Annotated in this window: 51 protein-coding genes and 1 tRNA gene (2 of these 52 cut by a window edge); 24 read left to right on the top strand and 28 right to left on the bottom strand. The window is 60.4% G+C overall.

Annotation, left to right across the window (positions count from 1 at the left end; all coding sequences use genetic code 11):
• The 5 genes from JJN09_RS25400 to JJN09_RS25380 all read right to left on the bottom strand — a co-directional run.
• Positions 1-1,225 carry the 5' portion of a methyltransferase gene (locus tag JJN09_RS25400; RefSeq protein ID WP_249484261.1) on the bottom strand. It extends 11 nt beyond the left edge of the window, so the window shows 1,225 of its 1,236 coding nt (coding positions 1-1,225); the start codon lies at positions 1,223-1,225; its stop codon lies beyond the left edge, outside the window.
• On the bottom strand, positions 1,206-1,895 hold the full coding sequence (locus JJN09_RS25395) for an ABC transporter permease (RefSeq protein WP_249484260.1): 690 nt from the start codon (positions 1,893-1,895) through the stop codon (positions 1,206-1,208). The genes JJN09_RS25400 and JJN09_RS25395 overlap by 20 nt, the downstream gene beginning before the upstream one ends.
• Complete coding sequence (locus JJN09_RS25390; protein ID WP_249484259.1) at positions 1,892-2,587, bottom strand: ABC transporter permease; 696 nt, start codon at positions 2,585-2,587, stop codon at positions 1,892-1,894. Before JJN09_RS25390 ends, JJN09_RS25395 begins: the two co-directional genes overlap by 4 nt.
• A gap of 78 nt (positions 2,588-2,665) precedes the next feature.
• Positions 2,666-3,415 carry an ABC transporter substrate-binding protein gene (locus JJN09_RS25385; protein WP_053116574.1) on the bottom strand — a complete coding sequence of 250 codons (750 nt, stop codon included), beginning with the start codon at positions 3,413-3,415 and terminating at the stop codon, positions 2,666-2,668.
• A 13-nt stretch (positions 3,416-3,428) separates the two neighbouring features.
• Positions 3,429-4,202, bottom strand: coding sequence for an ABC transporter ATP-binding protein (locus tag JJN09_RS25380; protein WP_007897462.1), 774 nt, complete (start codon positions 4,200-4,202; stop codon positions 3,429-3,431).
• A 552-nt stretch (positions 4,203-4,754) separates the two neighbouring features.
• On the opposite strand from JJN09_RS25380, the gene gabP reads away from it, so the two are divergent.
• A complete protein-coding gene (gene gabP, locus JJN09_RS25375; protein ID WP_249484258.1) occupies positions 4,755-6,146 on the top strand; it encodes a GABA permease in 1,392 nt (463 codons plus the stop codon).
• A 70-nt stretch (positions 6,147-6,216) separates the two neighbouring features.
• On the opposite strand, the gene JJN09_RS25370 is transcribed toward gabP, so the two are convergent.
• From JJN09_RS25370 to JJN09_RS25355, 4 genes are all read right to left on the bottom strand, one after another.
• Positions 6,217-6,669, bottom strand: a complete 453-nt coding sequence (locus tag JJN09_RS25370) for a hypothetical protein (RefSeq protein WP_249484257.1) — start codon at positions 6,667-6,669, stop codon at positions 6,217-6,219.
• 6 nt (positions 6,670-6,675) lie between these two features.
• Positions 6,676-7,089 (bottom strand): hypothetical protein, encoded by a 414-nt coding sequence (locus JJN09_RS25365; protein ID WP_249484256.1) that lies wholly within the window; start codon positions 7,087-7,089, stop codon positions 6,676-6,678.
• Between the two features lie 20 nt (positions 7,090-7,109).
• A complete protein-coding gene (locus tag JJN09_RS25360) occupies positions 7,110-8,081 on the bottom strand; it encodes an alpha/beta fold hydrolase (RefSeq protein WP_249484255.1) in 972 nt (323 codons plus the stop codon).
• A gap of 72 nt (positions 8,082-8,153) precedes the next feature.
• Complete coding sequence (locus JJN09_RS25355) at positions 8,154-9,212, bottom strand: YhcG family protein (RefSeq protein ID WP_249484253.1); 1,059 nt, start codon at positions 9,210-9,212, stop codon at positions 8,154-8,156.
• Between the two features lie 261 nt (positions 9,213-9,473).
• On the opposite strand from JJN09_RS25355, the gene JJN09_RS25350 reads away from it, so the two are divergent.
• Complete coding sequence (locus tag JJN09_RS25350; RefSeq protein ID WP_249484252.1) at positions 9,474-9,923, top strand: carboxypeptidase regulatory-like domain-containing protein; 450 nt, start codon at positions 9,474-9,476, stop codon at positions 9,921-9,923.
• Between the two features lie 491 nt (positions 9,924-10,414).
• Here the strand turns inward: JJN09_RS25350 and JJN09_RS25345 are convergent.
• From JJN09_RS25345 to JJN09_RS25330, 4 genes are all read right to left on the bottom strand, one after another.
• A tRNA-Phe gene (locus JJN09_RS25345) sits at positions 10,415-10,490 on the bottom strand.
• 103 nt (positions 10,491-10,593) lie between these two features.
• Positions 10,594-10,866 carry an oxidative damage protection protein gene (locus JJN09_RS25340; protein WP_007952551.1) on the bottom strand — a complete coding sequence of 91 codons (273 nt, stop codon included), beginning with the start codon at positions 10,864-10,866 and terminating at the stop codon, positions 10,594-10,596.
• Entirely contained in the window at positions 10,863-11,930 is a 1,068-nt protein-coding gene (mutY, locus tag JJN09_RS25335; RefSeq protein WP_249484250.1) for an A/G-specific adenine glycosylase, read from the bottom strand. Before mutY ends, JJN09_RS25340 begins: the two co-directional genes overlap by 4 nt.
• The gene (locus tag JJN09_RS25330; protein WP_249484249.1) at positions 11,927-14,158 is read right to left on the bottom strand and encodes an AsmA family protein; all 2,232 of its coding nucleotides are present in this window, start codon (positions 14,156-14,158) and stop codon (positions 11,927-11,929) included. Before JJN09_RS25330 ends, mutY begins: the two co-directional genes overlap by 4 nt.
• Before the next feature lie 353 nt (positions 14,159-14,511).
• Between JJN09_RS25330 and JJN09_RS25325 the strand changes: the two genes are divergently transcribed.
• The 7 genes from JJN09_RS25325 to JJN09_RS25295 all read left to right on the top strand — a co-directional run bounded on the left by JJN09_RS25325 (position 14,512) and on the right by JJN09_RS25295 (position 20,273).
• Positions 14,512-16,176 carry an OFA family MFS transporter gene (locus JJN09_RS25325; protein ID WP_249484248.1) on the top strand — a complete coding sequence of 555 codons (1,665 nt, stop codon included), beginning with the start codon at positions 14,512-14,514 and terminating at the stop codon, positions 16,174-16,176.
• Positions 16,177-16,391: 215 nt separating this feature from the next.
• A complete protein-coding gene (gene hisB / locus JJN09_RS25320; RefSeq protein WP_100940330.1) occupies positions 16,392-16,985 on the top strand; it encodes an imidazoleglycerol-phosphate dehydratase HisB in 594 nt (197 codons plus the stop codon).
• Positions 16,985-17,623 (top strand): imidazole glycerol phosphate synthase subunit HisH, encoded by a 639-nt coding sequence (hisH, locus tag JJN09_RS25315; RefSeq protein WP_085712765.1) that lies wholly within the window; start codon positions 16,985-16,987, stop codon positions 17,621-17,623. The genes hisB and hisH overlap by 1 nt, the downstream gene beginning before the upstream one ends.
• Entirely contained in the window at positions 17,624-17,881 is a 258-nt protein-coding gene (locus JJN09_RS25310) for a DUF2164 domain-containing protein (RefSeq protein WP_085712766.1), read from the top strand.
• 42 nt (positions 17,882-17,923) lie between these two features.
• A complete protein-coding gene (gene hisA, locus JJN09_RS25305) occupies positions 17,924-18,661 on the top strand; it encodes a 1-(5-phosphoribosyl)-5-[(5-phosphoribosylamino)methylideneamino]imidazole-4-carboxamide isomerase (RefSeq protein ID WP_003220753.1) in 738 nt (245 codons plus the stop codon).
• 9 nt (positions 18,662-18,670) lie between these two features.
• Positions 18,671-19,441, top strand: coding sequence for an imidazole glycerol phosphate synthase subunit HisF (hisF, locus tag JJN09_RS25300; RefSeq protein WP_007897430.1), 771 nt, complete (start codon positions 18,671-18,673; stop codon positions 19,439-19,441).
• A gap of 76 nt (positions 19,442-19,517) precedes the next feature.
• On the top strand, positions 19,518-20,273 hold the full coding sequence (locus tag JJN09_RS25295; RefSeq protein ID WP_249484247.1) for an ABC transporter substrate-binding protein: 756 nt from the start codon (positions 19,518-19,520) through the stop codon (positions 20,271-20,273).
• Here the strand turns inward: JJN09_RS25295 and JJN09_RS25290 are convergent.
• The 5 genes from JJN09_RS25290 to gpmI form a co-directional block, all read right to left on the bottom strand.
• Positions 20,254-21,621 (bottom strand): Vps62-related protein, encoded by a 1,368-nt coding sequence (locus JJN09_RS25290; RefSeq protein ID WP_249484246.1) that lies wholly within the window; start codon positions 21,619-21,621, stop codon positions 20,254-20,256. The two genes, JJN09_RS25295 and JJN09_RS25290, sit on opposite strands and share 20 nt — an antisense overlap.
• 117 nt (positions 21,622-21,738) lie before the next feature.
• Positions 21,739-22,515, bottom strand: a complete 777-nt coding sequence (locus JJN09_RS25285) for a divergent polysaccharide deacetylase family protein (protein ID WP_249484244.1) — start codon at positions 22,513-22,515, stop codon at positions 21,739-21,741.
• Positions 22,516-22,517: 2 nt separating this feature from the next.
• Entirely contained in the window at positions 22,518-23,837 is a 1,320-nt protein-coding gene (locus JJN09_RS25280) for a S41 family peptidase (RefSeq protein WP_096821959.1), read from the bottom strand.
• A 34-nt stretch (positions 23,838-23,871) separates the two neighbouring features.
• Positions 23,872-25,176, bottom strand: coding sequence for a murein hydrolase activator EnvC (locus JJN09_RS25275; RefSeq protein ID WP_102622641.1), 1,305 nt, complete (start codon positions 25,174-25,176; stop codon positions 23,872-23,874).
• 136 nt (positions 25,177-25,312) lie between these two features.
• The gene (gene gpmI / locus JJN09_RS25270) at positions 25,313-26,839 is read right to left on the bottom strand and encodes a 2,3-bisphosphoglycerate-independent phosphoglycerate mutase (RefSeq protein WP_249484240.1); all 1,527 of its coding nucleotides are present in this window, start codon (positions 26,837-26,839) and stop codon (positions 25,313-25,315) included.
• Between the two features lie 153 nt (positions 26,840-26,992).
• Between gpmI and JJN09_RS25265 the strand changes: the two genes are divergently transcribed.
• Genes JJN09_RS25265 through secB form a run of 3 tightly spaced genes read left to right on the top strand, consistent with a single transcriptional unit; the run spans position 26,993 to position 28,205 of the window.
• Positions 26,993-27,406: a rhodanese-like domain-containing protein gene (locus JJN09_RS25265; protein ID WP_096821962.1), complete on the top strand. Its 414-nt coding sequence runs from the start codon at positions 26,993-26,995 to the stop codon at positions 27,404-27,406.
• Between the two features lies 1 nt (position 27,407).
• Positions 27,408-27,662: a glutaredoxin 3 gene (gene grxC / locus JJN09_RS25260; protein WP_249484238.1), complete on the top strand. Its 255-nt coding sequence runs from the start codon at positions 27,408-27,410 to the stop codon at positions 27,660-27,662.
• 57 nt (positions 27,663-27,719) lie between these two features.
• On the top strand, positions 27,720-28,205 hold the full coding sequence (secB, locus tag JJN09_RS25255) for a protein-export chaperone SecB (protein ID WP_085733279.1): 486 nt from the start codon (positions 27,720-27,722) through the stop codon (positions 28,203-28,205).
• Positions 28,206-28,270: 65 nt separating this feature from the next.
• Here secB and JJN09_RS25250 read toward each other — a convergent pair whose 3' ends face one another.
• Entirely contained in the window at positions 28,271-28,726 is a 456-nt protein-coding gene (locus JJN09_RS25250) for a tRNA (cytidine(34)-2'-O)-methyltransferase (RefSeq protein ID WP_041071426.1), read from the bottom strand.
• Between JJN09_RS25250 and JJN09_RS25245 the strand changes: the two genes are divergently transcribed.
• Complete coding sequence (locus JJN09_RS25245) at positions 28,725-29,165, top strand: hypothetical protein (protein WP_249484237.1); 441 nt, start codon at positions 28,725-28,727, stop codon at positions 29,163-29,165. The genes JJN09_RS25250 and JJN09_RS25245 overlap by 2 nt on opposite strands.
• Positions 29,166-29,827: 662 nt before the next feature.
• On the opposite strand, the gene ntrC is transcribed toward JJN09_RS25245, so the two are convergent.
• From ntrC to glnA, 6 genes are all read right to left on the bottom strand, one after another.
• Positions 29,828-31,264 carry a nitrogen regulation protein NR(I) gene (ntrC, locus tag JJN09_RS25240; protein WP_007952518.1) on the bottom strand — a complete coding sequence of 479 codons (1,437 nt, stop codon included), beginning with the start codon at positions 31,262-31,264 and terminating at the stop codon, positions 29,828-29,830.
• The gene (glnL, locus tag JJN09_RS25235; RefSeq protein ID WP_249484236.1) at positions 31,261-32,346 is read right to left on the bottom strand and encodes a nitrogen regulation protein NR(II); all 1,086 of its coding nucleotides are present in this window, start codon (positions 32,344-32,346) and stop codon (positions 31,261-31,263) included. The genes ntrC and glnL overlap by 4 nt, the downstream gene beginning before the upstream one ends.
• Before the next feature lie 231 nt (positions 32,347-32,577).
• On the bottom strand, positions 32,578-33,201 hold the full coding sequence (locus tag JJN09_RS25230) for a DUF4124 domain-containing protein (RefSeq protein ID WP_249484235.1): 624 nt from the start codon (positions 33,199-33,201) through the stop codon (positions 32,578-32,580).
• Positions 33,198-33,707: a DUF4124 domain-containing protein gene (locus JJN09_RS25225; protein WP_249484234.1), complete on the bottom strand. Its 510-nt coding sequence runs from the start codon at positions 33,705-33,707 to the stop codon at positions 33,198-33,200. Before JJN09_RS25225 ends, JJN09_RS25230 begins: the two co-directional genes overlap by 4 nt.
• 97 nt (positions 33,708-33,804) lie before the next feature.
• The gene (locus JJN09_RS25220; protein WP_249484233.1) at positions 33,805-35,094 is read right to left on the bottom strand and encodes a toxin-antitoxin system YwqK family antitoxin; all 1,290 of its coding nucleotides are present in this window, start codon (positions 35,092-35,094) and stop codon (positions 33,805-33,807) included.
• A gap of 129 nt (positions 35,095-35,223) precedes the next feature.
• On the bottom strand, positions 35,224-36,630 hold the full coding sequence (gene glnA / locus JJN09_RS25215) for a glutamate--ammonia ligase (protein ID WP_085712782.1): 1,407 nt from the start codon (positions 36,628-36,630) through the stop codon (positions 35,224-35,226).
• Between the two features lie 328 nt (positions 36,631-36,958).
• Here glnA and thiI point away from each other — a divergent pair, with 328 nt between their 5' ends.
• Both thiI and typA read left to right on the top strand, forming a co-directional pair.
• Complete coding sequence (thiI, locus tag JJN09_RS25210) at positions 36,959-38,413, top strand: tRNA uracil 4-sulfurtransferase ThiI (protein ID WP_249484232.1); 1,455 nt, start codon at positions 36,959-36,961, stop codon at positions 38,411-38,413.
• Between the two features lie 139 nt (positions 38,414-38,552).
• The gene (gene typA / locus JJN09_RS25205) at positions 38,553-40,373 is read left to right on the top strand and encodes a translational GTPase TypA (protein ID WP_096821971.1); all 1,821 of its coding nucleotides are present in this window, start codon (positions 38,553-38,555) and stop codon (positions 40,371-40,373) included.
• A 322-nt stretch (positions 40,374-40,695) separates the two neighbouring features.
• On the opposite strand, the gene JJN09_RS25200 is transcribed toward typA, so the two are convergent.
• Complete coding sequence (locus JJN09_RS25200) at positions 40,696-41,133, bottom strand: YkgJ family cysteine cluster protein (RefSeq protein ID WP_025110918.1); 438 nt, start codon at positions 41,131-41,133, stop codon at positions 40,696-40,698.
• Positions 41,134-41,391: 258 nt separating this feature from the next.
• Between JJN09_RS25200 and JJN09_RS25195 the strand changes: the two genes are divergently transcribed.
• From JJN09_RS25195 to JJN09_RS25175, 5 genes are all read left to right on the top strand, one after another.
• Positions 41,392-43,842, top strand: coding sequence for a glycogen/starch/alpha-glucan phosphorylase (locus tag JJN09_RS25195; protein ID WP_249484231.1), 2,451 nt, complete (start codon positions 41,392-41,394; stop codon positions 43,840-43,842).
• A gap of 103 nt (positions 43,843-43,945) precedes the next feature.
• A complete protein-coding gene (locus tag JJN09_RS25190) occupies positions 43,946-47,539 on the top strand; it encodes a DUF2339 domain-containing protein (RefSeq protein ID WP_249484230.1) in 3,594 nt (1,197 codons plus the stop codon).
• Entirely contained in the window at positions 47,536-48,900 is a 1,365-nt protein-coding gene (locus JJN09_RS25185; protein ID WP_249484229.1) for a DUF3999 domain-containing protein, read from the top strand. Before JJN09_RS25190 ends, JJN09_RS25185 begins: the two co-directional genes overlap by 4 nt.
• 195 nt (positions 48,901-49,095) lie before the next feature.
• Entirely contained in the window at positions 49,096-50,106 is a 1,011-nt protein-coding gene (locus JJN09_RS25180; RefSeq protein ID WP_249484228.1) for a class 1 fructose-bisphosphatase, read from the top strand.
• Positions 50,107-50,109: 3 nt separating this feature from the next.
• Entirely contained in the window at positions 50,110-50,712 is a 603-nt protein-coding gene (locus JJN09_RS25175; RefSeq protein WP_249484227.1) for a DUF924 family protein, read from the top strand.
• Between the two features lie 216 nt (positions 50,713-50,928).
• On the opposite strand, the gene JJN09_RS25170 is transcribed toward JJN09_RS25175, so the two are convergent.
• Entirely contained in the window at positions 50,929-52,821 is a 1,893-nt protein-coding gene (locus JJN09_RS25170; RefSeq protein ID WP_249484226.1) for a methyl-accepting chemotaxis protein, read from the bottom strand.
• A 283-nt stretch (positions 52,822-53,104) separates the two neighbouring features.
• On the opposite strand from JJN09_RS25170, the gene JJN09_RS25165 reads away from it, so the two are divergent.
• Together JJN09_RS25165 and JJN09_RS25160 are read left to right on the top strand one after the other, a co-directional pair.
• The gene (locus JJN09_RS25165; protein ID WP_007952486.1) at positions 53,105-53,359 is read left to right on the top strand and encodes a hypothetical protein; all 255 of its coding nucleotides are present in this window, start codon (positions 53,105-53,107) and stop codon (positions 53,357-53,359) included.
• Positions 53,360-53,390: 31 nt separating this feature from the next.
• Positions 53,391-53,960 carry a lipocalin family protein gene (locus tag JJN09_RS25160; RefSeq protein WP_249484225.1) on the top strand — a complete coding sequence of 190 codons (570 nt, stop codon included), beginning with the start codon at positions 53,391-53,393 and terminating at the stop codon, positions 53,958-53,960.
• A gap of 48 nt (positions 53,961-54,008) precedes the next feature.
• Here JJN09_RS25160 and JJN09_RS25155 read toward each other — a convergent pair whose 3' ends face one another.
• Entirely contained in the window at positions 54,009-55,373 is a 1,365-nt protein-coding gene (locus JJN09_RS25155; protein WP_249484224.1) for a formimidoylglutamate deiminase, read from the bottom strand.
• Positions 55,374-55,518: 145 nt separating this feature from the next.
• On the opposite strand from JJN09_RS25155, the gene hutC reads away from it, so the two are divergent.
• Both hutC and JJN09_RS25145 read left to right on the top strand, forming a co-directional pair.
• The gene (hutC, locus tag JJN09_RS25150; RefSeq protein ID WP_162803449.1) at positions 55,519-56,229 is read left to right on the top strand and encodes a histidine utilization repressor; all 711 of its coding nucleotides are present in this window, start codon (positions 55,519-55,521) and stop codon (positions 56,227-56,229) included.
• Positions 56,230-56,251: 22 nt separating this feature from the next.
• Positions 56,252-56,439: the beginning of a HutD family protein gene (locus JJN09_RS25145; RefSeq protein ID WP_249484223.1), read on the top strand. It continues 382 nt past the right edge of the window; the window shows 188 of its 570 coding nt (coding positions 1-188); its start codon is at positions 56,252-56,254; its stop codon lies beyond the right edge, outside the window.

Genomic DNA, 56,439 nt, shown 5'->3' with positions numbered 1-56,439 from the left:
CGGCCAACAACAGGAAATTACGCGGTGTGAGCGGCGCTTCGCAGAAGGTGCCGAGACGTACGACGTATCCCTGCTCGGTGAGGAAAAGTGCCCGATCAAGGTTCAGCCAAAGCTCCAGCGGGCGTCGGAACAGTCCTCGCAGCAATTCCAGGTTGCGAACTTCGGCCAACCGCTGCCAACCGGCGGCTTTCAGTGACGGCCAATCCTGCTCGCCGATTGTGGATAACTCTTTCAGCGCTGCCAGGTCGCGGCAGAAGTCGGCGAACGGTTTTTCCAGCCATGCGCTCGGCAGGGAAGGTGTCGGCAGGTATTCGTCGACGCCGCGCACTTGCCGTTGCAACAGATCGAAAGCCAGCCGGCGGGACATGGAAGTGTCGCGTTGACGTCGGACGCGGGCGCCGGCGGTGACGGTTTCGCTCATCGGCAGCGACAGATCTTCCAGTGAGAGCTGTAGGGCTGATCGCGAACCGGCGCAGGACAACGCCTGATATTCCGTGCGACTGATCCGGTTATAGCAACACGGCGCGATGGCCAATTGTCGGCATCCAGTCGCCGAAGCCAGTTGCATCAGGCGCACATGCAAGTCGCCGCAAGCGTGCAGGGCGACAGGCGTGTGTTCGCTGTTCAGCAATAAAGCCGTGTCCGCCGCGAGCACATCCTGCTCGACATGCAGCGCATGCAAATGATGACGCTGACTCAGTGCCTGACCGCTGGCGACCAGCGCCGGGTCATATTCCAGACAGGTGAGTTGCTGGTCGGCACCGAGCAGGCGCCGCCCCAAATGGCCTTTGCCCGAACACCAATCCAGCCAGTGCTTCGGTTGCGAGGCAAACGACAGGCGGCTGGCGAACGCCTCGATCTGCTCCCATTTGCGCCCCGGCACATCGACATTCAGGCGATGGCCCGCAGCTTTCAGTGAATGTGTGGGCAATTCACCCACCGCACTCAGTTCAAGCGACGACGCTGCCAATGACGCAAACGGCTCCGGCGCATCCAAAAGCTCGGCAGGGTGGTTATGGACGTTCTCCGCATCTTCCAGCGACCGCCCACGTAGCCACGCGGAGAGTTCCGGGTAGGACGCTTCCCATGGAAGTTGCAGATGAGTAAACGGGCGGGGTTTCCACAGCGCCTGATGCGCCGTGAGAAATGTATCCAGTGCCGTAAAACGGGCGAGTAGCTCCTCGCCCGTCAGCACGTAAGAAGAATCAGCGCCCTTGGCAGGCATCGACGCGCAGCCAGCGTTCCAGCAGTTTGAAACCGCGAACCAGCACGTAGGACATCAGCAGATAGAAGACGCCGGCCGCGAAGAAGATCTCCACCGGCAAGTAGGTGCGTGCGATGATCGTGCGCGCCATGCCGGTCAGTTCAAGGAGAGTCACGGTGCTGGCCAGCGCGCTGGCCTTGAGCATCAGGATAACTTCGTTGCTGTACGCCGGCAGGCCGATACGCGCGGCACGCGGCAGGATGATGTAGAACAGCGCTTTCGGCCTGGACATGCCCAGCGCCCGCGCCGCTTCGATCTCACCCGGCGGAATTGCCTGGATCGCGCCACGCAGGATCTCGGCGATGTACGCTGCGGTGTGCAAGGTCATGGTCGCAGTGGCGCACCAGAACGGATCGCGCAGGTACGGCCACATCGAGCTGTTACGCACAGCGTCGAACTGCGCCAGGCCGTAATAGACCAAGAACAACTGGACCAGCAACGGCGTGCCTCGGAAAAAGAAGATGTAGGCGTAGGGCAAAGCGCGCACGTACCACAGCTTCGAAGAACGGGCGATGCCCAGCGGGATTGCCAGCAGCAATCCGGCGATCACGGCAATCGCTACCAATTCCAGGGTCAGGGTCGCGCCCTGAGCCAGTTTCGGCAGCCACTTGATGATGATTTCCCAATTCATTGTGCGCTCCTCGCGAAGCCGCGTGCGGCGCGTTTCTCCAGGAAATGCATGCCGGTCATGGCCAGCACGGTCAGGCCCAGGTACATGAGGGCAGCGACCATATAGAAGGTGAACGGCTGCTTGGACACCGTCACGCCGATCTGCGCGTGACGCATGATTTCTTCCAGACCAATCACCGATACCAGAGCGGTGTCTTTCATCAGAATCATGAACAGGTTGCCCAGACCGGGCAGGGCGATCCGCCACATCTGCGGCATGATCAGACGAGTAAAAATCCGTACTTTCGACATGCCCAATGCCACGCCAGCCTCGCGGTGCCCCTTGGGAATGGCGAGGATCGCGCCGCGGAACACTTCCGTGGCGTAGGCGCCGAAGCACAGGCCCAGTGCAATGACGCCGGCGGCGAAGGCACTGAGCTGCAGATCGGGATTGCCGAAGAACTCACCGAGCGCGCGCATGGCGTTGACCGTTCCGAAGTAGATCAACAGCACCCAGAGCAATTCCGGAACGCCCCGCACCAGGGTCGAATAAGTGCCGCCAAGCCACTGCAGCGGCTTGTACGGGGAAGTCTTGGCCAAGGCGCCGAGCAGACCGAGCACCAGCCCAAGGCACAGGGCGGTGAGAGCCAGTTTGACGGTCATCAGCGCGCCGGCGGCGAGCGCCGGGCCGAATCCGTAAAGGTCGATAATCATGGATTTCTGTTCAAATCGCGGCGGGCAATATCGGGAGCCGGCGCCGTCGAATCACGGTGCCGGTTCCGCAGGTCAGTATCAGTAGATGCTGAACGGGAAGTACTTGTCGTTGATCTTCTTGTAGGTGCCATCAGCGACGATTTCCTTCAGCGCCGCGTTCAGCTTCTCGCGCAGCGGGTCACCTTTGCGCACAGCGATGCCGATCTTGTCGCTTTCCACGACCGGGTCGCCTTTGAACTCGTAGTTCTTGCCAGCGTCGCTTTTCAGCCAGTCATAGTTGGCGTACTTGTCGGCGAGGATGGCGTCGACACGACCGGAAGTCAGGTCGAGATAGGCGTTTTCCTGGGTGTCATAGAGGCTGACCTTGATGTCATCGGCGTAGGTGTCTTCCAGCCAGGTACCGGCCAGAGTGGCGCGCTGCGTACCGATAGTCTTGCCTTTGAGCGAATCCTTGTCGGTTTTGAAGTCGACGTTTTTCGGTGCGATGAACTGCAGCTTGTTCGAGTAGTACGGGTCGGTGAAGTCGACTGCGCCTTTGCGTTCTTCGGTAATCGACAGCGATGAGATCAGAAAATCGAATTTCTTGGCGTTCAGGGCCGGGATGATACCGTCCCAATCGGAGGTGACCACGGAGCATTCGACTTTCATCTTGGCGCACAGGGCGTCGCCGATATCTTTGTCGAAGCCGACGACGTTGCCACTGGCATCTTTATTGTTGAACGGCGGGTAAGCCGCTTCGATGCCCATCTTCAGGGTCTCGGCCATGGCGCCGGCGCTGAACGCCAGAGTGACGGCGGCGGCCAGGAAGACCTTTTTGTAGTTCTGCATGTGGGTAGCTCCGTTAGCGGTTGCTGGACATGAATTGTTTGCAGCGCGCCGAAAGCGGGTTTTCGAACACCTGCTGTGGCGATCCTTGCTCTTCGACCAGGCCCTGGTGGAGGAACACCACTTCACTGGAAACCTGACGGGCGAACCCCATTTCGTGGGTCACGAGCAGCATGGTACGGCCTTCTTCGGCCAATGCGCGGATGACATTAAGTACTTCCTGGACCATTTCCGGGTCAAGGGCGGAGGTGGGCTCGTCGAACAGGATCACCTTGGGCTGCATCGCCAGCGTGCGTGCAATTGCCGCGCGTTGTTGCTGGCCGCCGGACAGTTGCGCCGGGTAGGCGTGGCGCTTGTCGGCTATGCCGACCTTGGCCAGCAGGGCTTCGGCGACTTCGATGGCTTCGGCCTTGCTCTGTCCGAGCACGCGGCGCGGGGCTTCGATGATGTTGTCGAGCACGCTCATGTGCGGCCACAGATTAAAGTTTTGAAACACAAAACCAATCTCAGAGCGCAGGCGGTTGATCTGTTTGCCGTCGGCGGCAACCAGTTCGCCGTTCTTGGCGGCCTTGAGCTTGAGTTCTTCTCCGGCCACCAGGATCTGGCCCTGATGCGGGTTTTCCAACAGGTTGATGCAACGCAGGAACGTGGACTTGCCGGAACCGGAGGAACCCAGGATCGAGATCACATCGCCGTCGCGGGCGGTCAGCGAGATGCCTTTGAGCACCTCAAGCTGTCCGTAGCGTTTGTGCAAGTTGCGGATTTCAAGCGCGGGCGTGGCCTCAGCCATGTGCGTTCCTCATATATGTTGCGTTCCTGCTGTTGGTTGGCCTTCCTGGCGAGGCGGCCAAGCTAGCATAGCGTTTCAATGGCAGCCAACAGCGCTACTGGCGGTAAACGGATGGCGTGTGGCAGGTTGTCGCATCGGCGCAGCAGACTGTCGCCCCATCAACAACCGAACGGGTGTTTGAACGTTGATTCCCGTGGGTGTCGCGTAAAAAAAGGCGCGATGTTGCCACCTTTGGCGGGGTGTTGGAAGCGCTATCCGGCCGAACGTTCCTCATTCGCCCTTTTATTGTGCATCCCACACTTTTTCAGTGTGTTTCTGGTGCGCTCGTTCGTTTAAAAAGTGAGTCGCAGGGTAACGCTTTGGCGAAAGGCCAGCATTCTCAATGACTTGCGATGACTGTCCGGTCGCGCTGAAAACCGCAGGCCAGAAGAGTTTGAAACATTTTGGCGCAATTATTGCGTGCAGAATCTGGAACGCCCCGTTGGATTCTTTTTACGAGAAGGAACGCCAGACGGGACGGACTGAATCGCTTTCCTCGCAAAGGTAGTTTCAATGAGCAGTACCCAAAGCTCCAATGGCCTCGAACAGGGGCTCAAACCGCGTCATGTGACCATGCTGTCGATCGCCGGGGTGATCGGTGCAGGTCTGTTCGTAGGCTCCGGCCACGCCATCGCGGCCGCCGGTCCCGCTGTTCTGCTGGCTTACGCCGCTGCCGGTGCGCTGGTCGTGCTGGTGATGCGCATGCTCGGCGAAATGGCCGTCGCGTCGCCTGATACCGGCTCCTTCTCGACTTACGCCGACCGCGCCATCGGTCATTGGGCCGGTTTCACCATCGGCTGGCTGTACTGGTGGTTCTGGGTGTTGGTGATTCCGCTGGAGGCCAACGCCGCCGCGACGATCCTGCATGCCTGGTTCCCGGGTGTCGGTATCTGGGCCTTCGCTCTGATCATCACGATGCTGCTGACCGTGACCAACCTGTTCAGCGTGAAAAACTACGGTGAGTTCGAATTCTGGTTTGCCCTGATCAAGGTCGTGGCAATCATCGGTTTCATCATTCTTGGTATCGCGGCTATTTTCGGCTTCCTGCCGAACAGCCAGGTCAGCGGCGTTTCGCACATCTTCGACACCCAGGGCTTCCTGCCAAACGGCATGGGCGCAGTGTTGGGCGCGATCCTGACCACCATGTTCTCCTTCATGGGTACCGAGATCGTGACCATCGCGGCCGCGGAATCGAAGAACCCTGGCAAGCAGATTTCCAAGGCCACCAACTCGGTGATCTGGCGGATCGGTTTGTTCTACCTCGTATCGATCTTCATCGTTGTGGCTCTGGTGCCATGGAACGATCCGGTTCTGGCCAGCCTCGGCTCCTACCAGACCGTACTTGAGCGCATGGGCATCCCGAACGCCAAGATGATCGTCGACATCGTGGTACTGGTCGCGGTGACCAGCTGCCTGAACTCGGCGCTGTACACTTCTTCGCGCATGCTGTTCTCCCTCGGCAAGCGTGGTGATGCTCCGGCCATGTCAACCCGCACCAACAAGAGCGGCACCCCTTACTGGGCGGTGATGCTGTCCACTGGCGCGGCGTTCCTGTGCACCTTCGCCAACTACGTGGCCCCGGCTGCGGTGTTCGAGTTCCTGCTGGCCAGCTCCGGCGCCATCGCGCTGCTCGTGTACCTGGTGATCGCGATTTCGCAACTGCGCATGCGCAAACAACGCATGGCTCGCGGCGAAAAAATCGCCTTCAGCATGTGGCTGTTCCCGGGCCTGACCTACGCTGTGATCGCCTTCATCGTGGCAGCTCTGACCATCATGCTGTTCCAGGATGCCCATCGCGTGGAAATCCTCGCGACTGGTCTGCTGAGTCTGGTGGTTGTCGCCACCGGTCTGTTGGTAGCTCGCCGTCGCAAGGCGGAAAACCGTGGTGCGGCGGTTCTGAACTGATCCGTATCGCGTAATGCAAAACGGCCGCTGTCAGTGATGACAAGCGGCCGTTTTTGTTACTGAGCGGGGTTTACTCGCTTTTCTCTTCCGGTGCATCAACCGACTGGCCGTAGGTGTCCAGCGCAATCCCGAAGTCGGTGATGAACTGCGGTTCGCTCAGCCAGGCCTGGGCGGTCTCGCGATCCATGCCGTCGGCCCACATGCGGTAGTCGATCAGCATGTCGGCGGCCAAATGGGTAGCGGCCATGCCTTCGTTGTCGGCGTTTTCCATGTCCAGCAGTTCAGGATGGTCAACGATGATGAACGCCAGCTCGCGCAGCAGGGTCAGCAGCATCTCGTTGCGGCTGACGGCTTCGGCGTCGCGCATTTTGCTGAACATCGCCAGGGTGTATTCCGGGATCGGTTCGCCGATTTCACTCAGTTCATCATCCAGCGCGGCGGGTTTTCTGCCGTGGATATTGATCTGCTTGGCTTTGGCCTTGGCGCGTTTGGCGCGTTTTTGCTGCTTGTTCAGGGATGCCATGGGAACTCAGTTTTTCTGTTGGGTTTGTGCGGCGATTGCGTCGGACGCGGCCACATAGTCTTTCTGGAAGGCAGGCGATTCAATCCACGCCAGGGCACCGGCCTCGTCGGTCTCGGTGGACCACTGGCGGTACTCGATCAGCGCGGCGAGGATGAAGTCCATCGCGCCTTCTTCACCTTCCTGTTCGTACACCAGCTCCAGCAGCGGGTCTTCGAGGAACGCGGTGCACATGGCCTGCTGGCTGATCTTCTCGGCGTCGATCATTTTCTTGAACAGCTCGGTCAGGTCCACCGATTCGAAATCGATGCGGTCGTCGTTCGGGTCCAGCTCGACCGGAGCCTCTGCACGCTTGGTGCGGTTCTGCTTGGCCTTGGTCTTGGCCCGGGCGGCGCGTTTTTGCTGCTTGTTGGCAGAAGCCATGGTGTGTGTTCCGTGGTGCGTTAAAGGGCTTGGCTGCGCGGTACTTGCCGCCCCGGTGTATCGGGGGCCAGTTCGCCGGTTTGCAGCCAGGTCAGAGCGATGGGCCATAGTGTGGCTTGGTATGCGCTGCGAAAAAAGGCGAAATGTCCGACGTGTTGTTCACCGATGTCCTGCGGCTCGATGCGCAGGTGGGTTTTTTGGGCGTTCTGGAAGTAATCGAGCAGTCGTTCGATGGCGGGAATCGTACCGTAGGGATCGTCGCTGATACTGATTGCCAAGGTCTTTGCACGGATGTTGGAGAAGGGCAGGTCCGCCATCGTTCTGCCGCTCGGACGCCGCTCATAACGTGCAGCAGGCGTGCTCCAGTCGCGCACTACACCGGCGGGCGTATCCTCCAGCCAACCGAGTCGCTTGCCGGGGAAATATCCACAGAGCAGCGTGACCAGCGGCATCAGCAGATGCCATTTGCCGAACATCCGCCAGCGATGCTCGGGCGCGTAATCGCGCCAGTAAGCGAATTGCGCGCCGACCGTCACCAGTCGTCGGATTATCTTTCCGGACGCCCCCAGGCCTGCTGCGCAGCCGCCAAAGCTGTGCCCGACCACATCGATCGGCTGACCGGGAAACTCCCGCTGTGCGCGCTTGAGCATCGCCTCGAAATCCAGCGCACCCCAATCCGTCCACGAAGCCTGTAAATGCCTCATCGACTTCGGCCGCGACTCGCCAATGCCCCGGTAGTCGTAAATGATCACATCCAAGCCGTTGGCGAACAGGTACGCCGCGAAGCGCGAGTAGTGGCGGCAGCGCACGGATGTGGCGGCGTTGATGATCACCACCGGGCGCTGTGGGTCCGGCGAAGCGTGACGCCAGGTGAAACCGCCAAGGGCATAGCCATCGGCGACAGGTTCCTGAAAGGGCACGTCCTGAACATCGCTTGCGAGCGCGGTTCTGTTTCGAGCCTCTTGCAGTGCGTGCGTCTCTTGAAAACCCATGGCTCTCGACCTTCGCGGAGGAGTAGCTGCCAACGATAGTCTCAGGCGGCTCGCTGAACAATCCGTCGCCGGTTAATCGTCCGGCTGATCACTCAAGCGTTCTTCCAGCAGCGTGTGTTCCCGGTTCAACTCCGCTCGTAGCTCCTCTTCGCTCGGCAGCACCAGTTTGTAGCTGCTGGCGAACAGTTGTTCATTGCCCTTGAGGATTGTGTAGCGCGCAACCGATTCGTTTTGTTGTGCGCAGAGAATGATCCCCACCGTCGGCCCGTCGCCCTCGCTGCGTTTGAGGTCGTCGTACATGCGGATGTACATGTCCATCTGGCCTACGTCCCGAGCGCTGAGTTTGCCGCGCTTCAGATCCAGGATGACGAAGCATTTGAGCAGGTAGTTGTAGAACACCAGATCGATGTAAAAATCATCGTCTCCAGCGCTGATGCGTTGCTGGCGGCCCACAAAAGCGAAGCCCTTGCCCAGTTCGAGGAGAAATCCCTGGAGCTGATCGATCAAGGCCTGTTCCAGTTCGGATTCCTGAAGTTTGCCCGGTGATGGCAGGCCGAGAAACTCCAGAAGGACGGGGTCACGGATGAATTCCCGGGGATTGCTTTTCATCGCCGCAATGTTGGTGGCTGCCTCTGCATAGAGGTCGGTTCTGTCTCGGCTCATCAGCAGGCGTTCGTAGTAGAGCGTGTTGATCTGGCGATCCAGGGCGCGGCTTGACCAGTTTTGCGTGGCGGCTTCGTTCATGTACCACTGCCGGGCTGATTCGCTTTCTATCCCCAATAGCTTGCGATAGTGGGTCCAGCTCAATTCGTGACGCAGTGCGTCACGAATTGGAAATGCCTGATAAAACAAGCGCATGTAGCGAAGGTTAGAAGAGTCAAAGCCTTTACCAAAGTCCGCAGTCAGCTCCTTGGCCAACGTAGCCAGAAGCTGTTTTCCATACCCGGCTCGTCGGGCACCCTGCTGTTCAAACTCGACAATATGCCGCCCGATCTGCCAGCAGGTCTGGACTTGTATCGTGTCAACCGTTCGCAGCACTTTCTGCCGCGCCTGGCGTATCAGGTCACCCAGATCGCCGAGCAGCGAATCGAGTTTTGGATCTTGCGAATCAGCAGGTTCAAGTTGGCTCATCAGGTCTTCCAGTTCAGGAGAAACAGTAGCAAGAGCATGCCAATAACTCACGGGCTGGCGATGCCGGCCGTGTCTGGCTCAACCGAAGGAAGGGGGGACGGGTTTTGAAAGATACGACCGACGAAGATAGCGATTGGGGAATACAGCGCGTAGTCCTTTTCGTACCCGCGCCAAGTTCCAATCAGTCTAAAACCCGTCCCGCGCTGCAAAATCTAAACAAGAGTAACGATTGGGTTCTGCGAGAACCCGGGAGTACTCATCATGAAACGCGTCATTTCATTCATGCTGCCGGTTGCTGCAGTGGCTGTTCTGATGTTCCCGCTCATGGCTCAGGCCAATAGTGTCGAGCCGATCGACAGTGACGGTGTGCAAGTCCAGCAACAACAGCAAAACGGTATCAATTACCTGTCCGGAGGGATTGGCCTGGACGAGTCACGGACTATTCAGCACGCCGCTGGCTACAACCTGCACATGACCTTCTCTGTCGGCGCACAAAACCTGTACACCTCGGATGTCGATCTGGTGATCCAGAAAGCCGCAGGACAACCGGTGCTGAACTTGAGTCAGATCGGGCCGCTGGTCTATGCGCAACTGCCGCCGGGCAAATACACCGTGGTTGCCACGCGCAATGGTGAGGTGCGACGGGACGTTGCCAATGTTGGCAGCGGCGGGGCAAGTAATCTGGTGTTCCATTGGGATTGGCATCAATAACGACGACCGGGACGGGGTTCGGGCTGAATCCCGTTCGTTTCGATTACTTGCGTAACTTCCGGTGGATTCGTAGTCCGAACAGCGCAACGCTCACCAGTAATAGAGGAGGGAGGCTTTGCCACACGACTTCGAACCAGTACCTGCGTGGTTGGAGATCCCGAAGGTAGGTTGTGCGCGGGCCGCGATTGGTTGTGGTGATCGAGCCACTGATCAGGCTGTCGATGATCATGTAAATCGACGCGCCAATGGCGAACGTTATCAACAGCCCGACCAGAAGCGTCAGCCAGAACGAAGTGCGGCTCTGGCGACAGGGAGTCGGGTGGGGCAGGGGGACGCGTGTTCTTTTCTGGTTCATCGCGGGGATGACCCTCTTCCGTAAGGGTTGGGAAAAGTACCGCGAATTCCGGCCTGCAAGAAGGGCGCAATCCGGTCGCCATCAAATCGCAGGCATAAAAAAACCCTGAATCTTGCGATTCAGGGTTTTCGGTATTTGGTGCCCAGAGACGGAATCGAACCGCCGACACGGGGATTTTCAATCCCCTGCTCTACCGACTGAGCTATCTGGGCAACGGGGCGCATTAAAAGGGTTTTTCGGATTTACGTCAAACACTTTTTTAAAATTTCTTAAATTAATTCCGTCGCTTACGATCCGACCCCCGTTTTTCGGGGGTTATTCCGCTGGCGGCACGTAGCCTTCCGCCTGGGCGTATTCCTCGCCGGAGAAGTACTTGTCCATTTCACCCTGAAGAAATTTGCGGTCTTCGGCGTTCATCATGTTCAGGCGTTTTTCGTTGATCAGCAGGGTCTGGTGTTTCTGCCAGTCGGCCCAGGCCTTCGCCGAGACGTGTTCGAAGATGTCCTGGCCCTTGGCGCCCGGGTACGGTGGGCGCTCCAGACCTTCGAGTTGTTCTTTGTACTTGCGGCACATTACGGTGCGGGTCATGTCGACTCTCCTGCATTCAAGACGGCGGCCGCGCGTTCGAGCAAGGTCTTGACCGGGGCGGCGAGGCCCAGGCGCGGCGGGGTGGCGAGGTTATACCAGAGCCAGTCGGCCTCGGCCACGTGACCGCCAGCCTCCTGTACCTGAACCAGCCAGGGTTCGATGGACAGCTGGAAGTGGCTGAAGGTGTGGACGAGGGTCGGCAACACCTGCTGCTCGCCCATTTTCAGCGAGTGCTGCGCGGCGAGGTGTTGCAGGTCGTCGAGGTCGTCGAGTTCCGGCAGGCTCCACAAACCGCCCCACAATCCGCTGGACGGGCGGCGATAAAGCAGAATCGCGCCCTCCTCGTTGGCCAGCAGCGGCATCAGCGTGCGTTTCTGCGGGATGGCTTTACGCGGCTTGGGAATCGGGTAGCGCGTCTCCAGGCCAAGCATGTGCGCTTCGCAGCCCTTTTCCAGCGGACACAGCAGGCAGCTCGGCTTGCTGCGGGTGCAGAGCGTTGCGCCCAGATCCATCATCGCCTGGGTGTAGGCGTTGACTCGATCCTGCGGTGTGAAGCGTTCTGCGTTAGCCCACAGCTGTTTGGCCACCTTCGGCTCGCCGGGGTAGCCCTCCTGTGCGGTAAAACGCGCCAGCACCCGTTTAACGTTGCCGTCGAGGATCGGCGCGCGCAGGCCCATGCTGATGCTGGCAATCGCGCCAGCGGTGGACAGGCCGATGCCCGGCAAATCCGTGAGCTTCTCGACGTCACGGGGAAACTCGCCGCCGTACTGGCTGACGACGATCTTCGCGGTCTTCTGCAAGTTGCGCGCGCGAGTGTAGTAACCCAGGCCCGTCCACAGGTGCAGCACTTCGTCCTCCGGCGCTTCGGCCAGGGCTTCGACCGTCGGCAGCGCGGCCATGAAGCGGTCGAAGTAATTGAGCACGGTGCTGACCTGAGTCTGCTGCAACATGATCTCGGACACCCAAACCCGATACGGATTGATGTTTTGTTGCCAAGGCAAATCATGGCGGCCGTGGCGGTCGAACCATTCCAGCACCGCCGTGGAAAACTGCTCCGCTCTCATCGCTTGAACAGCCCCTTCAATGCGTTTTTCAGTTCAGGGCTGACTTTGTCGCCCAGTTTTTCGTCGATTTTTTCGCTGAGTTTGTCGCCGGCCATTTTGGTCGCGACCTGGCCGAGGCGTTCGTTGTCCACGCGGCACGCCTTGGCGCCCAGTTCAAGCGGGCCACGGCAGCGCAGCGGCCACTCAATGCCAACGAACTTGTCGCCGACCTGGCAGGCCGGGTCCGGCATGGCGCTGGTGTCGCCTTCGACGATGATGCCGACGCGATAGTCCATGCCGAGCACCTTGAGGTCGATGTCGCCGTCACCGTTGACGGTCATGCCCGGGATGCGAACTTTCAGGTCCGGGTTGCTGGCGACGCCGTTGCGGAAGGTCAGATTGCCCTTGAGCTCCTGGAACGGTGTGTCCTTGCCCCGCGGTTCGCCGCTCAGGGATTTGCGGTTGAGGGTGGCGATGCCTTTGCACAGTTGCTGCTCAAGGTTGGCGTTGAGCAGCACACCGTTATTGATCACGAAACTGGCGTTGCCGTTGAGGGTATCGATCAGCGCCTGTTGGCTGTTGCCGCTACCGGTGACAGTGCTGGTGAGGTTCACGAGGCCTTTGACCGGCGGGTTCTTGCCCTGGCTTTCGAGGATTTTTTCCACCGGCACGCGGTTGATCCGGGTTTGCAGGTTCAGCACCGGCGCCGTCTGGCGTACGTCGAGAGTGCCCTTGGCTTCGAAGTCGCCGTTGTACAGCTCGCCGCGCAGGTTCTCCAGGGTCAACAGGCCGCCTTGGCCGGTGGCTTTCAGTGCGGCGTTCTGGATCGGCAACTTGTCGAGGGTCAACTGGCCGAAGGTCAGGTCGGCGTTCACGTCCAGTTTGCTCAGGCGCTCCACCGGGAGCAGTCGCTCGGTGCTCCAGGCGCTTTTGCTCGGCTTGTCCGGCAGCGGGGTGCTGCCGGCGCCGGCCATGGCATCGGCTTCGGTGCTGGCGACTTCGGTCTGACGCGCCTGGGTGGCGCTGGCGGCTTTTTCCGATTTCGGCGGCAGGTAGCGGTCGACATTGAACGTGTCGGCCTTGAGGATCGCCCGCAGTGACTGTTTGGCGAAGTCTTCGACGGCGATGCGGCCGCTGAAGCTGCTGTCGTCGAGTTTCAGATTGATGTTGTCCAGCGCCACGCTGGTCGGTGTGGCAGAGACACGGCTGACCAGCTCGACCTTGCTCAGGCTGCCTTCGGCCATGGCTGGCAGGGTCTGGCCGATGCTGTCGACGAATTTCGCCAGATCGAACTGAGCGATAGAAATTCCGCCGGTGATCTGCGGGGTCTTGTCCAGATCGTTGGCCTTCAGTTCACCCAGCGCGCGCAACTGGTTGGCGGAGATCTTGATCCCGGTCCATTCGGCGACGTTCGCAGCCTTGTCCAGCAGGATCTGGCCTTGGGCGGAAAACGTCATGGCTTTGCCTTGCAGTGGATCACCGGTCAGTTCGCCGGACAACTTCATGTCCTCGAACTTGTAGCGTTGCAGGGCACGCTCGATACGCAGTTCGCCATTGAGCTCGGTGCGTACCCGCAGCACGGGCTGATTGGTACTGAGGAACGCCGTGGCTTTCAGTGGAATGTTGGTCGAGTCGTGTACCGCGCCGGTGCTCAGCTGGATGCTTTCGGCGCTGAACTGCTTGCCGGTCTGCTCGTCGTTGTATTCAACGCGGGCGTTGTTGACGGTCAGGCTGTCGATGTCGAGGCGGATCGGCTGCGGCGGTTTTTCCGGCTGCGCAGGCGTTTCGGCGACCGGCTCGCCAGTGGCCACCGGCGGGGTGCTGCCCGGCGCAGGCGCTGGGGCAGGCAGTTTGCCGATGTCTTCCCAATTGCCGTGACCGTTCTTGTCACGGTTCAGGCGCAGGTTCAGGCCTTCGACACGCACATCGCTCATCTGCACTTCGCGGCGCAGAAGCGGCAGCACGCGTACGGACAGACCGAGCATCTGCAGATCGGCATACGGTTCGTCAGGCTTGATCAGGGTGGCGACGCTGGCCTCGTGCAGTTCCAGGCCGAGCCACGGGAACAGGCTCCAGCCGATATCGCCATTGAGCGTCAGCTCGATGTGGGCCTTGTCGCGGGCTATCTGGCGGATCTCGTCTTTGTAGTCGTTGGGATCGAAGAGGTGGGTCAGGGCGAAGCCCGCCGCCACAATGATCAGCAACAGCCCGAGAAGTACCAGACCCAGGATTTTGCCGAACGCTTTCATGGGCGAGTCCTTGTAGTTAGTCGAATTCGTAATTTAGCCGGGGAGTATAGCGCTGCATAACCCCGCGCTGGTGCGGCGTCCTGAGGAACCTGTCGATCCGCCACGTGTAGCGCTTCGACAACGGTCGGTACGAGGGTTCCCCAGTCGCAGGAGATCAGATGACTCAAAAAAGGTGATATCAGTTTGGTTTTTCTGTCACGTGCAGATGGTAACCTTCGCCCGTTCGTCCGCCCTTCTGCGACTTTTGGTCGCGCCTCAAGGAGCTTCACCCACCAACACGGTCATGCCTGCGTGCATAAAGGCCGGGGGTGAGCAGTGGCTGGCGAACCATACTAATAATTGGGGGATACACAATGAGCACGAGCATTACGGCGGACGGCCTCAGCGCCGCCCAGCCTGCGTTCCTGTCCAAGGAACGCATCATCGCCAAGCCCGGTTTCAACCGCTGGCTGGTACCACCGGCCGCTCTGGCCATCCACTTGTGCATCGGCATGGCCTACGGTTTTTCCGTGTTCTGGTTGCCGCTGTCCAAGGCGCTGGGCATCACCGCTCCGGTGGCTTGCGCGCCGGACATGAGCTTCATCGCACAAGTCTTCTCGTCGCAATGCGACTGGCCGATCTCCATGCTCGGCTGGATTTACACCCTGTTCTTCATCTTCCTGGGCTGCTCGGCAGCGATCTGGGGTGGCTGGCTCGAACACGCCGGGCCACGCAAGGCCGGCGTTGTATCGGCACTGTGCTGGTGCGGTGGTCTGCTGATTTCTGCGTTGGGTATCTATACCCATCAGATCTGGCTGATGTGGATCGGCTCCGGCGTGATTGGCGGTATCGGTCTGGGCCTGGGTTATATCTCGCCGGTCTCGACCCTGATCAAGTGGTTCCCGGACAAGCGCGGCATGGCGACCGGCATGGCGATCATGGGCTTCGGTGGTGGCGCGATGGTCGGTGCACCACTGGCCGCAGCGCTGATGGGCCATTTCGCTTCGCCAACCAGCGTCGGCGTATGGCAGAGCTTCCTGGTGATGGCCGCGATCTACTTCGTGTTCATGATCGGTGGCGCATTGTCCTACCGCGTGCCGCCAACCGGCTGGAAGCCTGAGGGCTGGACCGCCCCGGCGAAGAAAGCCGCGAACGCGATGATCACCCACCGCCACGTTCACGTGAACGTGGCCTGGAAAACCCCGCAATTCCGTCTGGTGTGGCTGGTGCTGTGCCTGAACGTGTCCGCCGGTATCGGCATCCTCGGCATGGCTTCGCCACTGTTGCAGGAAGTGTTCGGCGGCAAATTGATCGGTGTCGATCTGCCGTTCGGTCAACTGGACGCCGGGCAACTGGCCTCGATCGCAGCAATTGCGGCGGGCTTCACCGGTCTGCTGAGCTTGTTCAACATCGGCGGCCGGTTCTTCTGGGCGTCCTTCTCGGACTATCTGGGCCGCAAGAACACCTACTTCGTGTTCTTCGCGCTGGGCTTTGCGCTGTACGCGTTGATCCCGAACCTTGGTCACCTGGGCAACGTTGCGCTGTTCGTGGCGGCGTTCTGCATCATCCTGTCGATGTACGGCGGTGGTTTTGCGACCGTTCCGGCCTATCTGGCCGACCTGTTCGGTACGCAAATGGTCGGCGCGATCCATGGTCGTCTGCTGACTGCCTGGGCTGCCGCCGGCGTGCTGGGTCCGGTGCTGGTGAACTACCTGCGTGAATATCAGTTGAGCATCGGCGTTGAGCGCGCGGCGGCTTACGACATCACCCTGTACATCCTCGCGGGCCTGCTGGTGCTGGGTTTCCTGTGCAATCTGCTGGTACGTCCGGTGGCAGACAAGTACTTCATGACCGACGCCGAACTGGCTGCCGAACAGGCGCTGGGCCACGACAAGGGTGCTGACAGCAGCACCGTGCTTGAGTGGAAAGCCGCGCCGGGCAGCAAGCCGTTGGCCGTTGCTGCTTGGCTGGTGGTCGGTATTCCGCTGGCGTGGGGTGTGTGGGTGACCCTGCAGAAGACGGCGGTGCTGTTCCACTAAGTAATCGTTAAAACGCAGAACCCCTGTGGGAGCGGGCTTGGTCCGGGCGGCTCCCACATTTGTTTTCAGGGTGCCTGTAATGGCTTGTATGGACATGTCTACCCGCGACAGCCGGGGCTTCTATCCGTCTGCCATATCACGTCTCGTGTTTCTGTTTCGGCCCCGCGTGCCTATAATGGCTGCCTTTTTCGCCCAATGATTTTGCGGAGCTGGTGATGGCCGAACGTAAGGCGTCTGTCGAGCGCGACACTCTGGAAACCCAGATCAAAGCCTCGATCAACCTTGATGGCACCGGAAAGGCCCGATTCGATATCGGTGTTCCTTTTCTTGAGCACATGCTGGATCAGATTGCCCGTCACGGGTTGATCGACCTGGATATCGAATGCAAGGGCGATCTGCATATCGACGACCACCATACCGTGGAAGACGTCGGTATCACCCTCGGCCAGGCCTTCGCTAAAGCCATTGGCGACAAGAAAGGCATCCGTCGCTACGGTCACGCCTACGTGCCGCTCGATGAAGCACTGTCGCGCGTAGTGATCGACTTCTCCGGTCGTCCGGGCCTGCAGATGCACGTGCCATACACCCGCGCCACCGTTGGCGGCTTCGACGTCGACCTGTTCCAGGAATTCTTCCAGGGCTTCGTCAACCACGCGCTGGTCAGCCTGCACATCGACAACCTGCGTGGCACCAACACCCACCACCAGATCGAAACCGTGTTCAAGGCTTTCGGCCGCGCACTGCGCATGGCCGTGGAGCTGGACGACCGCATGGCCGGCCAGATGCCTTCGACCAAGGGCGTGCTGTAATGCAGACGGTTGCGGTAATCGATTACGGCATGGGCAACCTGCACTCGGTGGCCAAGGCCCTCGAGCACGTTGGCGCCGGCAAGGTGCTGATCACCAGCGATGCGGACGTGATCCGCGAAGCCGACCGCGTGGTTTTCCCAGGCGTTGGCGCGATTCGTGACTGCATGGCGGAAATCCGTCGTCTCGGTTTCGATTCGCTGGTGCGTGAAGTCAGCCAGGATCGCCCGTTCCTCGGCATCTGCGTCGGCATGCAAGCCTTGCTCGACACCAGCGAAGAGAACGACGGCGTCGACTGCATCGGCCTGTTCCCGGGCGCGGTGAAGTTCTTCGGCAAAGACCTGCATGAAGACGGCGAGCACCTGAAAGTCCCGCACATGGGCTGGAACGAAGTGAAACAGTCGGTGGATCACCCGCTGTGGCACAACATTCCGGACCTGGCGCGTTTCTACTTCGTGCACAGCTACTACATCGCCGCCGGTAACCCGCGACAAGTAGTCGGCAGCGGTCATTACGGTGTCGATTTCGCCGCTGCGCTGGCCGAAGGTTCGCGTTTCGCCGTGCAGTTCCACCCGGAGAAGAGCCATACCCATGGCCTGCAATTGCTGCAGAACTTCGCTGCATGGGACGGTCGCTGGTAAATGGCCGCCAAGAAAAAACCGCCGATCCTGACCCTCACGCCCGAGCAGGAAAGCGACGCCAATCGCAAGATCCAGCGGTTCATGGAGGATCGTTTCGAACTCGACCTGGGTTCGTTCGAGGCGGCGGAAATTCTTGAGCTGTTTACCCGCGAAATTGCTCCGCACTATTACAACAGGGCGATTTTCGATGTGCAGACCCACCTCAAGGAGCGGTTTGAAAGCATCGAAAGCGACCTGTGGGCGCTCGAGAAAAACTGATTTCCGAGCCAAGCTGAACATTCAAATTTGAAGGTTTGCCAGATGCTGATTATTCCCGCTATCGATCTCAAAGACGGTGCCTGCGTACGTCTGCGCCAGGGCCGCATGGAAGATTCCACAGTGTTCTCCGATGACCCGGTGAGCATGGCTGCCAAGTGGGTGGAGGGCGGTTGCCGTCGTCTGCATCTGGTCGACCTGAACGGCGCTTTCGAAGGCCAGCCGGTCAACGGCGAAGTCGTGACCGCGATCGCCAAGCGCTACCCGACCCTGCCGATCCAGATCGGCGGCGGCATTCGTTCGCTGGAAACCATCGAGCACTACGTCAAGGCTGGCGTCAGCTACGTGATCATCGGCACCAAAGCGGTGAAGGATCCGGCGTTCGTCGCTGAAGCCTGTCGCGCGTTCCCGGGCAAGATCATCGTCGGTCTGGATGCCAAAGACGGTTTCGTCGCCACCGATGGCTGGGCTGAAATCAGCACCGTGCAGGTCATCGACCTGGCCAAACAGTTTGAAGCCGACGGCGTGTCCTCGATCGTTTATACCGACATCGCCAAAGACGGCATGATGCAGGGCTGCAACGTACCGTTCACCGCTGCGCTCGCTGCTGCGACGAAAATCCCGGTGATCGCTTCCGGCGGCATTCACAACCTGGGTGACATCAAGTCGCTGCTTGACGCCAAGGCGCCGGGCATCATCGGCGCAATCACCGGCCGGGCGATCTACGAAGGCACCCTCGACGTCGCCGAAGCGCAAGCTTTCTGCGACTCCTACCAAGGCTGAGGACTGACCATGGCGCTGGCCAAACGCATCATCCCTTGCCTGGACGTGGACAACGGCCGGGTCGTCAAAGGTGTGAAGTTCGAGAACATCCGTGACGCCGGCGACCCGGTAGAAATCGCTCGTCGCTACGACGAGCAGGGTGCCGACGAGATTACCTTTCTCGACATCACCGCCAGCGTCGATGGTCGTGACACCACGCTGCACACCGTCGAGCGCATGGCCAGCCAGGTGTTCATCCCGCTGACCGTCGGCGGTGGCGTGCGGACGGTGCAGGACATCCGCAACTTGCTCAATGCCGGTGCGGACAAAGTGTCGATCAACACCGCTGCCGTGTTTAACCCGGAGTTCGTCGGCGAAGCGGCGCAGCATTTCGGCTCGCAATGCATCGTCGTCGCCATCGACGCGAAGAAGGTCTCGGGCCCTGGCGAAACCCCGCGTTGGGAAATCTTCACCCACGGCGGCCGCAAGCCGACCGGCCTCGACGCCGTTGAGTGGGCGAAGAAAATGGAAGGCCTCGGTGCCGGTGAAATCCTCCTGACCAGCATGGATCAGGACGGCATGAAAAACGGCTTCGACCTCGGCGTAACCCGCGCCATCAGTGATGCGCTGGGGATTCCGGTGATCGCGTCCGGTGGCGTTGGCAACCTGCAGCATTTGGCCGACGGCATTCTTGAAGGCCACGCCAGTGCAGTACTGGCGGCGAGTATTTTCCACTTCGGCGAATACACTGTTCAGGAAGCCAAGGCCTACATGGCTCACCGCGGCATCGTAATGCGTTAAACATCCATACAGGCCAGTGGACAGCATGGCGTACCCAAGGCACTCTTGGGCACGCCATGGATTTCGGTAGCCCGACATGATCAAACGCCTGCTTCTCGCCCTCGCCAGTGCCTCCTTGTTGTTGATCAACACTGGTCACGCCGAAGAAAGTCCCGACACCGATCTGGTGCTCCTCACCGAAAACTTCCCGCCGTACAACATGGCGAAGAACGGCAAGAATTTCGCTCAAGACGAAAACATCAACGGCATCGCCACGGACATCGTGCGCGAGATGTTCAAGCGAGCCGGCATCACTTACAGCCTGACCCTGCGCTTCCCTTGGGAACGGGTCTACAAGCTGGCGCTGGAGAACCCCGGTTACGGGGCTTTCGTGATGGCGCGCCTGCCGGATCGCGAAAAGCTCTTCAAATGGGTTGGCCCGATTGGCCCGGATGACTGGGTCATGCTGGCCAAGGCCGACAGCAAGATCACCCTCGAAACCCTGAATGACGCGCGCAAATACAAGATCGGCGCCTACAAGGGTGATGCGATTGCCGAGACGTTGACCAAGCAGGGTCTGAAGCCGGTGGTGGTGTTGCGCGATCAGGACAACGCCAAAAAGCTTGTCAGCGGTCAGATCGACCTGTGGGCCACCGGCGATCCTGCCGGCCGTTATCTGGCGCGGCAGGATGGCGTGACCGGGTTGAAAACCGTGCTTCGCTTCAACAGCGCTGAGCTGTATCTGGCGCTGAACAAGGACGTGCCGGACGAAGCCGTTGCCAAGTTGCAGGCTGCCCTGGATCAGATGCGCAAGGACGGTGTAGTCGACGAGATCATGGGGCGCTATCTATAGAGGGCGGCAGGTCTGACACGGGCGGCGATTCAACGAGGATGCCGACTGCGTCGTGATCGAGGCCCTTTACCAGGGCCGTGCTGGACGCCGGGGCGAGCATGGCCGGAGTGTCGACCTCTTGCGGGTATTCGCTAAGGTGAAGGCTTTCGTCATCCGAGTAGCCGATGCTGACCGCCACTTTCGTGCCGTCAGCGCGCTTGAGCATATAGTCGCTTTGGATTTGATAGACCGCTACCGCCTTGCACTTCGCCGCCATGGCGATAACGCCCAGAGGGCGCAATTCATTCCAGCCGCCGGTTGAATGCTCAGTGTGGGTGAAGTCCTCCTGCAGACAGGCCGAAAATTCGATTGCCCTGGCATTGTTCACAGCATTGGCCGGCCATGCCGTATCGATCCTGATCGATGTCAATGAGCTGAATATCTGCTGCATGATGGGGTTCTGCACTGGAAAAGCTTTCCACTTGGCAGGTCGGCACTGGTCGCCCGTGTTATAGGTGTGTCCGACCAGGACGTACTGGTCTGTGCGTTCCAGGCAGTAGAACGGCGACGTGCGCAATTGCTCTGTGGGCTGCAGATTTTCTCTGACGGCGAACCACGGCAGTCGTGCAACCTGAGTGACTCTGGCCGGTTCGACCGCTGAGGGTGCTTCGTAACCTGAAAGCTCCGGCGGTTCTGGGGCGGGGTTTACCTGGCGAGGGATCTGCATTCGAAGAACGTAGGACACTGGGGTAGCAGGCTTTCCGTGGCTCTGGACAGCGAAAAAACTTCCAGGCGAGAAATATATTTCGCCGGGTTGTGCGGGTGGAGGATCAATATGCCAGGCACTGAAATTTTGTCTGGCACCACTGCCCTTGTCACTCCAGATCAGATCGCCGAGGTTGGCGGCCACCACGAGATCCGACCGGACGCATCGGACAGTATTGAGCAGCGGCTTGTCTCGGCCATTGGAGCAGACCACTCCCAGGGCGACATACCCGGACGGAGGGATCGGGCGCCAGACGGTGCAGTCTGCTGCGGCGCCTGAGCTGGAGTCTCTCCAGACTTTTTCATAGTCGATCGGTCGGCTGAGAGCCTTGCCTGCTGGTGTTTCATCACCCTCGCGGACAACGGCGACAATTTTGCTGCCGTTTACATTGTCGTACCCGCGAACCACGATGTCGCCCAGCGGGAAATAACCTGGTAATGCGTCGGGGTCAGGGGCGAGGCGCCAGAAACTACCAGGCGCAGAGTCGGACCCCCGGCTATCCCAGATGCGGTGGAATTCTGTCGTGAAGTTGATCAGCAGGTTGCCGGATTTTATCGATTCCGTTTGCCCGACAGGCAAGGTGTGGCTGTTGTCAGTAGTCATAGTCAGTCCTGAAGTTTGAAAGGCGACTCGAGGAGTCGCTGGCACTTGCGAGGCTGACTATCCCGATTGGGGCAAGTCTTCTGGCGGTAACTATGTGTGGCGGTTGTTTCAGAGCATTTACCGGTAGACGCCGTCTTTGCCATGAGCGGCCGTGGCGCGATTGCTGCGCACACTGATCATTTGTTTGATATCGATCCACTCGATGCCTTGAGCTTTCAACTTCGGCAGTTCCCGTTCCAGCACGGCCAGAGTCTGTGGATAAGGATGGCCGATCATCACCGCAGAACCCTGTTTGCGGGCCAGACTTATCGCCGTCTGCAATTGGGTCAGGATTGCCGCTTCGGTGCGCTCGTCATCGAGAAACACATCCCGGGAAACGCTCGCCAGATCGATCTTCTGCGCCTGCTGCGCGGCGACGGTCTGGGCACTGGTGCGGCTGTCGACGAAAAACTTGTGGCGGCGCTGCAGCTCACCCATCAACCAGGCCATCGCCACCGGTTGCGCCGTCATGCGACTGCCCATGTGGTTGTTGATGCCGGCGGTGTAGGGGACCATTTTGAACGCGGCGTTCAGCCGTTTCTCAAGCTCCTCGATGGGCAGTTCAGGATGCCAGGCGAACGGCCCGGTGGCCGGGTCCATCGGCATATGCAGGATCACGATCTTGCCGGCGCGATGGGCTTCGCGGGCAAATTCGGTGGCGTGCGGGGTGTCGGGCATGATCGCGGTGGTGACCGGCCCGGGCAGGGCCAGTACGCGGCGATCCCGGGGCAGGTTCTGCCCCAGGTCGTCGATGATCAGTGTCAGGTAGGCTTTTTGAGGTGTTGGTCTGGCAGGTTCTGCGTGAGCAGCACCCGCCAGACAGCACAGCAGGACAAAGACGAAACGCAAAGACATCCTCAACGGCCGGACGTGATGCTCAGGCCTTTGAGCAGGCTCAGAGCCTGGGCCAACTGGTAATCGTCATCCTGCGGCATGGCTTTCGGTTTCGCGCCGGAGCCGGTCGGTTTGTCCGCGCCGCCGTTGCCGTTGCCCAGGTGACCCTGCAGGTCGGCTTCCTTGAAGTATTCGCCGTCTGCCTCGTTGGTGATCTTGGCCTTGCGCACTTCGATGTCCGGGACGATGCCCTGGGCCTGGATCGAGCGGCCGTTCGGAGTGAAGTACAGTGCGGTGGTGATCTTCAGCGCACGGTCGTTGTTCAGCGGCAGCACGGTTTGCACCGAGCCTTTGCCAAAACTGGTGGTGCCCATGACCACGGCGCGTTTCTGGTCTTGCAGGGCGCCGGCGACGATTTCCGAGGCCGAGGCACTGCCACCGTTGATCAGCACAACCATTGGCACCGCTTCGCTTTCGTCCTTGCCGGTGGCGGAGAAACGCAGCTCGGAGTTGGCGATCCGGCCCTTGGTGTAGACGATCAGGCCTTTGGTGATGAAGTGGTCGACCACTTCCACCGCTGCCTGCAGCACGCCGCCCGGGTTGTTGCGCAGGTCGAGGATGATGCCGTTGAGCTTCTTGCCGTTGTCCTTGCGCAGCTTGGCCAAGGCCTTGGAGACTTCTTCGCCGGTCTTGACCTGGAACTGGGTGATGCGGATCAGGCCGTAACCCGATTCCAGCAGTTGCGCCTTGACGCTCTTCACCTGGATCACTGCGCGTGCCAGGGTCACGTCGAACGGTGTGCCACCGTCGCGGACCAGGGTCAGGGTGATTTTCTGGCCGATCTTGCCGCGCATCTTGTCTACGGCTTCGGTCATGGTCTGGCCACGGGTCGGTGCGCCGTTGATCTTGACGATGAAGTCACCGGCCTGGATGCCGGCCTTCGATGCAGGGGTGTCGTCGATTGGCGACACGACCTTGATGAATCCGTCTTCCGAGCCAACTTCGATGCCCAGGCCGCCGAACTCACCGCTGGTGCTTTCCTGCAGCTCGGTGAAGTCTTCCGGGCCGAGGTAGGCCGAGTGTGGGTCGAGGTTGCTGAGCATGCCCTTGATGGCGTTTTCCAGCAGGGTTTTGTCGTCCACCGGCTCGACATAGGCGGCCTTGATCCGGTCCATGACCTCGGCAAAGGTGCGCAGTTCTTCCAGCGGCAGCGGGGCCTTGGAAGTCGCAGCAGTGCCTGCCGGAGCGACAGCCGGGGCCGGTTGAGCGGCGAACGCCAGAGGCGCGCCGATCACCAGGGCGATCGTCAGGGCCAGCGAGGTAAGACGGGACAAATGCAGCATGTCGAACGAACTCCTAAAGTTGGTGACTCAACGCCTATCCTTGCGCGCGGCACCATTGCGCCGGATCACTCGGGTGACCCTGCTGACGAATTGCGAAATACAGCGCTGGTGTGTCCTGCCCGCCACTGCTACCGACAGTGGAGATGGACTCACCGGCTTTTACCACGTCACCAGCCGACTTCAGCAGCGTCTGGTTATGACCGTAAAGGCTCAGAAAACCGTTGCCGTGGTCGAGGATCACCAGCAGCCCGGCACCGCGCAACCAGTCGGCAAACACCACGCGCCCGCCGTGTACGGCGTGAACCTGGCTGCCGGCGGAGGCGCTGATCATCACGCCGTCCCACTTGGTGCGAGCATCATCGCCACGGGTTTCACCGAAGCGTGCCAGCAGTCGACCATCAACCGGCCATGGAAGTTTTCCCCGGGTGGCAGCAAAAGGGCCGCCGAACGTCTCGCCGCTGCTGGAAACCAGCGCGCCAGGGGTAGGTCTGGCTTGTTTTCGCGGGGCGTCACTGGTGTCCGAGTCCGCATCGGCGCGGGCCTGGGCCTCACGCAAACGCTTTTTTTCTGCTTCCTGCTGGGCGATGAGCGCTTTCTGTCGCGCTTCTTCTGCCTCACGGGCCTGGCGGGCCAGGGTTTCTTCAATGGTTTTAAGGACTTTAGACAGGTCTGCCTGATCCTGCTCGCGGGAGGCCAGTTTCTGATCGCGCGCTTTCACGTCGTCGTTGAGCTTGGCCAGCACCTGCTGGCGCTCCTTGCGAACCTTGTCGAGTGCGTCGCGCTGTGTATCCAGGTCGCTTTTCTGCACCAGCAACTGGGCTTGCTGGGCGGAGATGTCTTTTTCGACATTCGCCAGTTGGCGCAGGGTTTCGTTGAAATTCTTCAGTTGCTCCAGGCGGGCCTGGCTCAGGTAGTCGTAGTAGGTGAGGGTGCGAGCGAACTTCTCGGGGTTCTGTTGGTTGAGCAACAGCTTGAGGTATTCCTGCCGACCGTTCTGGTAGGCCGCGCGGGCCTGGATGGCGATCAGTCGTTGCTGTTCAGTGCGCGCGCTCTGGAGTTTTTTTTTCTCCGCATCGAGCCGCTGCAGCTCGGATTCACTCTTCTTCAGCTCTTTTTGCAGGGCGTCGACCTGTTTCTCGAGATTGCCCATCTCGGTTTCAGTGCCCTTGAGCTCTTTCTGTACGCCGGACTTTTCTTCCTGGAGCTTGCCCAGCAGTTTTTTCAGCTCGGCGATATCCTGACGCGTGGCGTCCAACTGTTGTTGGGTTTGCGCGCGCTCGTCAGCGAAGGCCGGTTGGAGCAGGCATGTCAGAGCGAGGGCGATCAGGACGCGAAGCATAGAGGCGGGCGGCACCAGGGTAAGGGACGGCCTAGTATGCCCGCCCCACGCTGCAAAAAAAACGCCTCAAAGCCAACTGCTTTGAGGCGTTCGTCATAAAAAGCCGTTTCAGGCTGATTACAGGGCGCTTTTGATATCAGACCAGAATCGAAGTGCCCGTCATTTCCGCCGGTTTTTCCAGGCCCAGCAGCTTGAGCATGGTCGGTGCCACGTCCGCCAGCACGCCGCCTGCACGGACCTTGAGGTCACGCTTGCCCACATAAATGAACGGCACCGGCTCGGTGGTGTGCGCGGTGTGCGCCTGGCCGGTGGCTTCGTCGGCCATTTGCTCGACGTTGCCGTGGTCGGCGGTGATCAGCGCTTCGCCGCCCACCTTTTCCAGTGCCTCGACGATGCGGCCGACGCAGGTGTCCAGGCACTCAACGGCTTTCACCGCCGCGTCGAACACACCGCTGTGGCCGACCATGTCGCCGTTGGCGTAGTTGACCACGATCACGTCGTAACGCTGGTGTTCGATGGCATCGACGATGCGGTCGGTGACTTCTGGTGCACTCATCTCTGGCTGAAGGTCATACGTGGCGACTTTCGGCGACGGGATCAGAATGCGCTCTTCGCCCGGGAACGGTTCTTCGCGACCGCCGGAGAAGAAAAAGGTTACGTGTGCGTATTTCTCGGTTTCGGCAATGCGCAGCTGGGTCTTGCCGTTTTTCGCCAGGTAGTCACCGAGCACGTTTTCCAGGCTGCCCGGCGCAAAGGCTGCGGGGGCCGGGATGCTGGCGGCGTATTGAGTCAGGCCCACGTACTGCACTTTTGGCTGGCGTGCGCGTTCGAATTCCTGGAAACCGTCTTCGACAAACACGCGGCTGAGTTCGCGGGCACGGTCGGCGCGGAAGTTCATGAACACCACGGCGTCGCCGTCTTCGACTTTTACCGGCTCACCGATGCTGGTGGCCTTGACGAATTCGTCGCTCTCGCCACGGGCGTAAGCGGCTTCCAGGCCTTCCTGAGCAGTGGCGGCGTTGAATTCGCCCTTGCCGTCGACGATCAGGTTGTAGGCCTGGGAAACACGGTCCCAGCGGTTATCGCGGTCCATGGCGAAGTAGCGGCCGATGATGCTGGCGATACGACCCTTGCCGAGCGCCTGGAAGCTCGCGTCGAGCAGTTCGATCGACGAAGCGGCGCTTTTCGGCGGCGTGTCGCGCCCGTCGAGGAAGGCGTGCAGGTAGATTTTTTCGGCGCCACGCTTGAAGGCCAGTTCGGCCATGGCAATCAGGTGATCCTGGTGGCTGTGAACGCCGCCATCCGACAGCAGGCCCATGAAATGCACAGCCTTGCCGGCGGCCACGGCTTTGTCCACGGCGGCGCAGATGGTCGGGTTCTCGAAGAACTCGCCGTCGCGGATCGACTTGGTCACGCGTGTGAAGTCCTGATACACCACGCGGCCGGCGCCGAGGTTCATGTGGCCGACTTCGGAGTTGCCCATCTGGCCGTCCGGCAGGCCGACATCCATGCCGCTGCCCGAGATCAAGCCGTTCGGCACAGTGGCCCACAGGCGATCCAGCACAGGCTTTTTGGCCGCAAAGACGGCGTTGGATTCGGGGCTGTCGCTGTGACCGAAGCCGTCGAGAATCATCAGGACCAAAGGTTTAGGCGTGGTAGTCATGGAATCCACTCGTGGCTAATAAAGAAGAGGGCGATGGAAAAGGGAGTTGGAGTTTAAAGCGAAGTTCCGACCGCGTCACCGCCGGACGGGGTTTGGCCGACCATAGTGGCTGTGTATACTGGCCGACATTTTAACGCCCTGGAACCTCCTTCGATGGTTGCTCACCTGATTGAATTTGCCACTAACCACTACATTCTTGTCGGTATCTTCGTCGTACTGCTGGCATTGCTGCTGGCGCACACGGTGCAGGGCGGCGGTAAAAGCCTGAGCACGGGCGAGCTGACCGCACTGGTCAACAAGGAAGCCGGCGTGGTGGTGGACATCCGTCCGAGCAAGGATTACGCCGCCGGTCACATCGTTGGCGCGGTGAACATTCCCCAGGACAAACTGGCCGCCCGTATCGGTGAGCTGGAAAAACACAAGGCCAAGACCATCATTCTGGTCGATGCCTTGGGCCAGACTGCCGGCACCCACGCCCGCGAGCTGATGAAATCCGGCTTCACCGCCGCCAAGCTGTCCGGCGGGATTTCCAGCTGGAAAGGCGACAACCTGCCGCTGGTGAAGTGACATGAGCGAAGTCATCGTCTACTCCAGCGATTACTGCCCTTACTGCTCGCGCGCCAAGTACCTGCTCGCGAACAAAGGCGTGGACTTCGAAGAGATCAAGGTCGATGGCAAGCCGCAAGTGCGCGCCGCCATGGCCCAGAAGGCCGGACGCACGTCCGTGCCGCAGATCTGGATCGGCGACACTCACGTCGGTGGATGTGACGATTTGTTTGCCCTGGAGCGCGCCGGCAAGCTCGACGCGCTGCTCAAGGCCTGAACTGCTGCACCTGCAAACCAAGAACCCTAAAAGACCCAAGATCAGAAAGGATCTGAGATGACTGACCAACAGAACACTGCAGCCAGCGAAGAAGAAACCGCACCGCAATTCTCCTTGCAGCGCATCTACGTACGCGACCTGTCCTTCGAAGCCCCGAAAAGCCCGGCGATCTTCCGCCAGCAGTGGGACCCGGCGGTCGGTCTGGATCTGAACACCCGTCAGAAGGCGCTGGAAGGCGATTTCTACGAAGTCGTGCTGACCCTGTCCGTCACCGTGAAAAACGGTGAAGAAGTTGCCTTCATCGCTGAAGTGCAACAGGCCGGTATCTTCCTGATCAAGAACCTGGACGCGGCTTCGATGAGCCACACCCTGGGTGCGTTCTGCCCGAACATCCTGTTCCCGTACGCTCGCGAAACCCTGGACAGCCTGGTGACCCGTGGTTCGTTCCCGGCCCTGATGCTGGCCCCGGTGAACTTCGACGCCCTGTACGCGCAAGAGCTGCAGCGCATGCAGGAAGCCGGCGAGACCCCGACCGTTCAGTAAGCGGTCGATGCAACAACGAAAAAAGCGCCGTTACAGGCGCTTTTTTCTTGGGCGATCGAATGGCGTTACTTGAAGTCGTTTTGCCGCCACGCTTCGTACACGGCCACCGCTACGGTGTTGGACAGGTTCAGGCTGCGGCAACCTTCGCGCATCGGCAGGCGCAGGCGCTGTTCGGCGGGTAGGGCATCCAGCACTTCAGGCGGCAGGCCACGACTTTCCGGGCCGAAAATGAAGGCATCGCCGGGGACGAACGCGGCATCGTGAAACGGTCGCGAACCCTTGGTGGTGAAGGCGAACAGCCGTGGGTGGCCGAGGCTTTCCAGGCAACTGGCCAGGTCGGCATGGCGTTGCAGAGTGGCATACTCGTGGTAGTCGAGACCGGCGCGACGCAGACGCTTGTCGTCCATCTCGAAGCCCAGCGGTTCGATCAAATGCAGGTGGCAGCCGCTGTTGGCGCACAGCCTGATAACGTTACCGGTGTTCGGTGGAATTTCCGGTTGAAAAAGGATGACGTGAAACATGCACGGCTCCGAAGGTAAAGATGACGCGCATTCTACGCCGCAAGCAGACCCGCGTTCGAAACTATTCCTGCGGGTAATGGCGTCGCTGGCGATCGTCGGTGTGATGGTCGGGATGATGATCGGCCGTTTGACCACGCCTGACCCGAGCGTCTTGCAGCAGGTCGAGGTGATCGATGGCGGTCTGGCGGTCTGGTTCAACAACGAGCCGAAGCTGCACGGCGAGATCGTCGATGGCAGCGTTGCGCTGTTGTTCGAGGCCGAGGGTAAGGCGCAGAAGGGCCAGCTCAAGCTCAACGGCAAGGACGTGAACTGGCGGACGCGATTGAGTGATGGGGGCTTGTTGCTGACGCTGGTGGCAGCGCGACCGCTGCAAGGGGAGTGGGCCGGCAGCCAGGTCGATGGCCGCTGGCGGCTGGAGATCCATCTCCGGGAGCAATAAAAGAGGGAATCCCCGGCCTGCCTGTACCAAGGTTCCCGAAACGGGCGGGCTCATCGCATCGCGTACTGAGCCGGTGTAAAGAAGGAACCCCTGACCTGCCTGTATCAAGGGCCCCAAAAGGGTGGACTCATCGAGTCCGGTGTAAAGAGGGGAATCCCCGGCCTGCCTGTACCAAGGCCCCCGAAAGGGTTGGTGAAACGAATCACCTGACTGAGTTATTGCAGGGGGCGTGCCAGTTTTTATCGTTTTGAAACAAAAAAGCCTGAAGCAATGACGGAAGCCCCGTAATACGGGGCTTTTGTGCAATCTGGATTTGGGTTTTTCAGCGGATTCGACGGAGTAGGCAAGGGTGGCGCTGTGCGCGATTACGGGTCTTGGTGCCTTGTCGTGGTGCACCCGTGGCGGGTCGGCGGTGTGGCGGGGTTAGTGGGCGGGTCCGGAATTGCCCCCTCACCCTAGCCCTCTCCCAGAGGGAGAGGGGACTGACCGAGAAGTTTGTTCAAGCTACGCCGACGTGAAATATCGAGTTGAACTCAGGTCTGAATTCAACCGAGATCTGCTCCCTTTCCCCTCGCCCCCTTGGGGGCGGTCCGACGTTTCGGGAGGGCTGGGGTGAGGGGGAGGGATCGTGAGTCCAGCAAGAGAATCAAGCAAACGAGGTTTTAGCCTTCATCACCCTCATCATCATCCCCGCCATCAACCTTCATCCCCAGTTCCTTGATCTTGCGGGTCAGGGTGTTCCGGCCCCAGCCCAACAGCACCGCAGCGTCACGACGACGCCCGGCAGTGTGCTTCAGCGCGGTCTCGATCATGATCCGCTCGAACGCCGGCACCGCGCTGTCGAGCAGGCTCGACTGACCGCGTGCCAAGGCCTGATCGGCCCACTGACGCAGGGCCTGTTCCCAGTTGGTCACCGGCGCCGAGTCCTGCGGCAGGCTCAACAGTTCCGGCGGCAGGTCGCTGATGTGCACCTCGCGCCCGGACGCCATCACCGTGATCCAGCGACAGGTGTTTTCCAGCTGACGCACGTTGCCCGGCCATGGCAGGTTTTTCAGGTATTCCTCGGTCTCGCTTTTCAGCAGCTTCGGCTCGACTGCGAGCTCTTGTGCGGCGCGGCTGAGGAAGTGCTTGGCCAGGGTCGGGATGTCTTCGCGACGGTCCGACAGGCGCGGGATGTGGATGCGAATCACGTTGAGGCGGTGGAACAAGTCCTCACGGAATTTCCCGGCGTGAACGAGGGTTTCCAGGTTCTGGTGAGTCGCGGCGATGATCCGTACATCGACCTTGACCGGCACGTGCCCGCCAACGCGATAGAACTCGCCATCGGCCAGCACCCGCAGCAGTCGGGTCTGGGTGTCTGCCGGCATGTCGCCGATTTCATCGAGGAACAGCGTGCCGCCGTCAGCCTGTTCGAAACGGCCGCGACGCAGGTTGGCCGCGCCGGTGAAGGCGCCTTTCTCGTGGCCGAACAGCTCGGATTCCATCAAGTCCTTCGGGATCGCCGCCATGTTCAGCGCGATGAACGGCGAGGCCGCACGCGGGCTGTGGCGGTGCAGGGCGTGAGCCACCAGTTCTTTACCGGTGCCCGACTCGCCGTTGATCAGCACGGTGATGTTGGAGTGGCTCAATCGCCCGATGGCGCGAAACACTTCCTGCATCGCCGGCGCTTCGCCGATGATTTCCGGGGTGCGGGTCAGGGTCGGCGCGACTTCCAGGCCCTGTTGTTCCTGGGCGTGCTGATTGGCACGTTTGACCAGCGACACCGCTTCGTCGACATCGAACGGTTTTGGCAGGTACTCGAAGGCGCCGCCCTGATACGAGGCGACAGCGCTGTCCAGATCGGAGTGAGCGGTCATGATGATGACCGGCAGTCGTGGGTGTTGCTCGCGAATCCGCGCCAGAAGGTCCAGACCGCTGGCACCCGGCATGCGGATGTCGGAGATGATCACGTCCGGCTGCTGGCGCGCCAGGCGGCTCATCACGCCATCGGCACTGTCGAAGCTCTGGGTGGTCATGCCTTCCTGTTGCAGGGCTTTTTCCAGGACCCAACGGATAGAACGGTCGTCATCGACGATCCACACGGTTTCACTACGGCTCATGTCGATGTGGCTCCTTGTTCCAGTGGCAGAAAGATCGAGAAGGTGGTGTGGCCTGGATGGCTGTCACACTCGATCAGGCCCTGGTGCTGGCTGATGATGTTCTGGGTAATGGCCAAGCCCAGCCCGGTACCGTCCGGACGGCCGCTGACCATGGGAAAGAAAATGGTTTCCTGGAGTTCCGCCGGGATCCCCGGGCCGTTGTCGATGATCTCGATCTTGGTCACCAGGCGATGGCGGATATGGCCGATGGTGAACTGGCGCATCGCGCGGGTACGCAGGCTGATGCGGCCCAGGCGCAACTCGTTCTGGCTGCTGATTGCCTGCATCGCATTGCGGACGATGTTCAACACCGCCTGAATCATCTGCTCGCGGTCAATCAACACGTCGGGAATGCTCGGATCGTAATCGCGCACCAGCGTGATGCAGCCCTGGCTTTCGGCCTCGACCAGTTGGCAGACGCGCTCCAGCACTTCGTGGACGTTGCACAACGCCAGCGACGGCAATTTGTTCGAGCCGAGCATGCGGTCGACCAGATTGCGCAGGCGGTCGGCCTCTTCAATGATCACGTTGGTGTAGTCGCGCAGGCTGTCTTCCGGCAGCTGCCGGGCCAGCAATTGCGCGGCGCCACGAATACCGCCCAGCGGGTTCTTGATCTCGTGGGCGAGGCCGCGCACCAGCATCTTGCTGGTTTCCTGCTTGGACAGCTGCGCCTCCTCCTTGGTGATCCGCAGCAGGCGGTCGCGAGGGTGAACCTCCAGCAACAGCAGGGTCGCGCCGTTGCTGAGGATCGGCGTCACCGCGTAGTCCACGGTCAGGGTCTGGCCGGTGAGGGCGGTGAGCATCGCTTCGCGCTTGGTGAACGGGTGCGCCTGTTCCACCGCCTGGCGCAACGAATTGAGCGCCTCGGTGGACTCGGTGAACAGCTCGCTGATGAACTGGCCATGGCTGCGCTGACCGCTGATGGCCAGCAGCATCTCCGCCGCCGGGTTCATGTACTCGAGGCGCAATTCGGCATCGAGCAAGATGGTGGCGGTGGTCAGGTTGTCGAGCAGCAAACGGTGGAGTGCGTCGCTTATGGTCATCAGGACCTCTTTTGGAGCAAGGCGTGCGCAAGGAACCAAGCGCCGATATCAGGAAAATGCAAAAACCAAACCAAGGCTCCGAAAAGAAGCGTTCGACCCCTGAAACGGGCGTTTGACGCTCGTTTGCGTGGCGATCCGCCGACCCTGTCGGGTACTTTCGAACCAAAATGGGTTGCAATGTGGGTACGGTGCAGACTGTTGCACCAATATAGTGCGCAAAGCTGAACGGCGTTAGAAGAAACGCAGGAAGGGATTTTTCGGTTCGACGGGTTTGTCTTTCAGCGGGCATTCGGGGCGGACGCCGTAGTCGTCAGTGGAGCAAGGTTTGACCTGGCGTTTCTGTGCCAGCGAGATGCGCTGCATGTGGAACGGCTGATTGGCGGTGCGCTCGACGATACGATCCTGTGCGTCGAGAATCTCCACCGACAGGTTATGACTGCCGCGGTCGATATTGCTCAGCGGGAACACCGGGCTAAGGCCGGGCTCGCCGGTGGCCTGGCCGTCCAGCAGCAGGCGATAGCGATGACCTTTTTGCAGCCCCGGTTCGCTGGTGATGCTGACGATCAATTCGCCGGCGCTGCTGCGAATGGTGGCGTCCGGTTCGGGAACCAGCACCCGCAGCATGTCGTAGCGGAACAGCGGTTGTTCCGGTGATTTTTTAGCCGTGGTGATGGGCGTCGCCCCGGTCGGGTTGGAAGCCATTCGGTTGCTGGTGGCCAGCGGCACGCGCTTGGCATTGCCGCGCGGTTGATCGGTGTAGACCCGATTGCCCTGCGAATCGACATAAGTGAAGACCTCGGCAGATGCGCCGAACGCAAACAGGGCCAGACACACAGCGATCAATCCGCGAGTCATGGCTTGTGCACCCGCTGCACAGTGAAAACCACTGCCGGACTCTGCTGAATGATCGCCTCGCCATTGATCACCTGAACCGCCAGCCGATGCTCGCCCCGGTCGACGTTCACCAATTGCAGGATCGGCACATTGCTCGGTTGACCGTAAGGCGCGTCGTCCAGCAGCAGGCGCAATTGATGTGGCGGTTGCAGTCGCGGCTTGATCTGCACGCTGACGGTGAACGTGCCGTTGTTGGCGCGCAGAGCCTCTTCGGTGGGCAGGCTGGTCAGTTCCAGCACCTCATAGGCATTGCGCACAGGCGCACGGCTGGCCGTGTCTGACGACGGCGCACTCGGAGCCTGAGGCTGGACGCTGTTGAGCGGCGGCAACGCCACCGGCTGTGCCTTCACGCCGTCCGGCGCATGATCGCTGTAGACCGTGTTGCCGCTGGCGTCGGTGTATTTGTAGATCTGCGCGCTGGCGGGCAGGGCGATCAGCAGCAGGATGTAGACAAAGGTGCGACCCATGAAATCGACCGGGAACGAAAACGATGGGTTGCAGCATAGGCCAGGGGCGGCGGTTAGCCCAACCGGGACAACATCTGCTCACACAAGCGGCCCGGATTTATTGTGAGATGCCCGGCGTATCCGCACTTTCACGGGCACCGGACAGGGCACCGGCCTTGTAGTGCTCGATGAAGATCGGCACACCGTTGGCGTCGACTTCACGCAACTCGCCTTCCTTCTTGTCGTCGGCGAAGTGGACGCTCCGGGTGTGACCATTGTCCGTCCTGGTCACCCAGAGGCCTTCGCGTTTTCCATCACGATATTCGCCGTGTTCGGTCGTACCGCGAACCGTCAATTCACTGGGGCCGTTGAGTTGGCCGTTGGCATAGGTCTGGAATCCTGTGGCGACCCATTCCAATTCGTCGTAGTTGTGAAGCTGCCAGCGGCCCTCGCGCAAGTCATTGTGGTACTCGCCTTCGAGAATTTGTCCATCCTGGTACAGATTCCATTGCCCCTCTCGTTTGCCCTCTACGAAATTACCGGACTCCGAATATTTTTCGTCTTTGGAAGACGACCACGGACCGATACGCACGCCTTGCTTGTAGGCCCCTTGGGCCGAGATAGAGACGGAATCATAAGACACTGACTGGCCGTCTTCGCCGCCGGTGAATCTCGTCGGTTCGGTTTCCCAGGCAATACGCCTGACCCGATAGTTGTAGAGCGTGCGGTTACCCTCGACGAGGGTCTCGTCGAGCCAGCGCCAGAAGGTAACGGTGAGAAACCGGCCGTCTTTTTCCTGGTAGGTCTTTTTGAAAAAGTACGGCTCGTCATCTGGCGTCGGGTTGCTCAGTGGGTCGTAGTACTGGCCGTAATAGCTCACCAGTTTCCCTTGGCTGAGATCGAGCTGGTCGAATTCCGGTACACCGGACTCTTCAAGGAGGAGGCTGTAGTTGAGCGGGGTGATCTGGCTTAGCGCTTTCTTGATGGTCAGGGCGTCGAGGTGCTTGCGACCCTCAGCGATCAGGTCCAGCGCTGGCTGCAATCGCGTGACGCGGCTATAGAGTTGATCGTTGTCGTTGTACTTGTAGGCATAGATCCTGTAGCCGTCGCTTTGCCTGAAAAGCACGAAGCGAGTGGGATCCTCACTGTCGAGCGACATTAGAAAAACCGACTCGATACTCGCCTGGCCGAAGTCATCGAGCAATTGCGGACGTTCGCCCGGTGTCTTGCAACGGCAGTAATAACCTTTGACGCCGTTCGCTTCCTTGATGAACGCCAGGGTCATCGAGCTTTCTTGCAAGCCCTGGATCAGCGGGTGAGCCAGAGGCTTGTCTTCATAGAACTCGGCAGCGCCGACTGTCGAGCAGGCGAGGCCGGCCATCAGGGCGATAGCCTGTAACCACTTCATGCGAATCCCTTCGTCAAGGCACCGGTCATGGCGCGAAAGCGGCGGATTATCCATGGACGAGCGGGCACAAAAAAGGCCTCCCGAAGGAGGCCTCTCTTTTGTCACGCCGCGTAGCGCGGCGCTACCGGATCAGCAGCTGTAGTACAGCTCATATTCCAGTGGGTGTACGAAGGTGCGGACCTTGATTTCTTCTTCGGATTTCAGCGCGATGTAGGCATCGATGAAGTCGTCGGAGAACACGCCGCCCTTGGTCAGGAACGCGCGGCCCTTGTCCAGCTCTTCCAGGGCTTCTTTCAGGCTGCCGCAAACTTGCGGGATCTCTTTCGCCTCTTCAGGCGGCAGGTCGTACAGGTTTTTGTCAGCAGCATCGCCTGGGTGGATCTTGTTCTGGATACCGTCCAGACCGGCCATCAGCAGTGCTGCGAAAGCCAGGTACGGGTTGGCAGCCGGATCCGGGAAGCGTGCTTCGATACGACGGCCACGTGGGCTGTTGACGTAAGGAATACGGATCGAGGCGGAACGGTTGCGAGCCGAGTAGGCCAGCATCACCGGAGCTTCGAAACCTGGCACCAGACGCTTGTAGGAGTTGGTGGCCGGGTTGGTGAAGCCGTTCAGGGCCTTGCCGTGCTTGATGATGCCACCGATGAAGTACAGAGCGGTTTCGGACAGGCCGGCATAGCCTTCGCCAGCAAAGGTGTTCTTGCCATCTTTGGCGATGGACATGTGAACGTGCATACCCGAACCGTTATCGCCGTACAGAGGCTTCGGCATGAAGGTCGCGGTGCGGCCATAGGCATCGGCCACGTTGTGTACAACGTATTTCAGAGTCTGAACTTCGTCAGCTTTCTTCACCAGGGTGTTGAACTTGACACCAATTTCGTTTTGACCGGCAGTTGCCACTTCGTGGTGGTGAACTTCAACGGTCTGACCCATCTCTTCCAGTGCGTTGCACATGGCGGTACGGATTTCGTGGTCGTGGTCGAACGGCGGAACCGGGAAGTAGCCGCCTTTCACGCCTGGACGATGGCCCTTGTTGCCGCCTTCCACGTCCTGGTCGGACATCCACGAGCCTTGCTCGGAGTAGATCTTGAACATCGAACCGGAGATGTCGGACTTGAACTTCACTTCGTCGAAGATGAAGAACTCAGGCTCTGGACCGGCGAATACGGTGTCACCGATACCGGTGGTCTTCAGGTATTCCTCGGCACGGTGGGCGATGGCGCGCGGGTCGCGATCGTAGCCTTGCATGGTCGACGGTTCGATGATGTCGCAGACCAGGATCAGGGTCGGCTCTTCGGTGAACGGGTCGAGAACGGCGGTTTCGTCGTCCGGCAGCAGGATCATGTCGGAGGCTTCGATGCCTTTCCAGCCAGCGATGGAGGAACCGTCGAACATCTTGCCAACTTCGAAGAAGTCGTCTTCCAGCGCATCGCGAGCCGGCATGGTCACGTGGTGCTGAGTGCCTTTGGTGTCCGTGAAGCGCAGATCAATCCACTTGACGTCATGATCTTTGATGAGTTGAACCGACTTCGACATAGTGTCCTCCGGGTGGCTTAGGGCTGGTAGTGGATGCCCTTAAATGTTGGTGATGCCGGCGCGAATACTCTGCCAAGGCAACCTGCCTCACAAGGGAGCAAATTGCATGCCAGTGCCCCAGCATGGGTTTTTTGCCCCAAATTCACGCTTATAAAGGTGCCAAGCGCATAAAGGGTGAAAATCTCGCCCTTTAATGTAGCGCTTTAAGTCGTAAATGACCCGTTTTGGTGCATGCAAAACCTTCTGCACATTAACTGGTTAAACCTTGAGCAATTTCCGCTATAATCCGCGCCCCCCTTTTTCGGCTGGCCCTGCGCGCGCTGTTTTCATGAAACTAATCGTAAAAGTCTTCCCCGAGATCACCATCAAAAGCCGACCTGTCCGGACGAAATTCATCCGCCAGCTGGCCAAGAACATCCGCACCGTGCTCCGCGACCTGGACCCGGCCGTGGTGGTGAACGGTGTGTGGGACAATCTCGAGCTGGAAACCCGTGTTACCGACGCCAAGGCCCTGAAAGAGATGGGCGAGCGCCTGACCTGCATGCCGGGCATCGCGCACTTTCTGCAGATCGACGAGTACCCGCTGGGTGACTTCGACGACATCACCGAGAAGTGCAAAGAGCACTACGGCGATGCACTGGCCGGGAAGATTTTCTCGGTGCGCTGCAAACGTGCGGGCAAGCATGCGTTCAGCTCGATGGACGTCGAAAAATACGTCGGCAGCAAGCTGCGCCGTGAGTGCGGTGCCGCCGGAATCGACTTGAAACAGCCGGAAATCGAAGTCCGCATCGAAGTTCGCGACAAACGGTTGTTTGTGATTCATAGCCAGCACAATGGCATCGGCGGCTACCCGCTCGGTGCGCTGGAGCAGACGCTGGTATTGATGTCCGGCGGCTTTGACTCGACGGTTGCCGCCTACCAAATCATGCGCCGCGGTCTGATGGCGCACTTCTGCTTCTTCAATCTGGGCGGTCGTGCCCACGAATTGGGCGTGATGGAAGTCGCGCATTTCATCTGGAAGAAGTACGGCAGCTCGCAACGCGTGCTATTTGTCAGTGTCCCGTTCGAAGAAGTGTTGGGCGAAATTCTCGGCAAAGTCGATAACAGTCATATGGGCGTCGTATTGAAGCGTATGATGTTGCGCGCGTCCTCGGACATCGCCGAGCGTCTGCACATTGATGCGCTGGTCACCGGTGAGGCGATCTCCCAGGTGTCGAGCCAGACGCTGCCGAACCTGTCGGTGATCGACTGCGTGACCGACAAACTGGTCCTGCGCCCGCTGATCGTCGCCCACAAGCAGGACATCATCGACACGGCCAACGAGATCGGCACTGCCGATTTCGCCCGGCACATGCCGGAGTACTGCGGGGTCATTTCGGTCAACCCGAAAACCGCCGCCAAACGCGGTCGCGTTGAGCACGAAGAGAAAGAATTCGACATGGCGGTGCTTGAGCGTGCGCTCGCAAACGCCAGACTGGTGCCGATCGATCGGGTGATCGACGAATTGGGCCAGGATTTGCAAATCGAAGAAGTCAGCGAAGCACTGGCCGGCCAGATCGTCATCGACATCCGTCACCCGGATGCCGCCGAAGATGAGCCGCTGGAGCTCGAGGGCATAGAAGTACAGACGATGCCGTTCTACGCAGTGAACGCTCGTTTCAAGGAGCTGGATCCGACTCGCCAGTACCTGCTGTATTGCGACAAAGGCGTGATGAGTCGCCTGCATGCTCACCATTTGCTCAGTGAGGGGCATGCCAATGTGCGCGTTTATCGACCGAGCTAAGTGCCCGGGGCTGTTTGCCTGTGGCCTGCGTCACCGGCCCCCCGACACCGCCGTCAAGCTGTAACGGCCATGCCGGACACTACTGCTAATCGCTGCCAAGACTTGTCAGCAAACCGAATCCTCTGATCGAGATACACAAGTGATCGAAAATCTACGCAACATCGCCATCATTGCCCACGTTGACCATGGTAAAACCACCCTGGTAGACAAACTCCTGCGTCAATCCGGCACTCTGGAGCGCAACGAGCTCAACGACGAGCGCGTGATGGACTCCAACGACCAGGAAAAAGAGCGCGGTATTACCATTCTGGCGAAAAACACCGCCATCAACTGGAACGGCTACCACATCAACATCGTGGACACCCCGGGCCACGCCGACTTCGGCGGCGAAGTTGAGCGCGTTATGTCCATGGTTGACTCCGTGCTGCTGCTGGTCGACGCTCAAGACGGTCCTATGCCGCAAACCCGTTTTGTGACCAAGAAGGCTTTCGAAGCCGGCCTGCGTCCAATCGTGGTCATCAACAAGGTTGACCGTCCGGGCGCGCGTCCTGACTGGGTTCTGGACCAGATCTTCGATCTGTTCGACAACCTGGGCGCTACTGAAGAACAACTGGACTTCCAGGTTGTTTACGCTTCGGCCCTGAACGGCATCGCCGGTCTGGACCACACCGCCATGGCGGAAGACATGACCCCGCTGTACCAAGCGGTTGTCGACCACGTTCCAGCGCCTGCTGTTGACCGTGACGGTCCGTTCCAGATGCAGATCTCCGCTCTGGACTACAACAGCTTCCTGGGTGTTATCGGTGTTGGCCGTATCGCTCGTGGTCGCGTCAAGCCGAACACCCCGGTTGTGGCTATCGATGCCAACGGCAAGCGCCGTAACGGCCGTATCCTGAAGCTGATGGGTCACCACGGTCTGCACCGCATCGACGTTGAAGAAGCAGCGGCCGGCGACATCGTCTGCATCAGCGGTTTCGACGAGCTGTTCATCTCCGACACCCTGTGCGACATCAACACCGTCGAGGCGATGAAGCCTCTGACCGTTGACGAGCCAACCGTTTCCATGACCTTCCAGGTAAACGACTCGCCATTCTGCGGTAAAGAAGGCAAGTTCGTGACCTCCCGTAACATCAAGGATCGTCTGGACAAAGAGCTGCTGTACAACGTTGCACTGCGCGTTGAAGAAGGCGACTCGGCTGACAAGTTCAAGGTTTCCGGCCGTGGTGAGCTGCACCTCTCGGTACTGATCGAAACCATGCGTCGCGAAGGCTTCGAGCTGGCCCTGGGCCGTCCTGAAGTGATCATCCGTGAAGTTGACGGCGTGAAGCAGGAACCGTTCGAAAACGTAACCATCGACATCCCTGAAGAATCGCAGGGCAAGGTCATGGAAGAGATGGGTCTGCGTAAAGGCGACCTGAGCAACATGGTGCCGGATGGCAAGGGCCGTGTTCGTCTGGAATACAACATCCCTGCTCGCGGTCTGATCGGTTTCCGTAACCAGTTCCTGACCCTGACCAACGGTGCTGGCATCCTGACTTCGATCTTCGATCGTTACGCTCCAGTGAAGTCGGGCCACATGTCCGGCCGTCAGAACGGCGTTCTGGTTTCGGTTGAAACCGGCAAGGCTCTGACCTACTCCCTGGAAACCCTGCAGGCTCGTGGCAAGCTGTTCGTAGAACACGGCCAGGAGATCTACAACGGTCAGATCGTTGGTCAGAACTCCCGCGACAACGACCTGGGTGTAAACCCAACCAAAGGCAAGAAGCTCGACAACATGCGTGCTTCGGGTAAAGACGAAACCATCGCTCTGGTTCCACCTGTTCGCTTCACCCTGGAACAGGCTCTGGAATACATCCAGGAAGACGAGCTGTGCGAAGTTACGCCTAAGTCCATCCGTCTTCGCAAGAAGATCCTGGACGAAAGCGAGCGTACCCGCGCTGCCAAGAAAGCCAAGGCATAAGATTTAGCCAGGCTTGAAAAAAACGCCCCCGCTCGAGAGACCGGGGGCGTTTTTGTTTGTCTGGGGGAAATGTGGGAACCCTTGAAAATCAAGAGCCCCCTCACCCTAACCCTCTCCCGGAGGGAGAGGGGACTGACTGGGGAATGCTCAAGAACTACGCCGACCTGATCGGGCTGTGCCGAATCCATAATCGACTCGTTCTTTCAGGTCGATGGATAGCGTAAGACACCTCGGTTGGCTCCCTCTCCCTCCGGGCGGTCCGACGTTTCGGGAGGGCTGGGGTGAGGGGGCGAGGTTCGAGGGCTGGGGTGAGGGTAGGCTTTTAGAACTTCTCTATCGCCCGAAAATTCTGCACCCGCTCCACTTCCTTCGGCTTGTACGCGCAATACCCCGGCCGCGGGCCGATTTTCGGGTGGTTGCGGCAAGTGTCCGGGCGCTTGTCATAAATGGTGCACAGCCGGCTCTTACGATCCAGGTAGTAGCAATCGTTGTTGCTCATGCGCTGCAGGGTGAAGATCCCCGACTTCTGATTGAAGCGCTCGACCAGGCCTTCCTTTTGCAGGCGCTTGGCGATGTTCTTCGGCGGGTCGCCCAGTTCGAACTCGTCGACCACACCGATGCGCACCAAATCCTTGATCTTGACCTCGACCGGCAGCGTGCAGCAGCTCGACATGCACGAACCGCACATCGGGGCCGAATATTTGGCCCAGGTATCGAGACGGTCGATCTCGGCTGCGGCGATCAGGTTGGGCTTCATCATCGGGGTTTACCAGGCATGTGCATCAGGGCGCGCGATCATACCGGGACTGGTGGATTTTTGAACAACCTTTCGCCAGATTTTTTCGTCGTGCTGCCACCAGGGTCGACAATTCGGCACGGCCCCTGCATCCATTACGGCATTCGCCAGAGTATTGCCGGACGAAGTCTCACTCTCAGGAAAAACTGCCGAACCAGAGCCCCTACCGTCGGTCAGACCGTCTAGGCTCTGACAATTCCCCGCTCGCTCGAGGTCCTATCGATGACTCAAGAACCACTAGTTCGCGAAGCAGAGGTGGCCGCATTCCGCGACGCCGTCCTGACCAAACTCACCTACGCGGTGGGCAAAGACCCGGATCACGCCTTCGACCATGACTGGTTCGAAGCCATCGCCCTGGCGGCGCGCGATCACATGGTCGAGCACTGGATGGACCACACCCGGCAGATCTACCGCAAAGGTCAGAAGCGGGTGTATTACCTCTCGCTGGAATTTCTCATCGGCCGTTTGCTGTACGACAGCTTGAGTAATCTGGGCCTGCTGGATGTTGCCCGTGAAGCACTGACTGAGTTGGGTGTCGATCTTGAGCGCATCCGCTTGCTGGAACCGGATGCGGCACTCGGCAACGGCGGCCTCGGACGGCTGGCGGCGTGCTTCATGGAAAGCATGTCGACCCTCGGCATCGCTGGCCACGGCTACGGCATCCGTTATGAGCACGGCTTGTTCCGTCAGGCCATTGTCGACGGCTGGCAGCAAGAGCAGACCGAGCACTGGCTGGATTTCGGCAACCCGTGGGAGTTCGAACGGCCGGAAGTCGTGTACTCCATCGGGTTTGGCGGCAGCGTCGAGACCGTCACCGATGTCAGCGGCAAGAGCAAGCAAGTCTGGTCGCCGGCGGAAACCGTTCGGGCCATTGCCTACGACACCCCGGTGGTTGGCTGGCGCGGAGCGAGCGTCAACACCTTGCGCCTGTGGCGGGCGCGGGCGATGGAAGATTTGCACCTGGAGCGCTTCAATGCCGGTGACCACTTGGGAGCGGTCGCCGAGGTTGCCCGGGCCGAGAGTATCTCCCGCGTGCTCTATCCAGCGGACAGCACCGAGGCCGGGCAGGAACTGCGCCTGCGTCAGGAATACTTCTTTGTCGCCGCCTCGCTTCAGGACTTGTTGCGCCGTCATCGCAACATGCACACCTCGGTGCTGACCCTGGGCGATCACGCGGCGATCCAGCTCAACGACACGCACCCCTCGATCGCCGTCGCCGAACTGATGCGCCAATTGGTCGACGTCTACGACGTGGCCTGGGATGCGGCGTGGCAAGTCACCGTCGACACGCTGTCGTACACCAACCACACGCTGTTGCCCGAAGCACTGGAAACCTGGCCGGTGGGGTTGATGGAACGCATGCTGCCCCGGCACATGCAGATCATTTACCTGATCAACGCCCAGCACATCGATTCGCTGCGGGCCAAGGGCATTCACGATTTCGACGTGTTGCGCGCGGTGTCACTGATCGAGGAAGACAACGGTCGCCGGGTGCGCATGGGCAATCTCGCGTTCCTCGGTTCCCACAGCGTCAACGGCGTGTCGGGCCTGCACACGCAGCTGATGCGCAAGACCGTATTCGCCGAACTGCACAAGCTCTACCCGGAGCGGATCAACAACAAGACCAACGGCATCACCTTCCGCCGCTGGCTGTACCAGGCCAACTCTGAACTGACCTCGATGCTGGTAGACGCGCTTGGCCCGGATCTTTTGGATAACCCCGAAGAACGCCTGCTCGATCTTGAGCCTTTCGCCGAGAAACCGGCCTTCCGCAAAGCCTTCGCCGAACAACGGCTGCACAGCAAAAAGGCTCTCGCCTATCTGATTCACGAACGGCTGGGGATCGCGGTCAACCCGGCGGCGATGTTCGACGTGCAGGTCAAACGGATCCACGAATACAAACGTCAGTTGCTTAACCTGATGCACACGGTCGCGCTGTATCAGGCGATCCGCGCCGAGCCGGAAATCGACTGGGTGCCACGGGTGAAAATCTTCGCCGGCAAAGCGGCGGCCAGTTATCACCAGGCCAAGCTGATCATCAAACTGACCAACGACATCGCCCGCGTGGTGAACAACGACCCGACCGTGCGCGGCCTGCTGAAAGTGGTATTCCTGCCCAACTACAACGTCAGCCTGGCGGAAAGCATCATCCCGGCGGCGGACCTGTCGGAGCAGATCTCCACCGCCGGTTTCGAAGCCTCGGGCACCAGCAACATGAAGTTCGGCCTCAACGGCGCACTGACCATCGGCACCCTCGACGGCGCCAACGTGGAAATGTGCGAGCGCATCGGCGCCGAGCACATGTTCATCTTCGGCCTGAGCGCCCAGCAGGTCGAAGCGCGCAAGCAGAATCATGAGTTCAGCGCGGTGCCGGACATTGCCGCCTCCCACCGCCTCAACGATGTGTTGCAGGCGATTCGCAGCGGTGTGTTCTCGCCGGACGACACGTCGCGCTACACCGGGCTGATCGATTCGCTGGTGGATTACGACCGCTTCCTGGTCTGCGCCGATTTCGACTCCTACTGGGAGGCGCAAATGCGCGTCGATGCGCTCTGGCACGATTCCAACAAGTGGTGGCGCTCGGCGGTGTTGAACACCTCGCGGATGGGCTGGTTCTCCTCCGACCGGACGATTCGCGAGTACGCCACGGATATCTGGAAGGCACTGGAGTAACTTTTAGCGACAAATGTGCGCCCGGCCCCCACGCTTGTTAGGCCGGGCCGATATACTGAGCCCTGGTTCGGCCCCGCTTCGGGGCTGCTCAGGGATATCGACCATGCAATGGATGTTCATGTTGATCGGGCTGCTGCTCGGTTGGCTGCTCGACGAATCGTTCAGTTCTGCGCTATTGGGCGCGTTGCTGGGTCTGGCGATCGGGCAGACGATCCGCATTGCGCGACTTGGCTCGCAAGTGGCGGAGCAACAGCAGCAACTTGAACAGGCGAAAGTGGCTTTGCAGGGTGTCGCGCAGCGTCTGTATCTGCTGGAGGGATCGCCCTCGCATGCGGTGCCAGCGCCAGGCGTAGAACCGGTCCCCGAGCCTTTGGTCGAGCCTGTCGATAGCGTCGAAGCAGCGTCGGCCCCCGAACTGGTCTGGGAGCTGCCGCCCGAACTCGAACCTCTCTCAGCCGTCGCCAGCGAAACCAGTCAGCCGCTGCCGGCCGATGTCTGGCGTCTGGACGCCGTTACCTCCGAACCCCCGGAAACCCGGCAGCCAGCCGAGCCCCGTGGCCCGAACCTCATCGAGCGCGGCATCAGTGCTGCGCGCAACTGGCTGTTCGGTGGCAACACTGTGCTGCGGGTCGGCGTGGTGTTGCTGTTCTTCGGTCTGGCCTTCCTGCTGCGCTACGCCACCGAAGGCATGGTGGTGCCGATCGAAATGCGTTATGCCGGGGTCGCGGCGGCGGCGCTGGGGTTGCTGGCGCTGGGTTGGTGGCTGCGCCATCGCAACACGAGCTACGCCTTGATGCTGCAAGGCACCGGGATCGCGGTGTTGTACCTGACGGTATTTGCGGCGATGCGCCTGCATCCGTTGCTCGATCCGTCCGCTGCACTGGGGTTGCTGGTAGCGGTGACGGTGTTCTCGGCCATTCTGGCCATCACTCAGGATTCCCTCGCCCTGGCCTGCGTCGCCGCGTTGGGCGGTTTCGCTGCGCCGATTCTGACTTCCACCGGAGCCGGCAATCATGTCGCGCTGTTCAGTTATTTCGCGCTGCTCAACGCTGGCATCCTGGCCATCGCCTGGTTCAAGGCCTGGCGCCTGCTCAACCTGATCGGCTTCGCCGGCACCTTCGGCATCGGTTTCGCATGGGGCCTGCGTTCGTATGCGCCGGAACTGCTGTGGAGCACCGAGCCCTTCCTGATTCTGTTCTTCCTGATGTACCTGGCCATCGGCTTGCTGTTCGCTCGACGCAAGCTCCTGGACAGGCCGGACGCCCCGGCGGATGGCGATCGCGAGGCGCTGCTGAATTGGTCGGCGCGCAAGGGTGACTATGTCGACGGCACGATGCTGTTCGGCCCGCCGTTGGTGGGTTTCGGCCTGCAATTCGCGTTGGTGCAGCATCTGGAGTTCGCCGCCGCGTTCAGCGCATTGGCGCTGGGCATGATTTACATGACCCTCGCCCGTGTGCTGATGGGCGGCCGGGCGCTGTTGCTGGGTGAGACTTGCCTGGCGCTCGGCGTGATTTTCGCCAGCCTGGCGATTCCGCTGGGGCTGGATGCGCGCTGGACATCGGCGGTCTGGGCAGTGGAGGGAGCGGGGATTTTCTGGCTTGGCTTGCGTCAGCACCGGCCGTTCGCTCGGGCCTTCGCGTTGCTGCTGCAACTGGGCTCGGCGCTGGCGTTTCTCAGCCAGTTGCGTGTCGGCGAAAGCAGCCTGCTCGACGGTGCACCGCTGGGCGCGCTGATGCTCGGCATCGCATTGCTGTTCAGTTTCTATCAACTGCGCCAAGCCCCGGCGGAACACACCTCGGCGTGGGAGCGACAAGGTTTGCCGGTGTTGGCGAGCCTCGGTCTGACCTTCCTTTATCTGCTGGCGCCGCTGTTTTTCTTCACCCACGGTACGGCGATCAGTTGGGCGCTGGCCGGTCTGGTGACCTTGTTCGTCGGCCTGCGCCTGCAATCGCGCACGTTCCTGTTCACCGCATTTGCCGTGCAACTGCTCGGCGGGGCGTTGTTCCTGTTGCGCCTGCAAGGGGCGGGCGAGGATTCGGCGGCCGTGTTCAGTGCCGGTTGGAGCGGTTTGCTCAGCGCTTCGCTGATCGGTCTGGCGCTGATCGCAGGCATGTTGCTGGCGGCGCGCGACGAGATGGTGCGCAACGATGTGCGGCTGCTGCGCGGTTTGTCGGTGGTGCTGCTGGCGGGGTTGGTGCTGATCAATCTGGCGGTGTTGTTCGTCCTGCCGTGGCAAACCGCGAGCGCCGTGTGGGCGGCCAGTGGATTGTTGATCATCTGGCTCGGTCTGTACCTCAAGCAGCGCGTGAGTTTTGTCTTCGGATTGTTGTTGCAGTTGATCGGCGGCGCGGCGTTTTTGCTTGCCGGTCCCGAGCTGCTCGGGCCGCTGTCCAGCGAAGGTCTGCGACCGCTGGCCCATGGCGGCTTCTGGACGCCGCTGGTGCTGGGGCTGGCGGCGATGATCGGGGCGTGGCGTCTGCAATTGGGCAATCACGCTTCGGCGTTCGATGTGCTGAGTTTGCAGCGACTGTCCGAAGTGTTGCTGGTGTGGGGCGCCGGTTGGTGGGCGCTGGCGTGGGTCAGCGAAGTGTTGCGTTTTGCGCCACTGAATCTGCAGGCAACGCTGTTGCTGCTGGTCGCCGCGCTGAGCGTCGCGTTGTGGACGCTGTTGGCATTGCGCCTGAAATGGCCGTCGCTCGGATTGCTCTGCACCTTGCTGATTCCGGCGGCCGGGCTAGTGTTGCTGGCCGCGTGGCACTCGCGTTATCACCCGGCGGCCAATTTCGGCTGGCTGGCATGGGCGGCGGTGTTTGCGGTGCATTTCTTCAGCCTGCGGCGTCTGGCGCCGATGTTGCCGGCGCGGGCCTTGAGCACGGCGCATGTGCTCGGCTGCTGGCTGCTGATCGGCGTGCTGGCGCTGGAGCTGCGCTACGGCCTGCTGCTGTTGTCCGAGCAGTACAACGCCTGGCGCTGGCTGGGCTGGGCGATTCTGCCGAGCGTGTATCTGTTGCTGATGGCCGCGCCGCGCAACTGGCCGTGGCCGGTGGCGGCGTTCCCTCGCGAGTACCGCTTGTACGCGGCAGCGCCGCTGGCGGTGTTGATGCTCGTCTGGTTCTGGCTGGCGAACGGGGTGAGCGACGGCAACGCCGAACCGCTGCCTTATGTGCCGCTGATCAACCCGCTGGAGCTGGGCCTGTTGATCGCGTTGTTCAGTGTCTATGTCTGGTCGCGCAGTGCGGTAGCCGAGCTGTCGATCCGCAAGGATTACGCCGCTCACGCTTCGCAACTGATCGCCGGTGTTTCGCTGTTCGCCTTCTGCACTGCGTTGGTGACCCGCGCCGCGCACCATTGGGCGGGGATTCCGTTCGAGCTCGACCTGTTGCTCGAATCGATGCTGGTACAGGCCGGGTTGTCCATTGTCTGGACGCTGATGGCGCTCGGATTAATGATCGGCGGGCACCTGCGCCATCGCCGCGAAGTTTGGTTGATTGGTGCGGCGTTGATTGCGCTGGTGGTGGCCAAACTGATTTTTGTCGAATTGAGCAACCGTGGCGGGCTGGCGCGGATCGTCTCGTTTATCGGCGTCGGCGTGTTGCTGCTGGTGGTGGGCTACTTTGCGCCGCTGCCGCCCAAACGCGTCGAAGCTGCACCGGAGGCGGACAAACCGGCCCCGGAAACCGAAGGAGTGTCGTCTTGAGTCGCAAGCTTAATCTGGGGTGGCTGTTGCTGGGCGTGGCCATGACGGCCGGCGCCCAGGAAAAACCGGCGGACTTCGCCGCGCAGGTGCCGTTGTCGGTCAGTGGCGCAGGCCCGTGGTATCGCCTCGAACTGCCGCTGAGCGTGCAGTTGCAGGCGCGTCAGACTGACCTCAGCGACCTGCGGGTATTCAACGCTGCCGGTGAACCGCAGGCCTACGCGCTGGCCGGGGAATCGGCGCAGACCCGCGACGACGGCCACATGAATACAGTGAAGTGGTTCCCGCTCTATAACTCGGCGGATGCCACCGAACGCGCGCCGAGTGTTCGCGTGCAGTCGACCACCACCGGCACGCTGGTGGAAGTGCAGCCGTCCAGCCAACTGGAAGCGGGCGAGGAAGTGCTGCGCGGCTGGCTGCTGGATGCCAGCGCAATCAAGGCGCCGTTACAGCAACTGATCCTCGACTGGACCAGCGAGCGCGACGGCTTCCAGCGTTTCAGCATCGAGGCCAGCGACGACTTGCAGCACTGGCAAGCCTGGGGCGAAGGCCAGGTCGCGCGCCTGACCTTTTCCGATGAGCGCATCGAGCAGCATGAAGTCGCGCTGCCGGGGCAATCGGCGCGCTATCTGCGGTTGTTGTGGGATTCGCCCAATGCAGCACCAACCCTGACTTCGGCGCAACTGAAAAGCAGTGACCCGCAAAACCTGCCGCTGCCGCTGGTCTGGTCGCCAGCGCTGGCCGGCAGCAGCACCAAGGCCGGGGAGTACACCTGGCAGCTACCGATGGGGCTGAATGTCGAGCGGGTCCAGGTCGAGTTGAAACAACCCAACAGCCTGGCACCGGTGATGCTGGCGGGACGCCGCGAAACCAGTCTGCCGTGGCAACCGTTGAGCAGCGGCTTGCTCTATCGCCTGACCCAGAATGGCCAGGACGTGGTGCAGAACGAGTTGCAGCTTTACGGGCAAACCGTGCAGCAGTTGAAACTGACGGTCGACGAACGCGGCGGCGGTCTCGGCGAGCAGGCGCCGAGCGTCAAGTACGCGGTGCGCGCCACCCAGGTGATCTTCCTCGCCCGCGGCGACGGGCCGTACAGCCTGGCGCTGGGCAATCCGACGGTGAGAACGGCAAACCTGCCGCTGGCCACGCTGATCCCTGACTTCAAACCGGAGAAACTCGCCACGCTTGGCAAGGCGACGGTGCAAGGTGAAGCGGTGGCGACCCAGACGTCGACAACCACCTCGGTGGCCACAACCGACACCAACTGGAAGAAGTTCGGCCTGTGGGCGGTGTTGCTGCTCAGTGTGCTGTTTCTGGCGGCGATGGCCTTCAGTCTGCTGCGCAAGCCGCCGGCCAAGTCCTGAATATGACGGGTGTGGCCTCTACACCCGTCGGGTTTCCAACTACGCTGAAACCGGTGCATGAACTCTCTCGGTCCGATCACGTCTGATAGCAGGAATTGCACCCGACGCACGTTACCGGGCGTCATTGCTCGCTACGGTTTCAGACTCCCTGTAAACTGCGCGGGTTTTTAGCCCCCCATTCCACCGGAGCCGTCCATGTCCCGCGTTACCCTGAGTCGCTATTTGATTGAGCAGACCCGCAGCAACAACACTCCTGCCGATCTGCGCTTCCTGATCGAAGTGGTGGCGCGTGCCTGCAAGGAGATCAGCCACGCCGTGTCCAAAGGCGCCCTGGGCGGCGTTCTGGGCAGCATGGGCACTGAAAACGTGCAAGGTGAAGTGCAGAAGAAGCTCGACGTGATCTCCAACGAGATCCTGCTCGAAGCCAACGAGTGGGGCGGTCACTTGGCCGGCATGGCGTCCGAAGAAATGGACAATGCCTACCAGATCCCGGGCAAATACCCGAAAGGCGCCTACCTGCTGGTATTCGACCCGCTGGACGGTTCGTCGAACATCGACATCAACGCGCCGGTCGGCACCATCTTCTCGGTACTGCGTTGCCCGAACGAATACCTGAGCCAGAACGAGCCTTTGAATGAGAAGGCTTTCCTGCAGCCAGGCACCCAGCAAGTTGCCGCCGGTTATGCCATCTACGGCCCACAGACAATGCTGGTGTTGACCTTGGGCGACGGCGTCAAAGGCTTCACCCTGGACCGCGAAATGGGCAGCTTCGTCCTGACTCACGAAGACATCACCATTCCGGAATCCACCGCGGAATTCGCCATCAACATGTCCAACCAGCGTCACTGGGAAGCCCCGGTACAGCGCTACGTTTCGGAACTGTTGGCCGGTGAAGAAGGCCCGCTGAAAAAGAACTACAACATGCGTTGGGTCGCGGCGATGGTTGCCGACGTGCACCGCATCCTGACCCGTGGCGGTCTGTTCATGTACCCGCGCGACAGCCGCGAGCCGTCCAAGCCAGGCAAACTGCGCCTGATGTACGAAGCCAACCCGATGTCGTTCCTGGTGGAACAGGCAGGCGGCGCTTCCACCGACGGTCACCAGCGCATCCTCGACATCCAGCCTGAAGGCCTGCACCAGCGCGTAGCGGTGTTCCTCGGCTCGAAAGAAGAAGTTGCTCGCGCCACGGCTTACCACAAGGAATAAACCATGACCGCGCCCTGGCAGCCGTTGCTCGATTGGTGGTTCGGTCACTCCGAATCTGCCACTGAAGTGACGGCGCAACAGGGCGGGTTGTGGTTTGGCAAGAAAAACAGCCAGGACCTCGAAGCGCGTGAGCGTTTCGGGGTCTTTGTCGATCAGGCCCTCGCTGGCGAATTGACCGAGTGGACGCAACGTCCCGAAGGTTGGCTGGCGCTGGTGCTGTTGCTCGATCAACTCCCGCGAATGATCTTTCGTGATACGCCCAAAGCTTTCTCTGGTGACCTACGGGCACAGAAACTGGTTGCCCAAGGCATTGCCGCAGACTTTGATCGGCAGTTGAAACCGATTCAACGACTCTTCATCTACCTTGTCTTCGAACACTGCGAAAACCTCGCGGTGCAGAATGAAGCGGTCTCGCGATTCATCGAACTGGTGGCTGAACAGCCGGAGGCGGAGCGCGGGGTGTTTGCCGACAATCTGGATTATGCCGAGCGGCATCAGCGGGTGATTGCGCGGTTTGGACGGTTTCCGCATCGCAATGCGGTGTTGGGAAGGGAGTCTACGGTTGAGGAGTTGGCGTTTTTGAAAGAGCCGGGTTCGCGTTTTTAGGGCGATTTTCGGCTACCTCAAAAACCGGCCCTCACCCTAACCCTCTCCCGGAGGGAGAGGGGACTGACCGAGGTGTTTTGTCGCTATACATCGACCTGAGATATCGAGCCGAACTCAGGTTTTGAAAAGCATGAAGATCGGCTCCCTTTCCCCCTCGCCCCCCTGGGGGAGAGGGCTGGGGTGAGGGGGTTGGCTCTTGATCTTCAGCTCTTGATCTTAGATCCGGAAGCTACCCACCAACTGCTTGAGTCGCGCAGCCTGCTGCTCCAGATCCGCACAAGCCCGCAATGTCGCCTGCAAGTTCTCCACACCTTCCTGGTTCAGCGTGTTGATCTCATTAATATCAACGTTGATCGACTCAACCACAGCCGTCTGCTCTTCAGTCGCCGTCGCTACCGACTGGTTCATGCCGTCGATCTCGCCGATGCGCTGGGTCACGCTGCCCAAGCGTTCGCCGGCCTGGTTGGCGATGCCGACGCTGCTTTCGCTCTCGCGCTGGCTCTCGGTCATGATGCCGACCGCCTGACGTGCGCCGACCTGCAGCTCTTCGATCATTTTCTGCACTTGCTGCGCCGAATCCTGGGTGCGGTGCGCCAGGTTGCGTACTTCGTCGGCCACCACGGCGAAACCACGACCGGCCTCACCGGCACGGGCCGCTTCGATCGCTGCGTTGAGCGCCAGCAGGTTGGTTTGTTGGGAGATGCTGGTGATCACTTCCAGAATCTGCCCGATGTTCACGGTGTTGCTGTTCAGGGTTTCGATGTTGCCACAGGAGTCGCTGATCTTCGCCGACAGTTGCTGCATGGCGTGGATGGTTTTATCCACTACCTGCTGGCCGTCTTCGGCCAAGCTGCGTGCGTCGCTTGAGTGTTGCGAGGCGAGGGCGGCGTTCTGGGCGATTTCCTGGGCGGCGGCGCCGAGCTGATTGATCGCAGCGGCAACGCTGTTGGTGCGGGTGGCCTGCTGGTCGGAGTTGTACATCGATGAGTTGGACGCCGCGACTACGCGCAGGGCGACTTCGTTGACCTGGCCAGTGGCCGAGGACACTTCGCGGATCGAAGTGTGGATACGCTCGACGAAACGGTTGAAAGAGGTGCCCAGTGCGCCGAATTCGTCGTGGCCGTGGATGGTCAGGCGTTTGGTCAGGTCGCCTTCGCCTTCGGCGATGTCATGCATGGCGCGACCCATGGTCAGCAGCGGTTGCATCAGCACGCGGATCAACATGCCAAGCAGGGCGATGATGATCACCACGGCGATGACCATGGCGATCAATGCCGAAGTGCGGAACTCGCTGAGCATCGAAAACGCGGTGTCCTTGTCCAGCACCAGACCCACGTACCAGTCGGCCGACGGCACGCCGTTGACGCGGGTGAAGGAGATCAGTTGGGTCTTGCCGGCGAACTCGACTTCCTTCAGTCCCGGGCTGACTTTGGGCGCACCGTTGGGATAGGCCTCGGCCAGGGTCTTGAGCACCAGTTTACTGTCGGGATGGATGAGGATCTTGCCGTCGGCACTGACGATGAACGCGTGGCCATGGCCACCGAAGTTCAGCGAGTTGATGATCGCGCTGACACTCGACAGATCAATGTCGGCACCGGCCACACCGATCATCTGGCCCTGGCGCTGTACCGGAGTGGCAACGGTAATCACCAGTTTGCCCGATGAAGCGGCGATGTACGGTTCGGTGACGATGGTCTGCTGGGCGCTGTTCGCGGCCTTGTACCAGCCACGGGCGCGCGGGTCGTAATCCGGCGCGCGGTTGCCGATCGGGACCGAGAACATCACGCCGTCGGCGCCGCCGAAATAGCTGAGCTGGAAATTGCCGGTGTAGGCGGGCAGGTCGATGATGCGTTTCAGGCTGGCAGGGGCATTGCCGTCGGCGACAACCTGTTGCGACATCGATTGCAGCAACTGGATGCGGCTTTCCAGCCAGGTCTGGATGTTGCTGGTGGTCAGGCTGCCCAGTTCCTGCATCGAGGCTTCGGTACTGCTGCTCAGGGCTTCGCGTTGTCGATAGTCGTTGAACAAAATGAAACCGGCGAACGCAACGGCCACCACGAGGGCGGCAGCCAACAAGATCTTGTGGCTGAATTTCATGTTTCTGGTCATTAAGTGAGCTACCGCGAAGGGGCTGGTCAAGAAGGGGGCGGCAATTTGCCACACTCTGGGGCTTTGCGCTGCTCTTATTTCGACCGCTGCGCGCCAAAGATTAGGCGACTTTTGCGAAAGGCGACGAAATGCTCAATAGCCCTACAAAGTGTCTGATTTGCCGATGAAAGCCGGACGAGTGGGCTAACAAATAGCCATGTGCCCAGGGAACCAGACAGGGGTTTTCTCTTCTAAGCTTCTGGTTGGCGCCATGCCATCCCCCTTCCGTTCCAGGAGTTACACCATGTCGCTGCGATCTATCGCCCTGCTGTCGTTTTGCGTGCTGTTGGCCGCATGCAGCAAGGTCAATCAGGAAAACTACTCGAAGCTCTCGGCCGGCATGGCCAAGGCCGAAGTGGAGACGCTGCTCGGCAAGCCCACCGATTGCTCGGGCGCGCTCGGCATGTCCAGTTGCACCTGGGGCGACAAGAACAGCTTTATCAGCGTGCAGTACGCCGGTGACAAAGTGTTGATGTTTTCCGGCCAAGGCCTGAAGTAAACCGGGGCTACGCGCCCACGGGAGAAAAACAATGAAGCGGTTATTGCTTGTCCTTTTTGCCGGCCTGGTATTGGCCGGCTGCGCCACGACCGGTGAAGATCCGCTGGCGCCCAAGACAGTACACAGCGTCAATCTCAAGCGTTACCAGGGCACCTGGTACGAGCTGGCGCGGCTGCCGATGTATTTCCAGCGCAATTGCGCGCAATCCGAAGCCCGCTACAGCCTCCAGCCTGACGGCAACCTCGGCGTGTTCAACCGTTGCCTGACCAAGGACTGGCAGTGGGAAGAGGTCAAGGGCGCGGCTTATCCACAGGTGCCGGGCAAGACCGACAAGTTGTGGGTCGAGTTCGATACCTGGTTCTCGCGGCTGATTCCGGGTTCGGCCAAGGGCCAATACTGGGTGCTGTACGTCAGTGACGACTACAAGACCGCCATTGTGGGCGACCCGAGCCGACGTTACCTTTGGCTGTTGTCCCGCACGCCGACCGTCAACGGTGTGGTGCGCGAAGAACTGCTGAGCAAGGCGCGCCAGCAGGGTTACGACACCACGCGGTTGATCTGGCGGGCGTCGGATCAGCAGATGGCCAAGACGTCCAACTGACGCGCAACAAAAAACCTGTGGAGGTTGCCCTCCACAGGTTTTTTTGTGTCAGCCCAAAAGGTCTCGCAGGACCTGGGTGAAGGCGCGATTGCTGTCCTCCTCCCCGGCATGTCGCCCGTCACGCACGACCCACTGACCGTTGACCAGTACGTCACGCACCTGACGGTCGCCACCGGCAAACAACCAGCGGTTCAGGATCCCGTCACCGCTGGCCGTGGCCAGATACGGATCGGTGCCATCGAGCACAATCCAGTCGGCGCGTTTGCCGACTTCCAGTGCACCGATCGGCTGGCCCAAAGCCTGAGCTCCGCCATCCAGTGCCGCGTCGTACAGGGTGCGGCCGACCATCGGCTGATCCGCGCCATACAAGCGGTTGCGCCGCTGATCGCGAAGACGCTGGCCGTATTCCAGCCAACGCAATTCTTCCACCACGCTCAACGACACATGGCTGTCGGAGCCGATACCCATGCGTCCGCCCTGAGCGAGGAAATCCACCGCCGGGAAGATCCCGTCGCCGAGGTTGGCTTCGGTGGTCAGGCACAGGCCGGCGATGGCGCGGCTCTTGGCCATCAGCGTGACTTCTTCCGGATTGGCGTGGGTGGCGTGGACCAGGCACCAGCGCTGATCGACTTCGGTGTTCTCGTACAGCCATTGCAGCGGACGGCGACCGCTCCAGCTCAGGCAGTCGTCGACTTCCTTCTGCTGTTCGGCGATGTGGATGTGCACCGGGCATTGCTTGTTGCTGGCCGCCAGCACTTCACTGATCTGCTGTGGGGTGACCGCGCGCAACGAGTGGAAACACAATCCCAGCGACTGAGCCTTCTGCTGCGCCAGCAACGGTTGCAGGCGCGATTGCAGTTTCAGGTAGTTTTCGGTGCTGTTGATGAAGCGGCGCTGGCCTTCGTTCGGCGTCTGGCCGCCGAAACCGCTGTGGCTGTAAAGCACCGGCAACAGCGTCAGGCCGATGCCGGCGGAACTGGCGGCCTGGCTGATACGCAACGCCAGCTCGGCCGGATCGGCGTACGGCTGACCATTAACGTCGTGATGCACATAGTGGAACTCGGCGACCGAGGTATAACCGGCCTTGAGCATTTCGATGTACAGCTGACGCGCAATCACGCCGAGCTGGTCCGGGCTGATTTTTCCGACGAGCCGATACATCAGATCGCGCCAGGTCCAGAAACTGTCGTTGGGATTGCCGGCCACTTCTGCCAGTCCTGCCATCGCTCGCTGGAACGCGTGGGAGTGAAGATTCGGCATCCCCGGCAGCAGCGGACCACTCAACCGTTCGGTGCCATCTGCGGTGGAATCGGCCTGGATTCGGGTCAACACGCCTTCGGCGCTGACCTCGAGACGTACATTGTTGGCCCATCCGTTAGGCAGCAGCGCGCGTTCGGCAAAGAAGGCGGACATGGTTCAGTACCCCATCTGTGTTATTTGTATATACATATACAGACGTTTGCCTGCCCGGTAAACTCCGGCAAGCTAGCAACCTTCATCCAATGAACAGGGATCCACCGTGCCGACTCCGCCTCCAGTCTCTCCGTTGGCCGCGAACATGGGCGACAGTCCGGCGCCCTTGTACGCCCGCGTCAAACAGATGATCACCCAGCAGATCGACAGTGGTAACTGGCCGCCGCATTACCGCGTGCCGTCGGAAAGCGAGCTGGTCAGTCAGCTGGGCTTCAGCCGCATGACCATCAACCGCGCGCTGCGGGAAATGACCGCCGACGGTTTGCTGGTGCGCATGCAGGGCGTGGGCACGTTCGTCGCCGAGCCGAAGAGCCAGTCCGCGCTGTTCGAGGTGCACAACATCGCCGACGAAATCGCCTCCCGTGGCCATCGCCACACCTGCCAGGTGATCACCCTGGAAGAAGAGGCCGCCGGTTCCGAGCGCGCCCTGGCCCTGGACATGCGCGAAGGGCAGAAGGTATTCCACTCGCTGATCGTGCATTACGAAAACGATATTCCGGTGCAGATCGAAGACCGCTTCGTCAACGCGCTGGTCGCCCCGGAATACCTCAAGCAGGACTTCACCCTGCAAACGCCATACGCCTATCTGAACCAGGTCGCGCCGCTGACCGAAGGTGAGCATGTGGTCGAAGCAATCCTCGCCGAGCCGTCCGAATGCAAATTGCTGCAGATCGAAAAAGGCGAGCCGTGCCTGCTGATCCGTCGCCGTACGTGGTCGGGTCGTCAGCCAGTGACGGCGGCGCGTCTGATCCACCCCGGTTCCCGTCATCGTCTGGAAGGTCGGTTTCATAAATAAAAAGCATAAATAGAGAGCATAAATGAGCGAGTTGAAGGTTCTACGCGCCGAAGGCTACCCGCGCATGCCGTGGAAAAACGGCGGCGGCAGCACCGAAGAAATCACCCGTGACGCCGGTGCCGGCCTCGACGGTTTCGGCTGGCGCCTGTCGATTGCCGACATTGCCGAATCCGGCGGCTTCTCGACATTCACCGGTTATCAACGGGTGAT

The organism is Pseudomonas sp. HS6 (genome assembly GCF_023375815.1).
Lineage (GTDB): Bacteria > Pseudomonadota > Gammaproteobacteria > Pseudomonadales > Pseudomonadaceae > Aquipseudomonas.
The sequence above is the reverse complement of the archived record's forward strand: the minus strand, read 5'-3'. Positions and strand labels throughout refer to the sequence as shown.

What these genes read in the sequence shown, in the direction of transcription:
- JJN09_RS25395 (WP_249484260.1), bottom strand. Translation starts at nt 1,895, where the DNA reads ATGAATTGGGAAATCATCATCAAGTGGCTGCCGAAACTGGCTCAGGGC.
- JJN09_RS25390 (WP_249484259.1), bottom strand. Translation starts at nt 2,587, where the DNA reads ATGATTATCGACCTTTACGGATTCGGCCCGGCGCTCGCCGCCGGCGCG.
- JJN09_RS25385 (WP_053116574.1), bottom strand. Translation starts at nt 3,415, where the DNA reads ATGCAGAACTACAAAAAGGTCTTCCTGGCCGCCGCCGTCACTCTGGCG.
- JJN09_RS25380 (WP_007897462.1), bottom strand. Translation starts at nt 4,202, where the DNA reads ATGGCTGAGGCCACGCCCGCGCTTGAAATCCGCAACTTGCACAAACGC.
- gabP (WP_249484258.1), top strand. Translation starts at nt 4,755, where the DNA reads ATGAGCAGTACCCAAAGCTCCAATGGCCTCGAACAGGGGCTCAAACCG.
- JJN09_RS25370 (WP_249484257.1), bottom strand. Translation starts at nt 6,669, where the DNA reads ATGGCATCCCTGAACAAGCAGCAAAAACGCGCCAAACGCGCCAAGGCC.
- JJN09_RS25365 (WP_249484256.1), bottom strand. Translation starts at nt 7,089, where the DNA reads ATGGCTTCTGCCAACAAGCAGCAAAAACGCGCCGCCCGGGCCAAGACC.
- JJN09_RS25360 (WP_249484255.1), bottom strand. Translation starts at nt 8,081, where the DNA reads ATGGGTTTTCAAGAGACGCACGCACTGCAAGAGGCTCGAAACAGAACC.
- JJN09_RS25355 (WP_249484253.1), bottom strand. Translation starts at nt 9,212, where the DNA reads ATGAGCCAACTTGAACCTGCTGATTCGCAAGATCCAAAACTCGATTCG.
- JJN09_RS25350 (WP_249484252.1), top strand. Translation starts at nt 9,474, where the DNA reads ATGAAACGCGTCATTTCATTCATGCTGCCGGTTGCTGCAGTGGCTGTT.
- JJN09_RS25340 (WP_007952551.1), bottom strand. Translation starts at nt 10,866, where the DNA reads ATGACCCGCACCGTAATGTGCCGCAAGTACAAAGAACAACTCGAAGGT.
- mutY (WP_249484250.1), bottom strand. Translation starts at nt 11,930, where the DNA reads ATGAGAGCGGAGCAGTTTTCCACGGCGGTGCTGGAATGGTTCGACCGC.
- JJN09_RS25330 (WP_249484249.1), bottom strand. Translation starts at nt 14,158, where the DNA reads ATGAAAGCGTTCGGCAAAATCCTGGGTCTGGTACTTCTCGGGCTGTTG.
- JJN09_RS25325 (WP_249484248.1), top strand. Translation starts at nt 14,512, where the DNA reads ATGAGCACGAGCATTACGGCGGACGGCCTCAGCGCCGCCCAGCCTGCG.
- hisB (WP_100940330.1), top strand. Translation starts at nt 16,392, where the DNA reads ATGGCCGAACGTAAGGCGTCTGTCGAGCGCGACACTCTGGAAACCCAG.
- hisH (WP_085712765.1), top strand. Translation starts at nt 16,985, where the DNA reads ATGCAGACGGTTGCGGTAATCGATTACGGCATGGGCAACCTGCACTCG.
- JJN09_RS25310 (WP_085712766.1), top strand. Translation starts at nt 17,624, where the DNA reads ATGGCCGCCAAGAAAAAACCGCCGATCCTGACCCTCACGCCCGAGCAG.
- hisA (WP_003220753.1), top strand. Translation starts at nt 17,924, where the DNA reads ATGCTGATTATTCCCGCTATCGATCTCAAAGACGGTGCCTGCGTACGT.
- hisF (WP_007897430.1), top strand. Translation starts at nt 18,671, where the DNA reads ATGGCGCTGGCCAAACGCATCATCCCTTGCCTGGACGTGGACAACGGC.
- JJN09_RS25295 (WP_249484247.1), top strand. Translation starts at nt 19,518, where the DNA reads ATGATCAAACGCCTGCTTCTCGCCCTCGCCAGTGCCTCCTTGTTGTTG.
- JJN09_RS25290 (WP_249484246.1), bottom strand. Translation starts at nt 21,621, where the DNA reads ATGACTACTGACAACAGCCACACCTTGCCTGTCGGGCAAACGGAATCG.
- JJN09_RS25285 (WP_249484244.1), bottom strand. Translation starts at nt 22,515, where the DNA reads ATGTCTTTGCGTTTCGTCTTTGTCCTGCTGTGCTGTCTGGCGGGTGCT.
- JJN09_RS25280 (WP_096821959.1), bottom strand. Translation starts at nt 23,837, where the DNA reads ATGCTGCATTTGTCCCGTCTTACCTCGCTGGCCCTGACGATCGCCCTG.
- JJN09_RS25275 (WP_102622641.1), bottom strand. Translation starts at nt 25,176, where the DNA reads ATGCTTCGCGTCCTGATCGCCCTCGCTCTGACATGCCTGCTCCAACCG.
- gpmI (WP_249484240.1), bottom strand. Translation starts at nt 26,839, where the DNA reads ATGACTACCACGCCTAAACCTTTGGTCCTGATGATTCTCGACGGCTTC.
- JJN09_RS25265 (WP_096821962.1), top strand. Translation starts at nt 26,993, where the DNA reads ATGGTTGCTCACCTGATTGAATTTGCCACTAACCACTACATTCTTGTC.
- grxC (WP_249484238.1), top strand. Translation starts at nt 27,408, where the DNA reads ATGAGCGAAGTCATCGTCTACTCCAGCGATTACTGCCCTTACTGCTCG.
- secB (WP_085733279.1), top strand. Translation starts at nt 27,720, where the DNA reads ATGACTGACCAACAGAACACTGCAGCCAGCGAAGAAGAAACCGCACCG.
- JJN09_RS25245 (WP_249484237.1), top strand. Translation starts at nt 28,725, where the DNA reads ATGCACGGCTCCGAAGGTAAAGATGACGCGCATTCTACGCCGCAAGCA.
- JJN09_RS25250 (WP_041071426.1), bottom strand. Translation starts at nt 28,726, where the DNA reads ATGTTTCACGTCATCCTTTTTCAACCGGAAATTCCACCGAACACCGGT.
- ntrC (WP_007952518.1), bottom strand. Translation starts at nt 31,264, where the DNA reads ATGAGCCGTAGTGAAACCGTGTGGATCGTCGATGACGACCGTTCTATC.
- glnL (WP_249484236.1), bottom strand. Translation starts at nt 32,346, where the DNA reads ATGACCATAAGCGACGCACTCCACCGTTTGCTGCTCGACAACCTGACC.
- JJN09_RS25230 (WP_249484235.1), bottom strand. Translation starts at nt 33,201, where the DNA reads ATGACTCGCGGATTGATCGCTGTGTGTCTGGCCCTGTTTGCGTTCGGC.
- JJN09_RS25225 (WP_249484234.1), bottom strand. Translation starts at nt 33,707, where the DNA reads ATGGGTCGCACCTTTGTCTACATCCTGCTGCTGATCGCCCTGCCCGCC.
- JJN09_RS25220 (WP_249484233.1), bottom strand. Translation starts at nt 35,094, where the DNA reads ATGAAGTGGTTACAGGCTATCGCCCTGATGGCCGGCCTCGCCTGCTCG.
- glnA (WP_085712782.1), bottom strand. Translation starts at nt 36,630, where the DNA reads ATGTCGAAGTCGGTTCAACTCATCAAAGATCATGACGTCAAGTGGATT.
- thiI (WP_249484232.1), top strand. Translation starts at nt 36,959, where the DNA reads ATGAAACTAATCGTAAAAGTCTTCCCCGAGATCACCATCAAAAGCCGA.
- JJN09_RS25200 (WP_025110918.1), bottom strand. Translation starts at nt 41,133, where the DNA reads ATGATGAAGCCCAACCTGATCGCCGCAGCCGAGATCGACCGTCTCGAT.
- JJN09_RS25195 (WP_249484231.1), top strand. Translation starts at nt 41,392, where the DNA reads ATGACTCAAGAACCACTAGTTCGCGAAGCAGAGGTGGCCGCATTCCGC.
- JJN09_RS25190 (WP_249484230.1), top strand. Translation starts at nt 43,946, where the DNA reads ATGCAATGGATGTTCATGTTGATCGGGCTGCTGCTCGGTTGGCTGCTC.
- JJN09_RS25180 (WP_249484228.1), top strand. Translation starts at nt 49,096, where the DNA reads ATGTCCCGCGTTACCCTGAGTCGCTATTTGATTGAGCAGACCCGCAGC.
- JJN09_RS25175 (WP_249484227.1), top strand. Translation starts at nt 50,110, where the DNA reads ATGACCGCGCCCTGGCAGCCGTTGCTCGATTGGTGGTTCGGTCACTCC.
- JJN09_RS25170 (WP_249484226.1), bottom strand. Translation starts at nt 52,821, where the DNA reads ATGACCAGAAACATGAAATTCAGCCACAAGATCTTGTTGGCTGCCGCC.
- JJN09_RS25165 (WP_007952486.1), top strand. Translation starts at nt 53,105, where the DNA reads ATGTCGCTGCGATCTATCGCCCTGCTGTCGTTTTGCGTGCTGTTGGCC.
- JJN09_RS25160 (WP_249484225.1), top strand. Translation starts at nt 53,391, where the DNA reads ATGAAGCGGTTATTGCTTGTCCTTTTTGCCGGCCTGGTATTGGCCGGC.
- JJN09_RS25155 (WP_249484224.1), bottom strand. Translation starts at nt 55,373, where the DNA reads ATGTCCGCCTTCTTTGCCGAACGCGCGCTGCTGCCTAACGGATGGGCC.
- hutC (WP_162803449.1), top strand. Translation starts at nt 55,519, where the DNA reads ATGGGCGACAGTCCGGCGCCCTTGTACGCCCGCGTCAAACAGATGATC.